At 39.8% G+C, this 57671-nt stretch carries 48 protein-coding genes, 2 pseudogenes and 3 riboswitches (2 of these 53 cut by a window edge); of the genes and pseudogenes, 3 read left to right on the forward strand and 47 right to left on the reverse strand.

Annotation, left to right across the window (positions count from 1 at the left end; translation table 11 throughout):
• The 34 genes and pseudogenes from pcrA to ACHABU_RS08630 all read right to left on the reverse strand — a co-directional run.
• Positions 1-2187, reverse strand: the 5' portion of a protein-coding gene (gene pcrA, locus ACHABU_RS08465; protein ID WP_435764335.1) for a DNA helicase PcrA. It extends 36 nt beyond the left edge of the window; 2187 of the gene's 2223 nt are visible here — the first part of the coding sequence; it begins with the start codon at positions 2185-2187; its stop codon lies beyond the left edge, outside the window.
• A 19-nt stretch (positions 2188-2206) separates the two neighbouring features.
• On the reverse strand, positions 2207-2890 hold the full coding sequence (locus ACHABU_RS08470) for a heptaprenylglyceryl phosphate synthase (protein WP_435764337.1): 684 nt from the start codon (positions 2888-2890) through the stop codon (positions 2207-2209).
• A gap of 260 nt (positions 2891-3150) precedes the next feature.
• Entirely contained in the window at positions 3151-3447 is a 297-nt protein-coding gene (locus ACHABU_RS08475) for a YerC/YecD family TrpR-related protein (RefSeq protein WP_435764339.1), read from the reverse strand.
• Positions 3448-3470: 23 nt separating this feature from the next.
• A complete protein-coding gene (locus ACHABU_RS08480) occupies positions 3471-4538 on the reverse strand; it encodes a DUF3048 domain-containing protein (protein WP_435764341.1) in 1068 nt (355 codons plus the stop codon).
• Positions 4539-4587: 49 nt separating this feature from the next.
• A complete protein-coding gene (locus ACHABU_RS08485; RefSeq protein ID WP_435764343.1) occupies positions 4588-6330 on the reverse strand; it encodes an adenine deaminase C-terminal domain-containing protein in 1743 nt (580 codons plus the stop codon).
• A 727-nt stretch (positions 6331-7057) separates the two neighbouring features.
• Positions 7058-8305 (reverse strand): phosphoribosylamine--glycine ligase, encoded by a 1248-nt coding sequence (gene purD / locus ACHABU_RS08490; protein ID WP_435764345.1) that lies wholly within the window; start codon positions 8303-8305, stop codon positions 7058-7060.
• A gap of 65 nt (positions 8306-8370) precedes the next feature.
• Positions 8371-9903, reverse strand: a complete 1533-nt coding sequence (purH, locus tag ACHABU_RS08495) for a bifunctional phosphoribosylaminoimidazolecarboxamide formyltransferase/IMP cyclohydrolase (protein WP_435764347.1) — start codon at positions 9901-9903, stop codon at positions 8371-8373.
• Between the two features lie 10 nt (positions 9904-9913).
• Positions 9914-10480, reverse strand: coding sequence for a phosphoribosylglycinamide formyltransferase (gene purN, locus ACHABU_RS08500; protein ID WP_435764349.1), 567 nt, complete (start codon positions 10478-10480; stop codon positions 9914-9916).
• Positions 10477-11496: a phosphoribosylformylglycinamidine cyclo-ligase gene (purM, locus tag ACHABU_RS08505; RefSeq protein WP_435764351.1), complete on the reverse strand. Its 1020-nt coding sequence runs from the start codon at positions 11494-11496 to the stop codon at positions 10477-10479. The genes purN and purM overlap by 4 nt, the downstream gene beginning before the upstream one ends.
• Before the next feature lie 45 nt (positions 11497-11541).
• Entirely contained in the window at positions 11542-12948 is a 1407-nt protein-coding gene (gene purF / locus ACHABU_RS08510) for an amidophosphoribosyltransferase (RefSeq protein ID WP_435764353.1), read from the reverse strand.
• Positions 12924-15152 (reverse strand): phosphoribosylformylglycinamidine synthase subunit PurL, encoded by a 2229-nt coding sequence (purL, locus tag ACHABU_RS08515; RefSeq protein WP_435764355.1) that lies wholly within the window; start codon positions 15150-15152, stop codon positions 12924-12926. The genes purF and purL overlap by 25 nt, the downstream gene beginning before the upstream one ends.
• The gene (purQ, locus tag ACHABU_RS08520; RefSeq protein ID WP_435764357.1) at positions 15136-15819 is read right to left on the reverse strand and encodes a phosphoribosylformylglycinamidine synthase subunit PurQ; all 684 of its coding nucleotides are present in this window, start codon (positions 15817-15819) and stop codon (positions 15136-15138) included. Before purQ ends, purL begins: the two co-directional genes overlap by 17 nt.
• Entirely contained in the window at positions 15816-16067 is a 252-nt protein-coding gene (gene purS / locus ACHABU_RS08525) for a phosphoribosylformylglycinamidine synthase subunit PurS (protein WP_435764359.1), read from the reverse strand. Before purS ends, purQ begins: the two co-directional genes overlap by 4 nt.
• A complete protein-coding gene (purC, locus tag ACHABU_RS08530) occupies positions 16064-16777 on the reverse strand; it encodes a phosphoribosylaminoimidazolesuccinocarboxamide synthase (protein ID WP_435764361.1) in 714 nt (237 codons plus the stop codon). Before purC ends, purS begins: the two co-directional genes overlap by 4 nt.
• Positions 16778-16793: 16 nt before the next feature.
• The gene (gene purB / locus ACHABU_RS08535; protein ID WP_435764363.1) at positions 16794-18086 is read right to left on the reverse strand and encodes an adenylosuccinate lyase; all 1293 of its coding nucleotides are present in this window, start codon (positions 18084-18086) and stop codon (positions 16794-16796) included.
• Positions 18083-19213, reverse strand: a complete 1131-nt coding sequence (purK, locus tag ACHABU_RS08540; protein ID WP_435764365.1) for a 5-(carboxyamino)imidazole ribonucleotide synthase — start codon at positions 19211-19213, stop codon at positions 18083-18085. The genes purB and purK overlap by 4 nt, the downstream gene beginning before the upstream one ends.
• Positions 19200-19691, reverse strand: coding sequence for a 5-(carboxyamino)imidazole ribonucleotide mutase (gene purE / locus ACHABU_RS08545; RefSeq protein ID WP_435764367.1), 492 nt, complete (start codon positions 19689-19691; stop codon positions 19200-19202). Before purE ends, purK begins: the two co-directional genes overlap by 14 nt.
• Before the next feature lie 135 nt (positions 19692-19826).
• Positions 19827-19927: riboswitch (purine riboswitch) on the reverse strand.
• Between the two features lie 186 nt (positions 19928-20113).
• A complete protein-coding gene (locus tag ACHABU_RS08550) occupies positions 20114-21619 on the reverse strand; it encodes an acyl-CoA synthetase (protein ID WP_435764369.1) in 1506 nt (501 codons plus the stop codon).
• Positions 21620-22356: 737 nt separating this feature from the next.
• Positions 22357-23099 (reverse strand): annotated as a pseudogene (fabG, locus tag ACHABU_RS08555) (3-oxoacyl-ACP reductase FabG).
• The gene (phaZ, locus tag ACHABU_RS08560; protein WP_435764371.1) at positions 23096-24004 is read right to left on the reverse strand and encodes an intracellular short-chain-length polyhydroxyalkanoate depolymerase; all 909 of its coding nucleotides are present in this window, start codon (positions 24002-24004) and stop codon (positions 23096-23098) included. The pseudogene fabG and the gene phaZ overlap by 4 nt, the downstream one beginning before the upstream one ends.
• Before the next feature lie 15 nt (positions 24005-24019).
• Entirely contained in the window at positions 24020-25030 is a 1011-nt protein-coding gene (locus ACHABU_RS08565) for a 3-oxoacyl-ACP synthase (RefSeq protein ID WP_435764373.1), read from the reverse strand.
• A gap of 17 nt (positions 25031-25047) precedes the next feature.
• Positions 25048-26046, reverse strand: coding sequence for a branched-chain amino acid ABC transporter permease (locus ACHABU_RS08570; protein WP_435764375.1), 999 nt, complete (start codon positions 26044-26046; stop codon positions 25048-25050).
• Between the two features lie 6 nt (positions 26047-26052).
• Positions 26053-26910 (reverse strand): branched-chain amino acid ABC transporter permease, encoded by an 858-nt coding sequence (locus tag ACHABU_RS08575; protein ID WP_435764377.1) that lies wholly within the window; start codon positions 26908-26910, stop codon positions 26053-26055.
• A 17-nt stretch (positions 26911-26927) separates the two neighbouring features.
• The gene (locus tag ACHABU_RS08580; protein ID WP_435764379.1) at positions 26928-27638 is read right to left on the reverse strand and encodes an ABC transporter ATP-binding protein; all 711 of its coding nucleotides are present in this window, start codon (positions 27636-27638) and stop codon (positions 26928-26930) included.
• On the reverse strand, positions 27619-28389 hold the full coding sequence (locus tag ACHABU_RS08585) for an ABC transporter ATP-binding protein (RefSeq protein ID WP_435764381.1): 771 nt from the start codon (positions 28387-28389) through the stop codon (positions 27619-27621). The genes ACHABU_RS08580 and ACHABU_RS08585 overlap by 20 nt, the downstream gene beginning before the upstream one ends.
• 81 nt (positions 28390-28470) lie before the next feature.
• On the reverse strand, positions 28471-29757 hold the full coding sequence (locus ACHABU_RS08590; RefSeq protein WP_435764383.1) for a substrate-binding domain-containing protein: 1287 nt from the start codon (positions 29755-29757) through the stop codon (positions 28471-28473).
• 84 nt (positions 29758-29841) lie between these two features.
• The gene (locus ACHABU_RS08595; protein ID WP_435764385.1) at positions 29842-30840 is read right to left on the reverse strand and encodes a 3-oxoacyl-ACP synthase; all 999 of its coding nucleotides are present in this window, start codon (positions 30838-30840) and stop codon (positions 29842-29844) included.
• Positions 30837-31250, reverse strand: a complete 414-nt coding sequence (locus ACHABU_RS08600) for a MaoC family dehydratase (protein WP_435764387.1) — start codon at positions 31248-31250, stop codon at positions 30837-30839. Before ACHABU_RS08600 ends, ACHABU_RS08595 begins: the two co-directional genes overlap by 4 nt.
• 7 nt (positions 31251-31257) lie before the next feature.
• Positions 31258-32748, reverse strand: a complete 1491-nt coding sequence (gene menE, locus ACHABU_RS08605; protein ID WP_435764389.1) for an o-succinylbenzoate--CoA ligase — start codon at positions 32746-32748, stop codon at positions 31258-31260.
• Positions 32749-33354, reverse strand: a complete 606-nt coding sequence (locus ACHABU_RS08610; protein WP_435764391.1) for a TetR/AcrR family transcriptional regulator — start codon at positions 33352-33354, stop codon at positions 32749-32751.
• Positions 33355-33558: 204 nt separating this feature from the next.
• A complete protein-coding gene (locus ACHABU_RS08615; protein WP_435764393.1) occupies positions 33559-36810 on the reverse strand; it encodes a BTAD domain-containing putative transcriptional regulator in 3252 nt (1083 codons plus the stop codon).
• Between the two features lie 20 nt (positions 36811-36830).
• Complete coding sequence (locus ACHABU_RS08620; protein WP_435764395.1) at positions 36831-36974, reverse strand: hypothetical protein; 144 nt, start codon at positions 36972-36974, stop codon at positions 36831-36833.
• On the reverse strand, positions 36975-37595 hold the full coding sequence (locus tag ACHABU_RS08625) for a DUF2179 domain-containing protein (RefSeq protein WP_435764397.1): 621 nt from the start codon (positions 37593-37595) through the stop codon (positions 36975-36977).
• Between the two features lie 601 nt (positions 37596-38196).
• Positions 38197-38757: an MOSC domain-containing protein gene (locus ACHABU_RS08630; RefSeq protein ID WP_435764399.1), complete on the reverse strand. Its 561-nt coding sequence runs from the start codon at positions 38755-38757 to the stop codon at positions 38197-38199.
• Positions 38758-38848: 91 nt separating this feature from the next.
• Here ACHABU_RS08630 and msrA point away from each other — a divergent pair, with 91 nt between their 5' ends.
• Positions 38849-39373: a peptide-methionine (S)-S-oxide reductase MsrA gene (gene msrA, locus ACHABU_RS08635; protein WP_435764401.1), complete on the forward strand. Its 525-nt coding sequence runs from the start codon at positions 38849-38851 to the stop codon at positions 39371-39373.
• A gap of 48 nt (positions 39374-39421) precedes the next feature.
• On the opposite strand, the gene ACHABU_RS08640 is transcribed toward msrA, so the two are convergent.
• A complete protein-coding gene (locus tag ACHABU_RS08640; RefSeq protein WP_435764403.1) occupies positions 39422-40129 on the reverse strand; it encodes a gamma-glutamyl-gamma-aminobutyrate hydrolase family protein in 708 nt (235 codons plus the stop codon).
• A 240-nt stretch (positions 40130-40369) separates the two neighbouring features.
• On the opposite strand from ACHABU_RS08640, the gene ACHABU_RS08645 reads away from it, so the two are divergent.
• Positions 40370-41542, forward strand: coding sequence for an MFS transporter (locus ACHABU_RS08645; protein ID WP_435764405.1), 1173 nt, complete (start codon positions 40370-40372; stop codon positions 41540-41542).
• 164 nt (positions 41543-41706) lie between these two features.
• On the opposite strand, the gene ACHABU_RS08650 is transcribed toward ACHABU_RS08645, so the two are convergent.
• The 12 genes and pseudogenes from ACHABU_RS08650 to ACHABU_RS08705 all read right to left on the reverse strand — a co-directional run bounded on the left by ACHABU_RS08650 (position 41707) and on the right by ACHABU_RS08705 (position 57439).
• A complete protein-coding gene (locus ACHABU_RS08650) occupies positions 41707-43011 on the reverse strand; it encodes an NCS2 family permease (protein ID WP_435764407.1) in 1305 nt (434 codons plus the stop codon).
• 118 nt (positions 43012-43129) lie between these two features.
• Positions 43130-43230, reverse strand: a riboswitch (purine riboswitch).
• A gap of 139 nt (positions 43231-43369) precedes the next feature.
• On the reverse strand, positions 43370-44905 hold the full coding sequence (gene guaA, locus ACHABU_RS08655; protein WP_435764409.1) for a glutamine-hydrolyzing GMP synthase: 1536 nt from the start codon (positions 44903-44905) through the stop codon (positions 43370-43372).
• Positions 44906-45067: 162 nt separating this feature from the next.
• Positions 45068-45169, reverse strand: a riboswitch (purine riboswitch).
• A gap of 100 nt (positions 45170-45269) precedes the next feature.
• Complete coding sequence (locus ACHABU_RS08660) at positions 45270-47453, reverse strand: transglutaminase domain-containing protein (protein WP_435764411.1); 2184 nt, start codon at positions 47451-47453, stop codon at positions 45270-45272.
• Positions 47450-48715: a DUF58 domain-containing protein gene (locus ACHABU_RS08665; RefSeq protein ID WP_435764413.1), complete on the reverse strand. Its 1266-nt coding sequence runs from the start codon at positions 48713-48715 to the stop codon at positions 47450-47452. Before ACHABU_RS08665 ends, ACHABU_RS08660 begins: the two co-directional genes overlap by 4 nt.
• Positions 48715-49677 (reverse strand): AAA family ATPase, encoded by a 963-nt coding sequence (locus ACHABU_RS08670; protein ID WP_435764415.1) that lies wholly within the window; start codon positions 49675-49677, stop codon positions 48715-48717. Before ACHABU_RS08670 ends, ACHABU_RS08665 begins: the two co-directional genes overlap by 1 nt.
• A gap of 243 nt (positions 49678-49920) precedes the next feature.
• A pseudogene (locus ACHABU_RS08675) lies at positions 49921-50181 on the reverse strand (KGG domain-containing protein); the annotation flags it as partial.
• Positions 50182-50295: 114 nt separating this feature from the next.
• Positions 50296-50511 carry a stress-induced protein, KGG, repeat-containing protein gene (locus ACHABU_RS08680; RefSeq protein ID WP_435764417.1) on the reverse strand — a complete coding sequence of 72 codons (216 nt, stop codon included), beginning with the start codon at positions 50509-50511 and terminating at the stop codon, positions 50296-50298.
• Between the two features lie 589 nt (positions 50512-51100).
• On the reverse strand, positions 51101-51253 hold the full coding sequence (locus tag ACHABU_RS08685) for a hypothetical protein (RefSeq protein ID WP_435764419.1): 153 nt from the start codon (positions 51251-51253) through the stop codon (positions 51101-51103).
• 22 nt (positions 51254-51275) lie between these two features.
• The gene (locus ACHABU_RS08690) at positions 51276-52529 is read right to left on the reverse strand and encodes a hypothetical protein (RefSeq protein ID WP_435764421.1); all 1254 of its coding nucleotides are present in this window, start codon (positions 52527-52529) and stop codon (positions 51276-51278) included.
• A gap of 121 nt (positions 52530-52650) precedes the next feature.
• Positions 52651-54189, reverse strand: coding sequence for an AbgT family transporter (locus tag ACHABU_RS08695; RefSeq protein WP_435764423.1), 1539 nt, complete (start codon positions 54187-54189; stop codon positions 52651-52653).
• A 233-nt stretch (positions 54190-54422) separates the two neighbouring features.
• On the reverse strand, positions 54423-55931 hold the full coding sequence (locus tag ACHABU_RS08700; protein WP_435764425.1) for an amidase: 1509 nt from the start codon (positions 55929-55931) through the stop codon (positions 54423-54425).
• A 65-nt stretch (positions 55932-55996) separates the two neighbouring features.
• Positions 55997-57439: an FMN-binding glutamate synthase family protein gene (locus ACHABU_RS08705; RefSeq protein ID WP_435764427.1), complete on the reverse strand. Its 1443-nt coding sequence runs from the start codon at positions 57437-57439 to the stop codon at positions 55997-55999.
• 197 nt (positions 57440-57636) lie between these two features.
• On the opposite strand from ACHABU_RS08705, the gene ACHABU_RS08710 reads away from it, so the two are divergent.
• Positions 57637-57671 carry the start of a YqjF family protein gene (locus ACHABU_RS08710; protein ID WP_435764429.1) on the forward strand. The gene runs 646 nt beyond the window's last position, so the window shows 35 of its 681 coding nt (coding positions 1-35); its start codon is at positions 57637-57639; its stop codon lies off the right edge, out of view.

Genomic DNA, 57671 nt, shown 5'->3' on the forward strand with positions numbered 1-57671 from the left:
TCGTTTGATACCAACGGGAGCCGGGAAGGCAACATCCAATTCCATTTTCTCTCCGTCACCTTGAACCTTAACGACAGTTCCAACTCCCCATTTCTTATGAGTCGCTTTATCACCGGCAGCCCAACTTTTGCTCTCTGCACCGGTTGTTTTTTGCATATGTTCTGCTCTCCTTTTGATAGGAGCTGGTTTATCCTTCGCTCGATCCAATGATCTAACACCGAACATGGAAGTATTTGCTTGTTCAATCCCATCGATCAATTCTTGCGGGATTTCATTAATAAAGCGGCTAATTGGATTCATATTTGTTTTACCATAAAGTGTACGCATCTTCGCATGTGTCAGGTAGAGTTCTTTTTCTGCTCTGGTAATGCCTACATATGCCAGACGGCGCTCTTCCTGCATTTCCTCATCATCCATCATGGAACGACTGTGCGGGAAAACATTTTCTTCCATCCCAATTAAGAAAACAACTGGAAACTCAAGTCCCTTAGCTGCATGCAGTGTCATTAGTGTGATTTTCGCATCATTATCGGGATCTTCTTCATCAACACGGTCAATGTCTGCAATCAAGGCAAGATCTGTCAGGAACGCGATCAATGTTTTGTCTTCACTTGTTTCTTCAAAATCCTTTGTAACTGTCAAAAACTCTTCTAAGTTTTCCAAACGGCTCTGTGCTTCAATTGTTTTTTCGTTTTCAAGCATTTGTTCATAGCCTGTCCGTTCAAGAACTGCTTCAACCATATCTGTTGCAGTAAGGAATTCCTGCTGCTGTGTTAATGTTTGGATCAAGTTTCCAAATTCAGCAAGTGCATTTGCTGCTTTTGCAGATACGCCTGTAAAGTCAACTTCTTTAACTGCATCATAAAAAGAAATATCATGTTGCATGGCATGTGCTCTTAGTCGCTCGACAGAGGTTTTTCCGATTCCGCGTTTCGGTTCGTTTACGACACGTTCAAAGCTAAGATCATCTTCTGGGTTCGTGATCAAACGTAAGTAGGCAACCATATCCTTAATTTCTTTACGCTCGTAGAACTTATGTCCCCCAACCATTTGATAATTGATCCCAGACTTTAGAAATGTATCCTCAATCGCACGGGATTGTGCATTTGTGCGATATAAAATTGCAACATCGCTTGGAGAAAATCCTTTGTTGCGAGTCAGCTCCTGAATCTTATCTGTCACATAAAGTGCCTCTTCCTGTTCCGTACCTCCTTGAAAATAGCTAATTTTCTGCCCTTCTGCATTTTGTGTCCATAGATTTTTCGGCTTGCGTCCGGCGTTATTTCCGATTACTTTGTTGGCAGCTGCAAGGATGGATTTCGTTGAACGATAATTTTGTTCGAGGAAGACCGAGCGTGCTTTTGGATAGTCCTTTTCAAAAGATAGGATATTTGCTATATCTGCACCCCTCCAGCGATAAATAGACTGATCCGAGTCACCTACAACACATAGGTTCTGATAACGGCTTGCCAGCTGTTTTACGAGAAAATACTGGGCGTGGTTCGTATCCTGATACTCATCCACATGAATATACTGGAAGCGTCGCTGATAATATTCTAATACCTCTGGCACCCGATCAAAAAGGTGGATAGTCTGCATAATTAGATCATCAAAATCGAGTGACTGGTTTTTCCGAAGCATTTTCTGATAGCCTTCATAAACTTGTGCTACCTGATTTTCATAGAAATTACTTGTATTTTTGCTGAATTCCTGATCTGTTATCAATTCGTTTTTCGCAGAGCTTATTTGTCCAAGCATTGCACGTGGATCAAACTTTTTTGGATCCATGTTCAAATTTTTAAGTACTTGTTTAATAGCAGACAGTTGATCTCCACTGTCTAATATTGTAAAACTGCTATTATATCCAATTCGGTCAATATCTCGGCGCAAAATACGCACACACATCGAGTGGAATGTGGATACCCACATATATTCGCCTTGTGAACCAACTAATTTCCGAACACGTTCTTTCATCTCTCTAGCAGCCTTATTTGTAAACGTAATTGCAAGGATATTCCTTGGGGAAACCTCTTTCTCCCCCATCAAATAGGCAATACGATGTGTTAACACTCTCGTTTTACCGCTCCCTGCACCTGCCATAATAAGCAGCGGGCCTTCTGTATGTCGGACAGCTTCTTGCTGTTCCTTATTTAATCCATTTATCATATCATCTATCGTCTGACTCATCACTACACCGTCCCTTGAATCAATTTATTGCTTTTACTGTTTGTAATGCACCTTTAATATCGGTATAAATACTATTCCCAACAATAATAACATCTGCATGCTCTTTCATTTCCTTCGCCTGCATACTGTTTTCGATACCACCACCGTAGAACAACAACGTATCATCCAGCTCTTTTCTCACTTCTTCCAGGAGCTTCGGGTCGCCGTATGTGCCGCTGTATTCGACATAAAAAATTGGCAGGTGAAAAACATGCTCTGCCATATACGCATAGGCTTTCACATCGTCAGCATCTGGTAGAAAACTATTTGTATGCTTAAAAGCCTTGGAATCTTCATTTAATATACAATATCCTTCAAAAAAGACCTCACTAAATTCCATCATATCGATATATTCTTTAATCGCCTTATGTTGAATATCCATCATAAATTTCTTATCCTTGGAATTCAACACCATCGGTACAAAATAATGGTCAAATCCCGGAGTGAGTATTTCTTCCTCAGATACTTCCAATATGCAGGGCACCGTATGTCTACGGCGTATTCGTGATAATAAATCAAGTACACCGTCCAATGTCACATTATCCGTTCCACCTACAATAATAGCATCTGTTCCTGATTCACAAATCCAATCCAAATGTTCATCGGAAATTTCTTTTGCCGGATCGAGTTTAAATATATGTTTCCATTCATTTATCTTCTTCAACAGTAGTATCCTCCATCAACAGAATTCGTTAGTTTATTATACCAAAAATATTAGGCGGAATTTAGGGATATGGCTAATCTTTTTATAAAACAAAAAGGAAGCACCTGGTTTATCGGCGGATGCGTTCTGTTTATCGGCGCATTTTCTTTTTTATCGGCGAACGTGGTGCGTTTATCGGCGGATAATTCGTTTTAACAGCGAAAGTTGCTATTTTAAAAATAAAAAACAGAAACCGCCAACCCACCTTCGGGCTGCGGTTTCTACTCTTTGCTATCTATTCTCTCTAATACCATCTGATACCCATCACTGCCATAATTAATACAGCGACGGACTCGAGAAATGGTCGCCGTCGACGCTTTTGTCTCTTTTTCAATTGCACTGTAGGTGTTACCATCTGTCAGCATTTTCGCAACCTGTAAACGCTGCGAAATCGACTGAATCTCTGACATGGTTGCTATATCATCAAAAAATCGGTAACATTCTTCCCGGTCTTTTAATGATAAAATCGCATTGAACAGTTGGTCCAACTGCTCTCCGCGTAATTTATCAATTTGCACAGAAAAACCTCCTGATCATTATACTAGTTTGAAAAAGTTACAGATTGCTGCATTCCAGGATTTGTCGGCACTACATTAATCCATGTTTTACCAGGTACAAAACCAACGAGCTCGCCATCCTTCACAGGAACAATTCGTCCTTCTTTATTTTCCCACTGGACTTCCTGCACCTGACCTTTTTGGATTAAATAAGCATTGCCACCTGATTCCATATCTACTGCTCTTCTTCCGGCATCATCGATTACCTTATGGGAAGTTTCTACAATAAAGACATTATCCAAGACAATAGGTTCTTCTGAATTTAACTCTACGGTTTGCTCTCCATCACTTGATCTGGAGTAGTTGCCATTTGCTTCATCATAGGAGTACTCCACAATCCACGAAGGGTTATTACTATAAACTATTTTAACATGCTTCATAGGGTTCCCTGACAAATTCTCTACTTCTTCATTTGCCAAAAACTCCAAAGGTTCATGGGAAACAGCCGTCTCGTAACCTTTATCTTCTGCCTTATCATATACCGCATCTAACAATAAGTAAGAATTATGAGGAGCTTTACGGAAAGACTCCCGTTTAAATAGATTACCATCATTATCATAAATTGCGCCATCCAAATAGTTAATTCCCCGATTTGCAATCATATCATTAACAAAGCTAGCTGCTCCATGGTACACATAAAGTGCCTCATATCTATTTGCAAGTTCGAAGTAATATTCTCTAGCACTTCTTACCGGACCAATCACATCAGTCATCTCGCTTTGGTAGAAGGCAAGCAATCGAGTGATCATACCTTCTGCAAGGATTTCAAATACAATGTCCGCTTCAGACAATCCCGACTGTGGTCTGGCAGCTGGATGATTATTTACCATAACACTTATGATACGATTATCCACTTTTTCATTTGTTTCAATACCTGTAAGCGGGAAAATAGTTTCATTTCCCTTCATTTTTTCAGGTACCTCGGTCTTGGCTTTTTCACTACCGAGGTCATTTCCTTTTGTTCCATTATCACTCGCCGGAAGTTCCTCCTTCGAACAGCTCACAAGGAAAACAACAAAAACTGCAAGTAACACGAAAAATAACTTTCTCATAATCCCAACACGCTTTCTCTATTGTAGTCTAATACTATCCTATTATATGCTACCTCATTGTTGCTGGGAAGAGAATTTCTCTATTCTTTACATCCATTATTCCCTGTTGGGTAACTCGAATAAATGGTAGATGTATCGCTGACAGAAAAAGCAGACTGTATACTGGATCATTAAAAACATACCCAAATCCTTTAAGATGCTCTTTTAATTTTCTTTCTTTCGATATAAGGGTTTCTATCTTAACATCTGACATTGTTCCCCCTAGATCAAGCGGAATTTCTACAAGTACTTTTCCTTCGTGCACGAGTACAACTCCCCCGCCGATTTCCTTCAATCGTTTCCATGAAAGAAGAATATCTTTTTTATTCTTCCCGATAAAAATAAGATCACCAGAAGCAGAAAATGTACTGGCCAAAGCGCCTAATTTAGGAGCAAATCCACGTATAGCAGTATTTACTCGCCATTCTCCTTTTCTATCTAATAAAAGCAGAAACTGATCTCCATTCGTTGCTGACAAATCTTCTACCGAAATATCAGTATCAATTGTGTATGGTTTTACAATCACATTATTAACCATTTCCATACCTACAGGTGCGGAGAATTGCAAATCTCCCTCATCCAGGTCCCAGTCAAATTCCATTGGCCCAATATTAAATTGTTTCCAGTCAATGATTGATTCATAGAGCTGATGTTCTGAATCTTTAACTATCCATTGACCTTTTGCCAGCACACTGTCTGGGTGAGGATTTGATTTTTCTTTTAAAATATTAATGTGAGCTATTCTTCCTGGTGCAATACTACCAATCTGCTCATCCAAATGAAAATGTCTTGCAGCATTATAGCTCGCCATCCGGTATGCCTCTTCCAGTGGAATCCCTTTTTCGATTGCAATTTCAAGACATACATTCATGATTCCATCTTTCATAAATTCTGGAGGCGGTCCATCCATCGTCATTGTCAGATTATCAAACGATTCAAGACCTGCCTCGAGAATTTCTTCGATAAGCTTTGGTAAGTCCGGTCTAATGGAAGAATAACGTAAGCCTACACTATAACCCATTTGCAGGCGGTTCATAACTTCCTCACCAGTCATCGATTCATGATCTGCGCTTACACCAAGCAGTTTCATTTTTGTTAGTGTTTTTACAGAAGCTCCTGGAAGATGTCCTTCTACCGGCTTTCCAAGTCTTTTCGCTTCCTGAATCCAATACAGTAACCGATCATTACCAGCGAGCAGACTCGGCCATCCAGTCAATTCTCCCCCCTGTACAACACTTGGATTGGAAAGCCACGAGAGCACATTCGATGTATTAAAGTATTGTTCTTCATCCTGCAACGCTGTTTGTGAATCAAAACGAGCCCACCAGTACATAGAAACCGGTAGTTTATTAAACTCATCCAAAATAGAAAACGCTTTCTTTTTGTCCAACAAAAAATTCCATGTCAGATTATCATTGATTAATGTAGTTGTTCCGAATTTTGCAGCGTGTATAGCTATATCTTCCGGATTTGAAAGCTGAAATGGGTGTGAATGCGGCTCAATATAACCAGGCACTAAATATCTCCCAGTACAATCAACCACTTCTACCTTTGCCAAATCATCTGGTAACTTGTCACCGACATAAACAATCCGTTCGTTAAAAATCCATATATTTGCTTCAAGCCATTGTTTTGTATATACGTTCAAATAAGTAGCATTAGAAAGTACTAGTGTAGGTGCCTCTAATCCATCGACTACTTTTACATGTTGTCTGAGTTCACGGTTTCTCCAATTCAATCCATTTTCCATCATATCTGTCAACTCTCCAATAAGTCATTTTCTCTATTCTAACATATTTTGTACTTTAATTAAGTAAAGTTTTTGTTAATATAAGGAAAAATTTTTAACTCCTTGGATTAGGAATAAGCTTGAAAGTATATAACGGTTTTTCCGCGAATCACTTCATTCATTAAGGCTAAAAGAAGGTCGGGACTGCGGTTACTCGTCACACCGAAAGGAATTGTATTTGCCACAATATGTATAAACTGCGAAGTAACTGCTTTTCCCGCCGTCCGGGATCGCTGCGGGCGGATGCTTTCCGCGGGCACGGCCTCAGCCCCGAAGAGAAAACCACTCTTCTGGTCTTCGGACACGTGCTGGGACTGCGATTACTCGCCCCACCGAAAACCTTTGTTCCCGCAGGAGTCACCGCCCGCCGCTCACCCGGACTGGTGAAGCTGTATGATGCTATTTTTACTATTAAATTTAATAATTGTCAGCAACCTTCTAGCCAGCTCTGGGAAATACACGGAGACTCCAACGGGAAGAGAGGCATAGGTGAGACACTGAAATGCGTCAGCATGAAGGGGCTCACCAGCCGCCCGTGGAAAGCGCAGTGTATTTCCCAGAGCGGTCGCCGAAGTTCCCTATCCTAGTTCGCATTTTATCTCAACTGCGATGATTATAAAGCAACGAACATCTCGAAAGGAACCTTTATTAAAAACGAACCATCCACAGTATGCAGATGGTTCGATATCGTTTACTGTTTTCCGATGTCTTTTCGGTAAAAGAAATCTCCGTTTGTGTTTACTTTTTCGAGCAACTCATAAACATCATTTGCACAAGCATCGAGGGTAGGAGTTTTGGAACCGACAAGCAGGACACGACCACCATCCGAAACAAGAGCATCTTCTACTTGTTTTGTACCGGCATGAACAATAAATGTGCTTGCTGACTCGATAAATTCAGGAATGGTAGCACCTTTCTCATAGGCACCAGGATATCCTTGGGAAGCAAGTACTACTCCAATACATGACGCATCTTCCCAAATGAGTTCAGGATTTCTTCCGCTCAGTACATCTGTAAACACTTGAATGAGATCATTTTTCAATAATGGCAGAACGACTTGTGTTTCCGGGTCTCCAAATCGAGTGTTGAACTCAATCACTTTGGGACCTTTCGTAGTCATAATTAGCCCTGCATATAAAATACCTGTGAAAGCACGATTTTCTGCCATCATTCCATCCGCTGTTTTTTGCAAAATTTGCTCCATGGAAAAATCAAGATGTTCACGAGTAACATCAGGAACTGGGGCAAAGGCTCCCATACCGCCTGTGTTCGGACCTTGATCATTATCAAAAGCTCGTTTATGATCTCTTGCTGTTACCATAGGGAATACTTGATTTTCATGAACAAATGCCATTAACGAGAACTCTTTGCCTTCCAAAAATTCTTCAATGACAACCGTGGCACCCGCACTGGCAAATTCCTTGGATACGAGCATATCATCAACAGCCTGAAGCGCATCTTCTTTCGTCAAAGCTACAATAACACCTTTACCTGCAGCAAGACCATCCGCTTTAACGACGATTGGTGCTCCCATTTCCTCAATATATGCTTTTGCTTCCTGAGCGTCGGTAAAAACAGCATAATCAGCAGTAGGTACATCATATTTTTTCATGAATTCTTTCGCATAGCTTTTGCTACCTTCCAGAAGAGCCGCTTCCTTTGTAGGCGCAAATACAGGCAAATCTTCTTCATGAAACCGATTGGCAATTCCTGCATTTAATGGATTCTCCGGACCAACAATCGTCAAATCGACTGCTTCTTCTTTTGCAAATTTTACAAGCCCTTCGATATCCATTTCATCAATGTTAATGCAAACTGCTTGGTCCAAAATACCACCATTTCCTGGTGCAGCATACAGGTTTGTAATTTGATTACTTTCAGCAAGTTTCATCACCAAGCTATGTTCACGTCCGCCCCGTCCGACTACTAGTACATTCACGATATTATTGCCCCCTTTAAGAAACATCAGGAAGCCCCAAAACAGTGGCCTCCTGATAATCATTTTTAATGTTTGAAGTGACGCATTCCTGTGTATACCATCGCAAGTCCGTATTCATCACAAACAGTGACAGAATCCTGGTCGCGCTTGGAACCACCCGGTTGGATAATCGCCGTAATTCCTGCTTTTACTGCTGCTTCTACTGTATCAGGCATTGGGAAAAATGCATCCGAAGCCAATACCGCTCCTTTTGCTTTATCTCCGGCTTGTTCAATTGCGATATTCGCAGAGCCAATACGATTCATTTGTCCGGCACCGACACCGATTGTCTGATTATCTTTTGCGAGCAAAATTGCATTTGATTTTACATGTTTAACAGCTTTCCAAGCAAACAGTAAATTTTCAAGTTCTGCATCTGTTGGTTTGCGTTTTGTTGCAACTGTTAAATCTTCAAGCGTAACCGTTCCATTATCACTGTTTTGAATCAAAACGCCACCACTAACGGTTGTAAGTTTCTTCGTAACCGTTTCACTTTTCTTTAATTCCAGTTCTAGCAAGCGAATATTCTTCTTCCTTGTTAAAACTTCCAGTGCATCTTTCGTAAACCCAGGTGCAAGAACAATTTCAAGGAATATCTCACTTAGTTTCTCTGCAGTAGGCGCATCAATTTCCCGGTTACATGCTACGATTCCACCAAAGATTGAAATGGGATCAGCATCATATGCACGTCCGAATGCTCCTGAAATTGTTTCTGCTACACCAATTCCACAAGGATTCATATGTTTGACAGCTACAGCTGCCGGGTCATTATATTCTGCCAAGATTTCTAAAGCTGCACTTGCATCCTGAATGTTGTTATAAGATAATTCTTTACCATGCAGTTGTTTTGCAGTAGCAAGACTCGTGCTTTTATCTGTTGGATTTTTATAAAATGCTGCATGCTGGTGCGGGTTTTCACCATAACGAAGGTCCTGTACTTTTTCATATGTAACGGTATACGTTTCCGGGAATTCTTCTTTTGTTTCTCCCATGAAATATTGTGAAATCATCGCATCATAATTGGCAGTATGACGGAAAACTTTAGCTGCAAGCTGTTGCAGAAGTTCCTTATCGATTTTTTCTTCCTGTACTGCCTGCAATACGCTATCATAATCAGAAGGATCCACAACAACGGCCACATCTTCAAAGTTTTTAGCAGCCGAACGAAGCATTGTTGGACCACCAATATCAATATTTTCAATAATTTCCTCTTTAGAAACGCCATCTTTTTCCAATGTCTGTTTAAATGGGTACAAATTAACGACAACGACATCAATTGGTGAAATATTATTTTCTTTCATCTGTTTCATATGTTCTGGATTGGAACGTTTACCAAGCAATCCTCCATGGACTAATGGATGCAATGTTTTTACACGTCCGTCCATTATTTCTGGAAAACCGGTGATTTCATCGACAGCTTTCGCTTTAATTCCAGCATTCACTAGCGCACGTAACGTACCACCAGTCGAAATGATCTCATAGCCTGCTTCAACCAAGCCTTTGGCAAAATCTTCAATGTTACTTTTATCCGAAACACTAATCAGTGCTCTTTTACTCATGACATATCCCTCACTTTGATTGTAGAAGTTGATTGATCACCCGTGGATACAGCTCATGCTCCACTTTTTGTATTTTTTCTTTCAACGATGATTCTGTATCTTTCTCCTGAATGGTAACAGTTTCCTGTGCAATAATTGGCCCCGTGTCAATTCCTTCATCAATGAAATGAACCGTAACTCCAGTTTTCTTCGCTCCAGCCTTAAATGCCTGTCCGATGGCATCAATTCCTGGGAACTCTGGAAGCAGGGAAGGGTGGATATTTACGATTTTTCCCTCGTAAGCCTGTAGCAAAGTAGGCCCGGCAATTCGCATATATCCTGCCAAGAAAATCCAGGAAACCTCTGCCTCTTGGAGTCTTTCTACGATTACTTGTTCATACTCCGCTTTCGAAGCAAATTGTTTCGGATCACATATAAATGTTGGAACGTTATATGTTTTGGCTCTTTCCAGCACAATTGCTTGCGGCTTATCACATACGAGAAGTACAACCTCGCACGCAAGGGATTCCGTCTCCATGATTGCTTGGAAATTGCTTCCCGTTCCAGAGGCAAAAACTGCTGCCCTCACGTTACTCATGATGTGAAATGCACTCCTTCATTGCTCGTCACCGTGCCAATGACAGTTGCTTCCTCACCATTTTCCTTTAACAGCGCAAGTGTATGATCGACAGCTTCCGAAGACACTACGAGTGCCATACCAATACCCATATTGAATACACCATACATATCTTTTTCTGGAATGTTCCCTTGCTTTTGAAGGAATGAGAAAATCTCTGGTACGTGCCAGCTCCCTTTATTCAATTCCACACCGAGGCCACTCGGCATCATACGAGGGAAATTTTCATAAAAACCGCCACCTGTAATATGTGAGATACCTTTTACATTCGTTTCTTTTAAAACTGCTGCTACTTGCTTCGCATAGATTTTAGTTGGTGTCATTACTGTGTCACCTAGGGTTTTTGAGAGACCTTCGTATGTCTCTTTTAAGTCTAGGTCTTCAATAATTTTTCGAACCAATGAATATCCATTGGAATGAATGCCACTAGAGGCAAGTCCTATAACCACATCCCCTGCTTCAATGGATTCACCTGTAACTAGTTTTGATTTTTCGGCAATCCCTACAACAAACCCAGCTAGATCATATTCATTCTCGCTGTACATACCAGGCATTTCCGCTGTTTCTCCACCGATAAGTGCTGCACCTGCATCAACACAGCCACCTGCAATACCAGAAACAATTTGTTCGATCATTGCAGGGTCATTTTTCCCACATGCGATGTAGTCAAGGAAAAATAATGGTTGTGCTCCTTGTGCAACAATGTCATTCGCGCACATGGCAACTAAATCAATTCCAACAGAATCATGTTTATCCATTTCAAAGGCAAGTTTCAATTTCGTTCCAACACCGTCAGTTCCTGAAACCATCACAGGCTCCTTATAGTTAAAGCCGGAAAGGTCAAATAATCCTGCAAATGAACCGATACCCCCAAGAACTTCTGGACGAGTCGTTTTTGCGATATGCTTTTTCATTCGCTCAACAGCTTCATAACCCTTTTCTACGTCTACTCCAGCATTTTTATATACATCTGACATGTTTGACACCCCCTATTAATATGTGACTCCCTCTATTATGGTTTATTAACAGTACTTAATTTCTGCTTCTCCTTCTTCCACCATCACAGGATAATTTCCTGTCATACATGCCATACAAACTCCCTGATTAATTGTTTTATCTTTTACAATCGCTTCTTCCAATCCTTTTTCCGATAAATAAGAGACACTGTCTGCACCTATAATTTCGCCTATTTCTTCATTTGTGTTATTGGATGCAATTAGTTCTTTCCGAGTTGACATATCGATCCCGTAGTAACACGGATTCTTGATGGCAGGTGAAGCAATTCGAACATGAACTTCTAATGCGCCTGCGTCTTTTAACATCTGTACAATACGTCTGCTTGTCGTACCACGTACAATCGAATCATCAATCATGACAATTCGTTTGCCTTCTACGATCCCACGAACTGGAGACAATTTCAGCTTCACTCCGAGTTCACGCAGTTCTTGAGAAGGTTGTATAAATGTCCTTCCAACATAGCGATTTTTAATGATTCCCATTTCGTAAGGCAGACCACTCTCTTCCGCATAACCAACAGCAGCTGAAATACTGGAATCAGGAACCCCGACTACAATATCTGCTTCCACCGGTGATTCTTTTGCAAGTTCGATCCCCATTCGTTTTCGGGATGCATGAACATTAACATGATTTACATTGCTGTCTGGTCTGGATAAATATACATATTCCATCGCACACATTTTTCTGCCATTACGTGGTGCAAATCTCATTGATTTGATACCCTCATCACTAATCGTCACCAGTTCGCCCGGCAAAACTTCGCGTTCAAATGTCGCACCTATTTGATCAAATGCACAAGTCTCCGAAGCCACGACGTAAGCATCACCAAGTTTACCAATTGATAATGGGCGTATCCCGGCTGGATCAAGGGCAGCATACATTTTATCTTCTTTCAGAATAAGGTATGCGTAAGCACCGACAACTTGATTTAGCGCGTTAGCAATTGTTTCTTCATTCGTTTTGTTACCACTGCGTTTGATTAGATGTGCAAGCACTTCCGTATCTGATGAGGTTTGTAATATACTCCCTTGCTCTTCAAGTTCTCCACGAAGCTTATGTGCATTCATGAGGTTTCCATTATGCGCTAACGCCATTCCACCACTTTGGGATCGGAATAATAAAGGTTGAACGTTATCAATCCCGCGCCCGCCCTGTGTCGTATACCGAACATGTCCGACTGCTACTCGACCGGCGAGATCATCAAATTTAGCATGCTTAAACACATCATTAACAAGCCCTAGCCCTTTATGTGCTTTCAGTTCCTTACCGTCACTAACAACAATCCCAGCACCTTCCTGGCCACGATGCTGCATGGAATGTAATCCATAATACGTTAATTCGGCTGCCTTCTCATGTCCCCATATTCCAAATACACCACATTCTTCGTTTATGCCTTTGATTTCAGCAAGCATGGGATAGCTCCCCTCCATAATTTCTCGAGTTTTTTAACATCTTCTTGAATAATTGGACTGTTGTCAGCGGAAACGCGCAACATTCCATCCTCCGTAACCGTACCAATCTGGAACGCATCCTGAATTTTACTTTCAACTAATGATTTATGTTCATCTTTAACAGTAAAGAGAAATCTTGACTGGGTTTCACTGAATAGTTCAGTTGTTGCTTCACCATTAAGTTTCACATCAGCTCCAAGCCCATTATCTGTAAACACACTCTCAGCCAAAGCAACGGCAAGTCCGCCTTCTGCTAAGTCATGTGCGGATTCTATTATTCCGGATTGGATTGCTTCCAACAATTGCTTTTGTCTTTTTGCCTCAATATCTAAATCGATTTTCGGTGCTTTACCTTCATATTTTCCTTGTATCACATTCTGAAGCTCACTACCGCCGAATTCAACTTCCGCTTTACCAATTACGTAGATTGCATTTCCAGCGTTCTGGAAAAAGCTTGGTGTGATATGTTCCAATGATTCATGAAGCCCAACCATACCAACTACGGGTGTAGGGAAAATTGATTTTCCTTTTGACTGATTGTATAAGGAAACATTTCCGCTAATTACCGGGGTTCCTAAACGCTCACAAGCCTGGCTCATACCTTCCACACTTTTCTCCATTTGCCAGAATACTTCCGGATTCGTTGGATTACCAAAGTTTAAACCATCTGTTAACCCAAGTGGTCTAGCTCCTGAGCAGACAATATTACGTGCCGCTTCTGCTACAGCAATTTTCCCTCCTGTTTCCGGGTCCAAATAAATATAACGGGAATTACAATCTGTCGTAATCGCAAGTGCCTTGTCTTTTCCTTTGATACGGACAACAGCAGCGTCAGATCCAGGTGTTACAACGGTGTTCGTCTGTACCATGGAATCATATTGGTCATATACCCACTCTTTGCTTGCAATGGTCGGTTGTTGTAATAACGTTTTAAGCATTTCCGCTGGATTGTCTACTTTCGGAATTTCACTTTCCATCTTTTGGAATTCTTTAAAATATGCCGCTTCTTGCGATGGCATATTGTATACTGGCGCATCATCTGCAAGCGAATCAACCGGAATATCTGCAACCACTTCTCCGAGATGTTTAATACGGAATACTTTCTCCTCAATGACTTCACCAACTGGTACTGCCTTCAATCCATACTTTTCAAATATATCGATAATTTCTTGTTCACGACCACGTTCGACACAAAGTAACATACGCTCTTGAGATTCGGAGAGCATCATTTCATATGCTGTCATGTTCTGTTCGCGCTGTGGAACAAGATCCAAGTTCATTTCCATTCCGGTTCCAGCTTTGCTCGCCATTTCACTGGCAGAGGAAGTAAGACCGGCAGCACCCATATCCTGCATACCAACTAATGCATCCGAATGAATTACTTCCAAACAAGCTTCAATAAGCAGTTTTTCCATAAATGGGTCACCAACTTGTACGGCAGGGCGATCTTTCGCAGCATCTTCTCCTAAGTCATCAGAAGCAAATGTGGCACCATGAATCCCATCTCGTCCTGTTGGAGGACCCGCATAGAGAATTGTATTTCCAATTCCAGATGCAATTCCTTTTTGGATCTCATCATGATTAATTAATCCAACACTCATCGCATTCACAAGCGGGTTATCTTCATAGCTATCATCAAATTGCACTTCTCCTCCGACTGTTGGAACACCGACACAGTTTCCATATCCTGCAATTCCGCTAACAACTTCCGAAAACAGATATTTCGTACGATCGGTTGTTAAATTACCAAAACGAAGTGAGTTCATCGATGCGATTGGACGCGCACCCATGGAAAAGACGTCACGAATAATTCCCCCAACACCTGTTGCCGCACCTTGATAGGGTTCCACAGCAGATGGATGATTATGACTCTCTACCTTAAAAACAACTGCCTGATTATCTCCAATGTCGATAATACCAGCACCTTCACCAGGACCTTGAAGGACATGCGGTGCTTTCGTCGGGAATTTTCTAAGCAATGGTTTGGAAGTCTTGTAGCTACAATGCTCTGACCACATAACAGAGAAGATTCCTGTCTCCGTGAAATTGGGAAGCCTGTTCATAATGCCTTTAACCATCTCAAATTCCTGATCACTGAGACCCATCTCACGATATAATTTATCACGTTCTATTTGCTCTGGGCTGATATCATGCGTTTGTTGCATAGGTGTCCCTCCAATTTTGAACCATAGACTTGAATAATCGTAGTCCATCTTCACTACCTAATAATTCTTCCACGGCACGCTCCGGATGCGGCATCATGCCAAGTACATTTCCTTCTTTATTGATAATGCCTGCAATATCTTTAACAGATCCATTCGGGTTATTCTTATAGGTAAATACGATTTGATTATTGGCCTTCAATTCTGATAACGTTTCCTCATCGCAGAAATAATTTCCTTCTCCATGAGCAATCGGGAAGCGAACCACTTCCCCTTTTCCATAACCAGAAGTAAATGACGTCTTCGCATTTTCGACAATCAGTTCTTCCTGATGGCACATAAATGAAAGTTTTTCATTCCGCATGAGAGCTCCCGGTAATAGTCCAGCTTCCGTCAAAATCTGAAATCCATTACAAACACCAAGGACAGGTTTACCTTTTGCTGCATGTGCTTTTATTTGCTTCATGACATTTGATGTTGAAGCAACCGCTCCTGAACGCAAGTAATCGCCATATGAGAATCCACCTGGAATGAGAATTCCGTCGTAGGTCTCTAAATTACTATCCTCATACCATACAAGATCAGCTTCAGCTTGCAGTACTTCTTTTACTGCATGGTACATATCACGGTCACAATTCGATCCTGGAAAAACAACTACAGCGAATTTCACAAGCCCTCATCCTCCTCCACATCAAAGCGGTAATCTTCAATAACAGGGTTTGCGAGCAACTTGTCACACATTTCGGTAACACGCGCTTCAAGAGCAGGCCCATCTTTCACTTTTAATTCAATATATTTATTAACTCTTGCATCTTCAATTTCGTTATACCCTAGGGAATTAAGTGATTCCTGGATTGCTTTACCTTGTGGATCAAGAACACCTTGCTTTAATGTAATATAGACAGTTACCTTTCTCATACTTTAGCCTCCAGCCTTTTTAAAATTTCTTCATATACTTCAATTAAATCTCCAGTACCTTTACGGAATACATCTTTATCCAAATTTTCTCCTGTTGTCATATCCCATAATCGGCATGTATCCGGGGAAACTTCATCAGCAAGTATGATTGTTCGGCCTGATTTGCGCCCAAACTCAAGCTTAAAATCTACTAATGAAATATTTATTGAACGAAAGATGTCAATTAGATGTGTATTGATTTCAAGTGCCAATTCTTTGATTTCTTTTATTTCCGCTTCGGTTACATTGGATAAGTACAATGCATGTTCATCATTGATCAGCGGATCACCGAGCTCATCATCTTTGTAGAAAAACTCAAGCATAGGTTTCTCAAAAGGAGTCCTCTCTTCAATTCCCAATCGTTTTGGAATACTGCCGGCAGCAATATTACGCACAACAACTTCTAATGGGATAATTTCCGTTTGGAAGACCAGTTGTTCTGTCTCATTTAACCGTTCAATAAAATGGGTTTCAATTCCTTTATCATGTAGTTCTTTAAAGATAAGTGATGAAATTTCATTATTTAATCTGCCTTTCCCTTCAAAGGAGTCTTTCTTTCCCCCATTGAAAGCTGTAGCGTCGTTTTTATAAGATAAAACTAGTTTACCGGACTCTCCTTGTGCTTGATAAACTTGCTTTGCTTTTCCTTCATAAAGGAGCTCTGCTTTCATCCTGTTTTACCCCTCTCTACAATCCAATTCTTCCGAAAATAACATCTACATTTTTCAAATGATAGGTGTAATCAAAGCAATCCTCGATTTCTTCCTGGGTCAGTTTTCCAGCAATTATCTCATCTGCTTCGACAAGCTGTTTGAAATGGGTTGCCGTTTCCCATGCCTGCATTGCTTTGGGCTGAACGATATCATAAGCAGCTTCACGTGCCATTCCTTTATCGATTAACTTAAGCAAAACACGCTGTGAGAAAATAACGCCATGTGTTTTATCGATATTGCGTTTCATATTTTCAGGAAATACAGTTAAGTTTTTAACAATGTTTCCGAAACGGTTAAGCATATAGTTCAAAGCGATTGTCGCATCAGGTAAAATGACGCGTTCAGCTGATGAATGCGAAATGTCACGTTCATGCCATAAGGATACATTTTCATAGGCAGTCAGCATATAGCCACGGATCACGCGTGCCATTCCGGTCATGTTTTCAGATCCGATTGGATTACGTTTATGTGGCATAGCTGAAGATCCTTTTTGACCTTTTGCAAAGCGTTCTTCCACTTCACGTGTTTCTGTCTTTTGCAATCCGCGAATTTCTGTAGCAAATTTTTCGACAGAAGTAGCAATTAAAGCAAGCGTTGAGAAATAGGCTGCATGACGGTCACGCTGTAATGTCTGTGTCGATACTGGTGCTGGAGTTGTACCCAACTTTTCACAAACGTACTGCTCGATAAATGGATCAATATTAGCGTAAGTTCCTACTGCTCCGGACATTTTACCAAATTCAATATTTTCAGCAGCCGCTTCAAAACGTTCCAGGTTACGTTTCATTTCTTCATACCAAAGTGCCATCTTCAGACCAAAAGTAGTCGGTTCAGCGTGGACACCGTGTGTACGTCCCATCATTACCGTATGTTTATGCTCAATAGCCTTGTCTTTCAATATTTCGATGAAGTTATGCAAGTCTTTACGGATAATTTCATTTGCCTGTTTAATTAAATAGGATAGTGCCGTGTCAACTACATCTGTGGAAGTTAATCCGTAATGAATCCATTTACGTTCTTCACCAAGTGTTTCAGATACTGCACGTGTGAAGGCAACAACATCATGACGTGTTTCTTCTTCTATTTCATAAATTCGGTTCATATCAAAAGATGCATGTTCTCTTATTTTCTTAACGTCTTCTTTAGGTATTACTCCCAGTTCACTCCATGCTTCACAAGCAAGAATTTCAACTTCAAGCCAAGCTTTGAATTTATTTTCTTCTGTCCAAATATTTCCCATTTCTTCTCTTGTGTAACGTTCTATCATAGCGTTGCCTCCTTGAAGTTCACTATCTGTTTTTTTAATGCTTCTTCATTTTCGGCAACAAATGTAACATGTCCCATTTTCCGCTTCGCTTTCGGTTCTGCTTTGCCATATAAATGAATAAAGCCATCTTCTGTTTGAGCCATTGCTTTTAATATGCCTTCCAGATCCTCACCGAGAACATTCACCATCACCGTTGGCATCAGCAGCTTTATATCTGTTAATGGTAAACCACAGATTGCCCGGATATGCTGGGTGAATTGAGAAATATTGCATGCTTCTATCGTGTAATGACCAGAGTTATGCGGTCTGGGAGCCATCTCATTCAAATAGATGCCTTCTCCCTTAACAAACATTTCAATCGCAAAAGTACCAACAATATTCATTTTCTCAGCTAGTGATTCTGCTGCTTTATATGCCTTCTCTTCGATGAGTTCGCTAATCGTTGCCGGTACTGTTGTTTGATACAAAATATGATCGCGATGTTCATTTTCTGCGATTGGAAAATAGGTGATTTTCCCTGTCAAGGATCTTGTAAACACAACTGATATTTCTTTATCAAACGTTATCCATTGCTCAATAATGCAATGTTCATTTGCCTCTGCAAATTGTAAAGCTTGTTCCATGTCTTCTGCTGAATTAATCTTTAACTGACCTTTCCCATCATATCCACCGCGGCAAGTTTTAATAACTGCCGGAAATGTAAACTCTTTTAAGGCTTCACTGCACTCCTCTGCATTAGCAACGACTGCAAACGGAGGGATTGGAAGACCTGCATCCTTCATCAATTGTTTTTCTTTTTCACGGTTTTGGGTAATTTCAAGCGCATAAGCACCTTGTGGAAGTTTCCCTTTTTCTTCTATATAAGCAGCAGTTTTAAGATTAACATTTTCAAATTCATAGGTTACGACATCACTGATTTCTGTTAGTTCCTTAATTGCATTCCAATCATCATAAGCCGCTGTAATCTGAATATCAGCTACCTGTGCAGTTGGGCAATTTGGTGTCGGATCAAGGACAGCAATCTTGTAGCCCATATATCTTGCTGCAATTGCCATCATTCTGCCAAGTTGTCCGCCACCAATAATTCCGATTGTTTGTGGTGGGAGTATGCTTTTACTTTTCTGCAAGGTCTTCCCTCATTTCCATAACTTTTGACTTCATTGTTTTACGATAGTCTTCAAGCTTTTCCGCTGTTTTATTATCAAATGTCCCAATTATTTGCGCTGCAAGGATTCCAGCATTAATTGCTCCAGCTTTCCCTATTGCAACAGTTGCTGTTGGAACTCCTCCCGGCATCTGTACGATGGATAGTAACGAATCGATTCCATTCAATGCTTTACTTTCAACAGGAACACCAATGACTGGCAATGTCGTCTGCGATGCTACCATACCTGGCAGATGTGCTGCTCCCCCAGCTCCTGCAATAATTACCTTTAACCCGCGTTCACGAGCTGATTTTGCATAAGTAAACATTTCGTCAGGTGTACGATGTGCTGAAATAACATCTTTTTCATAAGAAATGTTCAATTCCTCAAGTACGTTACACGTATGCTCCATCGTTTCCCAATCCGAGATACTTCCCATAATAACGCCAATCTGAGCCATCAAATCCCTCTTCCTCTAACTGATTTATATCATTCCCTTTTTGATTTAAAAAAGTCTATTCGTCTCTCTCTTTATGAGAGAAGATGAATAGACTTAGCTACTTCGGACGCATCCAAATTGATCATTACACATGCGCAACGAATCATCTTCCCTCATAGTCCAGCATTTACGGTGCTAGGTAGAAACTTCTGAGCCGTATTCTCAGCAAATATATGAGGTACCGTATTTATTTGTCGGCTTAAGCATAACAAATCGAAAACAAAAAATCAATAAAACAGCGAACGATTTATTAATGTTTTTTGTTTAATGTTCGGGTTTTACTGTAATGAGCATCATTTTAACTACCTTTATTATATTTTCGGAATTTTATCAGAATCTTTATTTCAATCTAAACAGTAAAAAAAAGAAAATCACAATTCCAATTAAGGTACTGTGCTATCTTTAGTTTTGCTGAATTTCTCCTTCAATGCAGTTTTATTTATTTTACCGACATGGGTTTTCGGCAGTTCTTCTATAACGATGAATTTCTTAGGAATCTTGTATCGGGTTATCTTTTGGCTACAATGCAATTCCAGTTCCTTTGGTGTTATCTCTATTTTGGTTACAACAAATGCCACGACAATCTCACCCCATTTTTCATCAGGTAAACCAATGACCGCTGCTTCATCAACAGCCTGATGGGATTCAATCCAATGTTCCACTTCCAGCGGATATACATTTTCTCCGCCGGTAATAATCATGTCTTTCTTCCTACCGACAATATATACAAATCCCTCTTCGTCCTTTCTGGCAAGGTCCCCAGTATGAATCCATCCATCTTTAATTGTTTCTTTTGTCTCATCCGGTTTATTCCAATAATACTCAAATGCGTGGTTTCCACGTGTCAATAACTCACCGACTTCCCCCGGCTCCACCACCAAACCGTCCTCTCCAATAATTTGTATATCATTAAAGATCATTGCCTTTCCTACAGAGCCAAGTTTACGTACGGTATCTTTCGAATCGATATAAAAGTTATTCGGACCTGCTTCCGTTAAACCATAACCTTCTTTAAAAGCAAGGCCTTTTTCAGAAAAAGCATGATAGATTTTGAGTGGACACGGGGCCCCTCCGGATACAAAAACCTTCATATCCGGGAAACTTGATTGTTTGAACAAATCAGTCTGAATAATCATGTGGTACATGGTGGGTACAAATAATACGACGGTACATTTATATGTAATAAGATCTTCGACCGCTTTAGTGGGATTGAAATCAGAAGATAGTACGACCGTTCCACCAACTAGTAACAAGGGCAATGAATATACATTTAATCCACCCGTATGAAACATCGGCAAGCATGTCAATGTCGTATCATCCTGATCCAAATTCCAGCTGATTGTTGTATTTAGGGCATTCCACAAAATGGAGCGGTGGGATAAGACAGCACCTTTTGGACGGCCAGTCGTTCCTCCTGTATAGATCATTGCTAAAGGATCTTCCTCTTTTAATTGCGTATCTATAGTGAATGGTTCAGAGTGCAAATCGTTCAGGTAATCATTGTGATCAATCATTACCAAATTTGATGTTGTATCAATTGCTTTTATTTTGTCTACAAATAACGGGTCAATCCCAATCATTTTTGGATCACAGTCGTTAATGACGTATTCCAGTTCAGCTTCAGCCAATCTCCAGTTTAGCGGGATAAAGATTGCACCTATCTTCATGGCAGCAAAGAAGAAATCAAAAAAACTGATATGATTTGGAGCGAGTATCGCCACCCGATCCCCTTTACGGATTCCTTTTGAATAGAAATAATTTCCAACTTTAGCAACGCGTCGATGAAGCTCGGCATATGTCCATGAATCATTTGTATTTGAATCGATGATTGCTATTTTATTTGGTGTCAGACTAACCCGACTTTCGAACCAATTAATATCATATTTCATTCTCCCGATTCCTCCCCGTCCATCCAAACTTTGCTCACTTATCTGTATCAAGTATAGGAAGTGATAGTTACAACAAAGTTACATTTTAACTGTGGAATTTTTTAAAATCAGCACTACCAGTAATGAATATTGCATTTATAATCTCGCAGTCGATTAAAATGCGAAGTAACTGCTGGCTGATATCCATTGATATGTGCTCTTGCTGCCGTCCGAGATCGCTCTGGGCAGTCGCTTTCCGCGGGCACGGCCTCAGCCTCCTCGAGAAAACCACTCTGCGGGGCCTTCGGACACGTGCTGGGACTGCGATTACTCGCCCCACCGAAAACCTTTGTTCCCGCAGGAGTCGACTGCCCTCCGCTCACCCGGACTGGTGAAACTGTATATTGCAACTTTATCGTTGGAATGTGTTATCAATGGAAGCAACCTTCTCACCAGCTCTGGGAAATACACGGAGACTCCTTGAAAATGCATCCGCATTTTCTAACGAAGATGCACCGCTGTCGAAGCATTCCTTGTTCTGCGGGAGCAGAGGTATCGGTGAGACAGCGCAGCGCTTTAGCGCAAGTTGGCTCACCAACCGCCCGCGAACCGTAAGTGTATTTCCCAGAGCGGCCACCGAAGATGCCTATCCCATGGCGCAGTTTACAGATTTTGTAACAAAAACATTAATCTTCTAGAAATTAGCCAATAAAAAAGAAGCCATTCCAAGTTACAGGAATAGCCTTCTATCCTTTGTGTTACATCATAATTCCGCCATCGACATGGAGTGCATGGCCATTGACATAATCGGACTCATCAGAAGCAAGATATAAGTATGCATTGGCAATGTCTTCAGGACGTCCGAGCCGTTCCATCGGTATCTGCCCCTTTATTTGGTCCATCACCTTGTCAGGTACTCCTTCGACCATACTCGTTTCGGTAAACCCCGGAACAACCGCATTCACATTAATTCCTTTACGAGCAAGTTCCTTCGCCCAGGATTTTGTCATACCAATAATTCCTGCCTTTGCGGCTGCATAATTCGTTTGACCAACATTTCCATAGACCCCTGATACACTAGACGTACTAATAATTTTCCCTTTACCTTGTTCAACCATTGTTGCTAGAACTGCTTTTGTACAGTTGAAGACTCCGGTTAAATTCACATCGATTAATTGTTGGAATTGCTCTACAGTCATTTTTGATAGCATGGCATCCCTTGTTATTCCAGCATTATTTACTAATACATCAACGCGACCAAACTTCGCTAATACTTGATCAACCAAGCCATCCACACTTTCTTTACTTGCTACATCGACTTGAATAAACTTGCATTCAAATCCATCTTTTAATAATTCCTTTTCACTCTTTTCACCTTTTGACAGATCATAATCAGCAATGATCACCTTTGCTCCTTTTTTCGCAAACGTTCTTGCAATCTGGAGACCGATTCCATTTGCTGCCCTGTTATAATCGCGACTTTTTTTTGCAAACGGGTCATTTATGATTCCACTCCTCCATAAAAAAATCATCCATCGTCTGCAGTAGTTGCCCTAAATCATCGATAAGCGGAGAGTGTCCACAACCTGTCAATTCTTTATTAACAGCTTGATTACCAAAATCTTCTATCAGTTCGTCAGTCATTTGTTTTGTAACAACCATATCATGCTCACCCCATGCAATCATGACCGGAATAGTGATATCTTTCACTCTATTCTCACCTGCTACTAGTCCGTTATGGGTATTACTAATATTAAAAGTGTTCAATGCCTGATAGCACTCTGCAAGATTACGCTGTGATGTCATGTCTTCCAAATATTTTTGATACCTTTGTTCATCTGGCTGATTATTCACGTAGATGCTCATATCCCATACTTGTTTTAAAAATTCATAATTCAACGTATCGTATGCCGTTTGGACAATCTTTGTTTTATCAGCGTCAAAGATTTGTTCCAATGTTTTCAGGCGATTATTAATATCCGGCAATCCATCCTCACCTAACGGATAAAATGCAAATCCTCTGGAAGACCCTGACGCAAGTAAAAATAACCGATTACAATAAGACGGATAATCAGCACAAAACTGCTGGCAGACCGTTCCTCCCAAAGACCATCCGACCAAAGCGAAATTTTTCAATTGCAATTCATCAGCAAAGAGCTTTAAATCATCGGAGAAATCTTTAATCTCAGAGATTGGGCTTTCATAGCTGGATTCACCAAACCCGCGCAAATCTACCGCATATACCTTATAATCCTTTGAAAGGTTTTCAATTACTAAGTCCCAGTGAACGGAGGAAGTCATATTCCCATGAACGAGTATAACAATCTCCTTTCCGCCTTCACGTTCCCTGTAAGCAATGCATTCTCCATTGGATAACGTTACCTTTTTTAAAGCTACTTCTATCATTCTGCAGACCTCCTATTATTTACCCCACTTAATCACATTAGCTCCCCAAGCATAACCAATACCTGCAGAAACGAGCACAACAATATCTCCATTTTTCAATTTCCCTTGCTGTTCGGCAAGTTCCAGTGAAATAATTTGATCCATTTGGCCAATATGTCCATAGTTTTCGAGAAAGATTGATTTATTATGGTCAACTCCAAGTTTATCCAGGACATATGTGTGGGCAGATCGCTTCATATGGAGCATGGCAACGTAATTGATATCTTCTTTTGTGTACCCGCTTTTTTCCAAAGCTTTTTCAATACATAATATAAAATTTTCCATCGACTTCTCATCCAGTCGCAGCTTCATACCAGTCGGATCTGGAACATCAAATTGGTATAGACCGGCTGCCAATGTTTTTGTTGTAATCGGGTTTTTCGTGCCTCCGGTAGTCACGATAACATCTTCGGAAAAGGAACCGTCCGTAATCAGATGTGTTTGTAATATCTGATTTTCAGAATGTCCTTTTTTTAGAATAATTGCAGCTCCACCTGCACCCAGGTTGAACATAAACCTTGTATTGGTGTTATCATAATTGATAAAGTCACCATTACGATATCCACCAGCTAAAAGCACTGTTTTGATTTCCTCATCGGCAGTCATCAAATCCTTTGCCAGTTTTAATGCCATGATTGTCGTCCCACATCTTAATGCTGTATCAAAGGCCCAGGCATTAACTGCTCCAATGTCATGCTGCAATTTTATTCCGGCTGTCCAAATCGGATATTCCTTATGTTCCTCCCCGATATAAATAACGAGATCAATCTCTTTCGGGTTGATTCCAGCCTTGGCAATAGCCTTCTCTGCAGCACGCACACCCATATAGGCAGTATGATCTTCATCCCCAGGAATCGGCTTTTCCTTTATACCTAGCTTTTGTTCGACAACGTCAACCGGAAGTCCTGCAAGACGAGCCAATTCATTGGAAGACATTCGCTTTTCAGGGAGGTAGACCCCCATACTGACAATTCCAATAGCAACCACTGTTCATTCACATCCTTTTATTTTCCAACCGTTTTGCGATGATCCCGAAATCCTTTTATGGAACGATTCATAAACTTAGACTGGAGAGTCCCAATGATTCCTAATGGGAAGAATATAACAACTAAAATATATACCGTTCCATAAAGAATGATCCAACGTTCAAATATCCAATGAACATCGGATAAACCAGATAACCAGTGATGGGCAAGTTCAACAAGACCAGCTCCCAAAATCGGGCCTACCAATGTGCCAACTCCACCAATAATCGTCATTAGCAACACATCGATTGTTAGGTCAGTAGCAAATACACCTGTATTCACAAATCGGAGGGAAAGCGCGTATAATACCCCTGCAATACTCGCAACAACTCCCGCTGCGACACTTGCAATAACTTTATAATGCAGCACTTTATACCCCAATGATTCTGTCCGTGCTTCATTCTCGCGTATTGCCATTAATACCCTGCCAAAAGGGGATTTTGTAAAGCGTCTTAACCCGAAGAATAGTAGGATTAAAGAAACCAAACAAAGTACATATAAATGATGGGAGTCACGCAGTATTTCTGGAAGCCCAAACGTAAATCCGTCGTTTCCTCCAGTAAGCGAGCGCCATTTTTCAGCTGCAACTAGAAATAGTCCGGCGAGTGCCAGGGTCAGCATGGCATAGAAGTGACTTTTTAATCGGAGTGTTAATGCTCCTACAATAAAACTTACGATGGAAGCAATAACAACCGCTACCAATATCGCTACAAAAAAAGACAAAACGGTAGCATGCATGCGATCCATAACGATAGCGGTTGAATACGCACCAATTCCGAAAAACATTACATGTCCAAATGAAATAATACCTGTAAAACCTAGCAATATATCATAACTCATTGCAAAAATCGCAAAAATAAATATTTGTATAATAATAAATTGCATGCTCCGTCCAGTTACGATAAACGGAACGATAAATAACAATAAACCGATGATGATAAAAATCCAAGTGCTCTTCTCCACATTACGAATATTCAATTATCCTCACCCCTTTCCGAATAATCCTTGCGGTCTGAAAATCAGAACAACAGTCATTAACAGCATATTTACAGCCAGCGAAAGGGCTGGAACGTAATAAGCCATGAATGCCTGTGCCAATCCTACTAGAATTGCTGCAAAAAGAGATCCTGAGAAACTGCCCATTCCACCAATAACGACTACAATAAAAGCAAGTATGGAAAATTCCAAACCCATTTCGGCATAAATAACACCTGAATACACGGCATGTAATATTCCGCTTAATGCTGCCATAGCAGCCCCAACCATAAAAACAAGCATGAATACAAGTTTTATATTGATACCGAGGGATTGAACCATTTCTTTGTTCATCACTCCCGCCCGAACAATTAATCCAACTCGTGTGCGTTTCAAAATAAGTGATGAAACGATAAAAATAAGTAATCCTACTGCAATGATAAACAGTCTGTATTTGATAAGTACAATGTCTCCGACCAGGAAACTTCCCTGTAAAACTTCAGGAGGGAAAACAGCCTTCTGATCAGGTCCGAATACAACCTTTATAAACTCCTGCATAACGAGCATAAAACCAAGCGTAATCAAAATCTGCTGAATATGATTCCCATAAACAGGTCGTATAATCAGTCTTTCCGTCACGAGACCAAGCAATAAACCGGTAATGATTGCAGCAATAATTCCCACTATGAAACTGCCAGTCATCTGAAAACTCCATACACCAGTGTATGCTCCCCATATAAATAACCCACCATGTGCAAAGTTCAATACGCTCATCAAACCGAATATTAATGTCAAACCTGCTGCAAGAAGGAAAATCAACATACCCGTCGCAAGTCCATTCACGGTTAAACTAATGATCAAATCCATATATGCATCCCCCTTTCCTACGCAATGCCTAGATATTTTTTCATTAAGACTTTGTCTTGCTTCAATTCTTCCATTTGTCCTTCATGCACGGTTTTTCCATCATCAATAATAAAAAATTGATTACCTATTTTACTTGCCATCATAAAGTTCTGCTCAACAAGCAGAATCGTCGTATTTTCTTTCATTTGTTCAATGGATTCGGTAACTTTATCTACAATAATTGGGGCTAACCCTTTACTAGGCTCATCGATCAGCAGTAGTTCATTTTCATTCACATATGCCCGCGCAATAGCGAGCATTTGTTTTTGCCCGCCACTCAATGCTCCTCCAGGCTTTTTCCAAAACTTTTTCAGATCAGGAAATAATTCAAGTACCCATTCCATCCGCTTTGTCGTTCCTTCGTCCTCTTTCTTCATTGCAACTCTCATATTCTCACCAACTGTTAAATCACTAAAAACACCTTGGTCTTCGGGTACATACCCAATCCCTTTATTTGCTATTTGATGGGTCGGTAAATTTCCAATATTCTCATCGTTATACGTTATCGTACCTTTACTGACTTGATTCAGCCCCATGATTGTCCGCAATGTCGTTGTCTTACCGGCACCGTTCCTTCCAAGCAAGACGGTCACTTCCCCTTTTTTCACGTCAAAGGAGACTCCTTGTAAAATATGAAACTTCTGGATATACGCTTCCACCTGGTCTAATTTAAGTAAGCTGCTGCTCATTGTAACTACCTCCTAGATATGCCGATTGAACCGTCTCGTTTTCAACAATCTCTTCAGGAGTACCTTGAGCAATCAATTCACCATGGAATAAGACAAGGACCTCATCCGACATGTCCATAATCATATCCATTTTATGCTCAATAAGAACAATGGTACGATCTTCCTGCCTCTTAATTTCTTTAATCACTTCGATGATTGCTGGAACTTCTTCCAGCGACATGCCTGCTGTCGGTTCATCCAGCAGCAACAGCTCGGTTTCCAGTGCGAGCAGCATGGCAATCTCCAGCTTCCTCTTCTCACCATGGGCCAAATTGACAGCGAGCGAGCTTGCCTTATCGTTTAAATAAACCGTTTCAAGGAGTTCATGTGCCTTCTGTTCGAATCGCTTATAATGAAGAAAGTGAGCAATCATCTGGTAACGCACCTTTGCTTGTGACTGCACTGCCAGCCGAACATTCTCCAGTACTGTTAAATTAGGAAATACATTGGTAATTTGAAAAGATCTCCCAATGCCTATTCGTGTTCTATCGGTAGTGCGAAGCTTCGTGATATTCTGGCCCTTAAAATAGACAGAACCCTTTGTTGGAGATAATTGTCCACTGAGCAGATTAAAGAAAGTTGTCTTGCCGGCACCATTCGGACCAATAATAGAGGTAAATTTCTTTTCGCTTATTTGAACAGACACGGAATCCACAGCCACATGTCCGCCAAAAGCGATCGTTAATTCTTTTGTTTCTAATATTGCTTTCATCGTCTTCCTCCTCTAATGCGTGATGCAGAACATACCCTTACCAACAAACAAGGAGGTAAGGGCAATGTTCTAAATCAATTATTATTGATTCATAATTGGTGGTGCTGTTTCTTCCGGTGTTAGTATTCGATTTAATACTGGAACTGGATAATCCACATCATCACTTTCTTCCAATGTGATGGAGTACATTTCCTGCAATGCCTGATGGTCTTCTGGTCGGAAAGTCATCGTACCTTTAGGTGTCTCAAAGCTCATACCTTCCATGATTTCAATCAAAGCGGCCGAATCTGCATCTCCATCATTTTGTTTGAGCGCTTCCACAATTGAGATAGCTGCACTCATTCCGCCTGGTGTAAATAAATCAGGAACAGCCCCATCGAAACGTTCTGTATGTTCCTTAACCAACCAATCATTCACTTCATTATCCGGCAATGTATGGTAGTAAACAGTAAATCCTTCCATGCCTACTAATTGAGTCATCGTAGCAAGTGCTGCAATATCCGGAGCACCTGTTGTAATTGAGATACCTTGATCCTGCAATCTCATATCAGAAATCTGATTCCAAGGTGAGTTCGCTCCAGCCCAAACGACATATAAGTAATCTGGATCTGATTCGATTATTTTTTGGATATTTGCTGTAAAATCGGTTGCAGCCTGATCCGCATATTCCTCATGGACAATATCTGCTCCCAAATCTTCTGCAGCTGCCACAAATGCTGCTACACCATCATGTCCAAATGAATAATCAGGTGCCAGTGTTGCAATTTTGACACCTTCCCCTGCAATGGCTGCTGCTGCTGCCACCGCATCCTGTGCCGAGTTTCTTGCAGTTCGGAAAATATAATCATTGTATTCGGAACCCGTAATGCTATCAGCTGCTGCGGGTTCAACAACCATAATTTTCTCGTATTCTTCAGCCAGAGGTGTCACCGCCAGCGTATCACCAGAACTAGAGGAACCTACGAGAAAATCAACTTCCTTATCTTCTAGAAGACCAATTGCTTTCTGCCTTGCAACGGTGGGATCTGTTTCTGTATCTTCAAAGAACACTTCAATTTTCTTTCCCGCAACTTCCATCGTTCCATCGGTTGCATATTCCAATCCTAATTCAAAACCTTTTTTTGTCTGATCCCCGTATGCTTCCAATGCACCTGTCAGTGAAGCCAGTACACCTATTTTGATTGTTTCCTGTGCTTCACCTGAGGATTCTCCTCCTGATTCTTCTGTTGTTTCTTGTGCTGTTTCTTCTGCTGTTTCTTCCCCTGATTCTTCTGAACTGCCTGAAGCTCCATCACTGTCATTACATGCAGCCAAAATACCAATAAATAACAGTACAACTACTAGTGACCATATTCGGTTAACCTTCATTATTTCTCCCCCTCAAAATATAATCATTTTTACTTATTGCTATCATAAAAAGAACAAGTTACAGGAAAGTTACAAACAGGTTCTTCACCCAAACCAACGTATTGCAGTTGCTGCCCATGTATAACCAGTTCCTGCAGATACAATTACCGCAATATCACCTTCGTTTAGTAAGCCACTTTCCTCAGCCAGATATAAACCATAACAAGGATCCAGAGCAGACATATGCCCATGATGTGTTAGATAAATAGCTTGCTCTTCTCTTAGCCCTACTCTCTCAAGTATTTCGGTAAACATTGATTTTTTCATATGAAGTGGTAAAAGCACCTTTAAGTCCTCTAATGTCAGCCCACTTCTCTCTAATGATTGTTTAATGACATTCGTAAAATTGGGAATCGATACAAGGTCCAAGCGCTCTTTCATACTGGCTGGGTTTGGCACATCAATATAGTGCATTTTTTGCTGAACTACTTCTGAACTTACTGGATGTATTGAACCACCTCCCGGAACAAGTACGTCTTTACTGAATGAACCATCTGTAATTATCGAGGAAGCAAGAATTTCGCTCTTTGTCGCATTTTTCGTTACGAGTGCTGCTGCACCACCATCTGCAAAATTAAACATAAACCTAGATCGAGGATTTTCGTAGTTGACGGTCATTGATTCCTTCGATCCACCTACGAGCAAAATATTGTTGATATTTTCATCAGAATAGAGCATATCTTTTGCAACTTTAACGGCTATCGGAAAACATGAACTCACATTCATCAGCTCAAAGGAGTACGCATTGCTCGTTCCCAGTTCATGTTGTATTTTTGATGAAGCTGTCCAAATCTGATAATCTTTGAAAGGGCTCCCAAAATAAATGACAATGTCTATTGTTTTCGGGTCTACTTTACTCAGAATTTTTTTTCCTGCAGCTATCGCTAGATCTGATGCATGCATATGGTCTGGTGCTATTCCTTTTTCATATAGCCCAAACTTCTCTATAATTACCTGTTCTGGAATGGTAGTTTTATGTGATAGTTCTGATGCAGTTTCTTTCTGTTCAGGTTCATAAATACTGGTTGCCTGAATACCAATCATTTATCTCGCTCCCTCTTTGGTAGTTTCATTACTCCCTCACCATCCAGGACAATACTCCCAGTTTGATTTTTACAAGTTGTTTTTAACGTTATTAATCTATTATCCTCATCCAACTCCATCACTTCTGCACGAGCGGTTATCGTGTCACCTATATAAACAGGCTTCGTAAAATGCAAGGTTTGCGATACATAGATTGAACCTGGTCCCGGAATATGCATTCCCAATAATCTGGACAGGAAACTCGCTGTAAGTAATCCATGGCTGATGCGCTCACGAAAAAATGTATTTTTGGCATATTCCTTGTCAACATGTATAGGATTATAATCACCACTTAATCCTGCAAACATTACAAAATCTGTTTCTGTTACGGTTCTTGAAAAACTCGCTGAATCTCCAATTGCAAAGTTCATAACGATATCACCTCGATAGCAAATTCTTATTTAATTCTTTTTTATCTATTTTCCCTGTGGCATTTTTAGGTATATCCTCCACTACCATCACCTTTTTAGGTACTTTGTATTTAGCTAGTTTCATGAGGCAATAGGATCTAATTTCCTGTTCACTTATTATTTCATCCTTATTTAAGGAGACAAAAGCAATTGGAACCTCCCCCCATTTTTCATCTTCAACTCCAATTACAGCAACTTCATTCACTTGCGGTAATTCATTAATTACCTGTTCGACCTCCAATGGATAAATATTTTCCCCACCAGAAATAATCATGTCCTTTTTCCTTCCAGCTACGTAAATAAATCCTTCCTCATCTTGTCTCATCAAGTCTCCTGAATAAAACCATCCTTCCCTTATCGCTTCATTTGTTTGCTTTGGCAATCCCCAATACTCCTTCATGACATTCGGACCTTTTATGAGAAGTTCACCTATCTCTCCATTTTTAACTTGATTGCCTTCATCATCTACAATTAAAATGTCAGAAAACATGACCGGCTTTCCTATAGAGCCCACTCTCGTTTGGTAATCTTCCCTGGAAAGCATAAAAATCGTTGGTGCAGTTTCCGTCATTCCCATTCCCTGTCCAAAAGGCAACCCCCTTTCTAAATAGGCGTTTATGATTTCTTTCGGGCATGGAGCACCACCACTGTAAAACCATCGCACAGATGAGAAATTTGCAGTTTCAAATAAGGGATGTTTCCGGATAGCGTCATGTATCGTAGGCACTCCCATTACGACTGTTACAGCCGTTTCTTCAATTGTTTGGATGGTGTTGCCAGGATCAAATTTCCCAGGGATAATAACTGTTCCGCCGGTAAGTAATGTTGGAAAGGCAAATAACCCAATTCCACCGATATGAAATAAAGGCAGAAGAACAATCACTTTATCCTTAGACGTAATGTCTATTGCATACTGGCAATTAATCGCATTCCAAAACATATTCTCCTGCGTTAATACAGCTCCTTTTGGTCTCCCTGTCGTTCCAGATGTATAGCAGATGATAAAGGGATCATTTGCAGCATCTATTTTTACATGTTTTACTTTTGTATCAAGCTTGCTTTCTTCATCCTCAAATCGGAAAGCGCTCTCAAATTTTATATGATTGCAAATGGCATGATATAAATCAGCAGTTTCCTCCTCGTAAATGATTGTTTTGGTTCCACTATCGTTTAATTGATATGTTAATTCCTGCGCAGTCAGCCGAATATTTAATGGCACTGCAATCAACCCAAGCTGAGCAATGGAAAAATAGGAAATCAGATACTCTTCACGATTATTGGAAAGGATAGCTATTCGATCCCCTTTTTGAAGGAGATATTTCTTCTGAAGCAAAGCAGCCATCCATTCAACTCTTTCCGAAAGCTCTTTGTACGTATACTTATTTTTATCACTGATTAACGCTATTCGATTTGGTGTTATAAAAGCTCGTTTATGGATCCAGTAGGAAATAGGTTCCAATTATTTTACCTCCTGTCGTTTCAGGCCATTAAAGATTACCTCCATAACCTCATCCAATACTTCATCAGGGACTAATCTCTCTTCCCAAAGAACCCAGCGCATCCCGATAAATTGACCAATCCCCATTAAGCAATAAGCAATCGTTTCAGGGTTCAAAGATTTACATTCATGACTATCTACAGCTTCCTCGACCGATTTAATAAATCCATCTGCAATCTTCTCGTAATACCAACGATATAGATTCTTATCCACTAATACCGACTGCTGTACAATACTGTACAAATTTCGATGATTAACTACCCATTCGAAAAATGCGAGAAAGCCCGCCCGCTGTTTTTCTTCAAATGTTGCTTTTCCTTCCATTGCTAATTTAATCTGATATCGAAAACTTGAACTCAATTGATATACCAGTTCATCATATACTGACTTTTTTGTAGGAAAGTAATTATAAAAAGTACCTTGTGCCACACCAGCCTTTACAGTAATTTCAACAATGGATGCTTCAAAATACCCCTTTTCACCAATAATCTCTTCTGCAGTATCTAAAATCTTCTGTCTTGTTTTCATACCTTTTGATGTTAACTGATTTTCTTTTATTCCTGACATATGAATCACCTCTCAGTTTTAGATTATACAAAACTTTCAGATAGATTGCAAGTGTTTTTCAAAAATACGACTTACAGATAAATAATTCATTTATCTTTCTGTTTTAGACCTCTACCTAACTTTTTTTCAGGGCAAGCAACACGGTAAAGTAAAATGCCTTAATCGAATAGATCCAGAGGTGACCCTCTTCAAATTAAGACATATTCAGTACGTATTCAATTCTTCAGATTCCATCATTAACTCAAACATTTCTTTTGTAGAATCCATTGGTTCCACACCAAGCTCCGTTTGCAGCGCATCACAGCATTTTTCATACCATTTCATAGCCTGGGGACGATTGTTGTTCTGATAATAACTATACATCATCAGACGATACGCCTCCTCCCACGTGCGATCAATGACCAATATTTTTTCACAACAAGCCATACATTGGTTAAATTCCAATAAACGCACTGCTACTTGAGCCATCTTCTCCGCGCCTCTAAGATAAAGTTGTTGGAGTCGTTCTCTTTCCGCTTGACACCAGGTTGTAAAGCGAAGGTCGGACAAGTAATCCCCATGATACAGTTTCAAGCCCTTCTCCAGTAATTCCATTGCATGTTTTGGCTCCCTCTCATCCATGCCTTTCATTACCCAGTCTTCAAACAGAATGCAATCCAATTCACACCCTGCATCCGGATTTAATCTGTAAGAACTTCCTTCCCTCGTAATAAAAAATGATTCTTCTCTTGCTTTCCTATGAGGCTCCAACACTTTCAATAAAGCATTCAGTGTTACCTTAAAACTTTTATTCACATTCGCTTCATCCTGATCCGGCCATAAAAATTGAAAAATCTCTTCCTTTTGTAAAAAATTTTTACGGTTGGTTATAAGCAACTCAAATAATTCCTTTGCTTTACCCCGTTGCCAATCCTGAGGCTCTATTTGTTTCGTTCCAAGCCATATTCTAAATTGGCCAAGTGTACTTATCCGCAATGTATAACCCGGATGATTTTTAATCGATTCACTCAAGTTGAGTTCATACATTAACCTGGAAACATATTGCGGTGCAATACCAAGCTCGTTTGCTTTTAATAACATTGGAGCAATATTTTGCATATCTGTCGGTCCAAAGACTGTTTTGCTCTTTAGGAAAAATTCATACTCCTCTGTCTGGATTTCATGGAGAAAACTGGCCATCTCGATCCTAAATTGATCTTCCGCTTCTCTTTCAAAGGAAATATAAGCATTCCAAAAAGTGGTTACCATGATTCCGTAGCGATCACCACAGGACACCATATCAGACATTACTTGTTCATTCATGATCCAAGCCTGATTGAGATTATGGTTATAAACCTCTGTTATCGTCATTCCAAGTTTGATCAGCGCACTTAACCAACGATCGTTTACTTTTTCTGTTTCTTTTAGCCCTTTAATGGCATGATCCATGGCCCGGTTATATTCTTGTCGTTTGCCATATAAAATGGAGAGACCCATATATGGTTCGGCCTTCCCTCTGGAAATATTAATTTTACCCATCATTTCAAGTGCTGCTTCATAACATTGGATTGCTAAATCTGTATCATAGTGATCTGTCATTTGAACCGCATGCCCCATCCGTATCCAACCACATGCTTCCACAAATGGGGCCTGTATGGAAAGTCCTAATTGAATCGCATCTGAAGCAAGCTGCTTACTTACCTCGGCATTACCCATAAAAGCTTCAATAAGAGACAAAAGTAAATCTGTCTCGCGGTGGGATTGCGGCAAATGTTTATGATTATTGCTATCGCTTTCCTTTTTTCTGTTTATTAGAATTTCTTTTGCCTTAGCTAATCTTCCGGTACGAAGGTAAATTCTTGACTGTAGATTACTTTCCTCCATCGGTAAGTTAAGTCGTTTTGCCCGTTCAAACCAAACTTCCGCCTTAGCCGCTTTGCCGGCATTCAATAAATTTTCTGCCATCAACAAATACAGCTGAGCCATATCCTCAGACAATCCCTCGGCCTTATCCCTGTAATGGATAGCTTGATTCACAAATCGTTCTGCTTGATCAGGTTGAATTGTATCCAGATAAATACGGGCCATCCCTTCCAAAGCCTGGCTTCTTAGATAATGGTTTTCCTTCGTTTGTTCTGGCAGTGAATGAATAATTCGTTCATAATTCTTCATTGCTAATTCATATAAGGATCGATAACGTTCAATCTCTCCTTGATAGAAATAAAGAACCTGTGTTTGTTCTTTATACTTATCTGGCAAATCCACTAATAAATCATAAAGGATTTTAAGCCTTCCAGAACGCAGCATTTCCAGTCCGTTATCTTTCAATAAATGAGCAATCTTATCATATTCCTCTACCTTTTGATAATGGTTAAGAGCGGATTCCATACTCTCTCTTTTTTCAAAATAACGCGCTGCCCGTAAATGCAATTGTTTGTATTCGCTTTCATAATTCTTCAGCAATCGATTCTCTAAAAACGCTTTAAATAACGCATGATAGCGATAATAATTTCTATCTCCTTCAACGATAAACAAGTTTTGCTCAATAAGGCCTGCTAAAAGATCCTCTGACCCATTTATTTGCAATACTTCATCACAACTTTCTGGTGAGAGAATATCAAGTATGCTCGACTGCATGAGGAACTGCTGAATGATGAATGACTGCTTGGTTAACACTTCTGCAGCAAGATAGTCAAATAGGTCCCTTAATGACCTCTTTTGGTTTGTAAAAATGGTCTCTAATGATGTGCCTGCGTTGAGTTGCTGAATAAGCATATTAAATGCAATTGCCCAGCCTTCCGTTAACTGGTAGATTTTAGTTACCTCTTGGTCCGTAACTTTTACGTGATGCACATCTTCTAATAGGTAATGCATCTCCTCTGTAGAAAAGACTAAATCAAATTGGGTAATTTCAAGTAAATCTCCCTTCACCTTTAGTTTCGGAAGGATATCCCACCTTGGTTTCTTTCTGCTAGATATTACTATATGGAGATTCGATGGAATATGGTCAAATAAATAAAGCATCCAATTCTCAATTTCATTTGAATTGGCAACATAATGAAAATCATCCAATACGAGAATAACTTCTTCTTTTATATGAATGATTTCATTAATAAAAGAAGTCACCAATGAATAGATGTATTCTAAATCAACATAATTAGTAATACTTTGTAGTTCTTGCAGAATGGCGTCACCAAAATAGGAATGTTTCTGTTTAATCGATTGAACCAGTTTGCTGATAAATGGTAGGATAGCGGCATCATTTGGAGAAACAGAATACCAACTTACATCTTTATTTATAGCATGTACAAATAATGTCAATGCTGTACTCTTTCCGTAACCAGCACCTGCATACAATAATGTTAAAGGATACTTCCCGATATTCATTAGTTTTTTATTTAATTTGCTTCGTTGTAGAAATCGTTCTCTAACCTGTGGTGGAGCAAGCTGACTTTGAATAATTGGTATCGTTCTCAAGCGATGTCCTCCCCCCATTTTTATTTTTCATAATCTTCTATTATTTTAACATACAATTTCTTTCCTTTTGTTAGATTCTTTCTAATTTTATTCTTTTCGTAGCTCCAATATGATTTATCTGTATCAAAAAAGAGCGTATCTTTAACGATACGCTCCTTTCCCAATTATTTTTCCCCAGGCTTCGTTTCCTGACCGACCTCTGACTCCGCCGCTGGTTTAGCCACATTTGCGGCTTTTTTCTTCGGATTCATTAATCTGCCTTTACGCACTTGCTTTACCCAGAATCCGCCATGAATTTGTTTCGGTTCGTAGGAAATAATAAATGCCTTTGGATCGATTTCCTGAATCATTTCATATAGTTTCAACTCATATTTTCTCGGTGTTAATATTTGCATGGATAATCGGTCGCCATCCATCCCATAAGAGGACCAGCTTGTCACACCATATCCCTTTTCTCTTATCTTCTGCGTGAATTTAAGGTCTGGGTTTGTTGAAACAACATTTACTGTAATATATCCAAGTGCAAGCTTTTCTTCAATTTTAGTTCCTACAATGACACCTGTCCCAAAGCCAATTGCATATGCAAGAAGGTTCTGGATTTCATTTAAGTTATCAAGTACAAGCCCTAATCCCACAACATAAATAACGACTTCAAACATGCTTACAAATGCAGCAATATACCTTCGACCCTTTAATGTCAAGATCATACGGATCGTTGATAAAGATACATATACAACATTTATTAGAAAGATTATCGCTACCATCATAAATGCATTTTCCAACAAAGGTTATCCCTCCTACTTATCTACTCTTAAGCATACATCAAATGCGTATCAGTTGGAAATATTCCGTAAGATTATATTTATCTACTATTTTCCCTAATTATAATATTATGGGGTACTCATTTAATTAATGATTGAGACTATGCTTTTTGAGCATCGCAGAGTTGAGATAAACTGCGAACTAACTACTAGCTGATATCCAAAATCGTGTGCTTCTATCGCTCTGCGGGGTCTTCGGACACGTGCTTTTCCCGCAGGAGTCACCGCCCGCCGCTCACCCGGACTGGTGAAGTTGTGATACGATTTTTATCTTATATCACTAAGCTGTTAATCTTTTGTAAGCTTAACACCAGCTCTGGGAAATATACGAAGACTCCAGCGGGAGGAAAAGCATAGGTGAGACTCTGAAATGCGTTAGCATGAAGAGGCTCACCAGCCGCCTTAGGATGCGCGAAGTATATTTCCCAGAGCGGTCGCCGAAGTTTCTGCATACTGATAGAAAACCAGCAGTTACTTCGTAGTTTATAGATTTTGTGGCAATAGCAACAAATCTTTTCGGTGTGATGAGTAACAGCAGTCCCACCCTTCTAGAAAACACCCTTGATTAAAACCCAAGCAATCTTTTTCTTAATGTGCGTCTCCAAACTGCTGCAAGAAGTTCACAGGAATATAGATCATCAGCGGTTCTTAGATCATCTTTATTTAAAAACACAACCTCTATACATGCCGCAATAGACCAGTCTGGATAAGGACGATCGATTAATTCTAAATCGACTCCTCCTTTTATATTTCCTTCCTCCAAAACCCGAAAGTACCAGCCTGTTTGCAGTCCGCTTTCAAGCCATTTCAAAGAAACAGGGCCAGGTTGTGACACTTGGATAATTGCTTCACCAATACGAAAAGTATCACCGATAAACACGGAATATTCATCCATTTCCAGCACAGCGAAATTTTCATTTTTTGAACCAATTTTTTCATTAGAAGTTTCTCCCACTTGGAGATTTGTATAATGTTTTATCGGATAAGCAAAAACAGCCTTTTCCATCATATCACTTTTCGCAGTCGCAATCTTAGCTACATCCACAAATCCATACTTTTTTAAGGGAATGGGTTCTTTTTGTTCTATCCTATCCACGAAAATTTTATGTATATACGGTTCTTCCATCCTGTCACCTACTTTACTTCTATGTTATATTAATTTTATTCTACTAGAAATTCTATTTTATTAATAATTATTACGGTTTGGAGGGATATGCATGGCTATTAAAAAAGCAACATTTGCTGGAGGCTGCTTCTGGTGTATGGTTAAACCATTTGATCAGTGGGATGGGGTCCACAGCGTGATTTCAGGATATACTGGAGGTCATGTGGAAAATCCTTCCTATGAGGAAGTAAAACTAGGAAATACAGGACATTATGAAGCGGTGGAAATCACCTATGATTCAGAGATCATTCGCTATGAGACCATTATTGACCTTTACTGGAAACAAATAGACCCAACAGATGATGGTGGGCAATTCGCTGATCGTGGTGACCAGTACCGGACTGCAATTTTCTATCATGATGCCGAACAAAAAAGTTTGGCTGAATCTTCTAAGCAGGAACTTGCAGGAAGCGGGAAATTTGCGAAACCGATTGTAACGAAGCTTATTCCAGCACAAGTATTTTATCCTGCTGAAGACTATCATCAGGATTTTTATAAGAAGAGCAAAGAAGAATATGAAGCGGATCGGGCGGAATCTGGCAGAGATGAATTTATCGATGCTGTTTGGAAACCGTGAAGGTATTATTGTCGTGAAAACGGAGCCTGAATTAGACTCCTTTTTTTTCTATTTACATGCCTCCATAAACCCTTGATAAATTTTTAGCGATGGGTCTTCCCTTGCATGAATTAATGCTTCCGGATGCCATTGCAAACCAAGTACAAATGGATGTGTTTTACTTTCAATTGCTTCAATGACACCATCACTTGCCTTCCCGCTGATTTGAAATCCTTCAGGAACGACTCTGTTTGCCTGATGATGAAAACTGTTTATCCGGAATTTATTTTTACCGGCCAACCGATGCAGCAATGTTCCTTCTGCCACTTCAACAAAATGAGAACAATAATCAAATGGGGCCTTCTGTGAATGCTGCAGTAGCTCGTTGTCCATTTGAGAATAAATATCCTGGTACATATCACCGCCCGCTGCAATATTTAATATTTGACTTCCTCTGCAAACACCCAAGATAGGTTTTCTCTTTTCTAGCATGGAAGAAACCAGAGACAACTCAGCCATATCCCTTTCCGGAATAATCGTACCGAGCTTCGGATGGGGTTCCTCGCCAAAAATAACCGGATCAATATCATATCCACCTGTAACATATAGCCCATCTATTCGATCTGTCATTTGATTTACTTCATGATCATCTATTAAATAAGGCACGATTATCGGGATCCCTCCCGCTGCCAGAATAGCTTTCACATTCCTGTTTGCAACTGAATAATAGGCCTTATCCGTTTCCATAGATGCTGTGACGCCAATGATCGGTTTCATAACACTTCCCTCTTTTCTTTACATATACAATTAGTGTAATTTATTATTATACAGATAACCAGTATCTTCTGATTAATCTATCATTAAATTTTTCCATACATTTCTATTTACCTGTTGAAAATCATGATATAGTTAGTAAGATAAATTAAACGAGTACTAATGCGCTTGTTCAAAATAGATATCCGAGTTGGTATTAAAGGTCCAGGCAACGTTTTGAGTACCAAGGAGACGTGAATACATATGGCAAAAAAAGAATCCCTACTACCACTAAAGACACTCTTTGTTAGTTTTCATGCTTCCAATACGATTTTAATTAGTTTTCTACCTTTATATTTACAGTTTCGTGGCTTAAATGGTACACAGATTGGCTGGGTATTGGCTGTTGAATCACTTGCCTCTATACTCGCACAGCCATTTTGGGGATATTTAAGTGATAAATATAAAACAGTAAAAAAAATATTATTTGTTTGTATTATTGGTCTACTCATTGGAAGTACCCTATTCTTCCAGATGGATACATTGCCGACTATTTTAGTAATGGGTGCGCTATTCTACTTTTTTGCTACCCCTGTTGGAGCACTTACCGATAGCCTCGCACAACGCCGGTCTGTCGAGTTAAATGTATCATTTGGCTCGATACGCATGTGGGGTTCCGTTGGTTTTGCACTTTCTTCCCTACTTGTAGGAGAAGTACTTGCGAGTTTCGGAATTCAATATATGGGTTGGGTCTATTTCTTCTTTGGTTCCTTAGCATTACTAACCGTTTTCCCATTAAAAGATGTTAAAGTTGAATCACAACCCGTTAAAATTAAAGATTTAAGCAGAATTGTTAAAAATAAGCCCTTCTTAATCTTTTTGTCTGTTATTGTCTTTATTACTGTTACACATCGGATGAATGATTACTACATGGCACTCTATATTACAGAACTCGGAGGAACCGAAGCTTTGGTTGGTGTAGCCTGGTTTGTCGGCGTAATCGCTGAAGCTGCCGTCTTCGCATTTGCAGGTTTTTGGTTCAGAAAATACCATGCCATGATATTTATCATTGTGGCAGCCATTCTTTATACACTGCGCTGGTTTCTCTATTCTGCAGTTGACGATCCAATGTTCATTGTGGCACTCCAATTTATGCATGGATTAACCTTTGGTGTATTTTACACAGCTGCCTTTGATTATGTGACAAGGTTAATACCAACATTTTTACAATCGACCGGACATCTTGTGTTTTTCTCTGTATATTTTGGTTTGTCAGGCATTATCGGATCACTTGCAGGAGGTCCACTGATCGAAACCTTTGGCGGTAACACCATGTACTTATTTATGGGAATAATAGCCGCAGTAGGAACGATTCTACTTATCACCTATCATATTCTGCCTTACGGAAAAGAAATCACTGTACGTGACCGAGAATAAACCTATTCTCTGTCTGTGCCAATCAATATATACGAGACTTAGGGTGCGTTTCTAGGATGGATAAATTCCGTCCTTTTTATTTTGTCTCAATTATTGACCTCCCCGACACATCGAAACACAAAAAAAGAGCCAAACCCCAAAGGATTCAGCTCTCATTCAAATTTCTAGCTCAAGAAAATAAAATACAGTACAAAGATAACAAACAGTCCGTACATAATCGGATGAATCTCTTTCGCACGACCTTTTACAAGCATCGTAATGGGGTAGAAAATAAATCCGATTGCAATCCCTGTAGCAATACTATATGTTAATGGCATCATCAAAACAGTCAAAAATGCTGGCACTGCAATTTCAAATTGATCCCATTCAATATGTCTTAATGAAGATGCCATCATAACACCGACGATAATCAATGCTGGTGCAGTAACTTCCGCTGTCACTACGCTTAACAATGGCGAGAAGAAAAGGGCCAACAGGAAGAAACCTGCTGCAACGATTGAAGTAAGACCAGTACGTCCACCTACGCCAACACCTGCAGTGGATTCCACATAGGATGTTGTCGTTGATGTACCAACTGTTGCACCGACAACTGTTGCCGCTGAGTCTGCAAATAGAGCTTTACCAGCGCGAGGCAATTTATTATCCTTCATTAACCCTGCCTGAGATGCCACAGCGACAAGTGTTCCAGCAGTGTCAAAAAAGTCTACGAAAAGGAACGTTAAAATAACAACGAGCATTTCCAAAGTGAAGATTTCACCAAAGTGTAAGAATGCCTGGCCGAATGTTGGCGCCAAACTTGGGACTCCACTTACAATTCCACCAATTCCAGATGGAACTCCAATTAATCCAAAAACCATTCCTGCAAGTGCAGTGAGAATCATTCCATAAAAGATACCCGCTCTAATACCAAATGTAATTAATATAACCGAAACAACGACTCCAAATATAGCCAACAAAGTCGTTGATGATGTTAAATCACCGAGTGCAAGTAAAGTAGCTGGATCTGGAACAACGATACCTGCATTTTGTAAACCGATAAAAGCAATAAATAGTCCGATACCTGCTCCAACCGCCAATTTCAAGCTTGCCGGGATGGCATTAATAACTTTTTCCCGAAGTCCAGTTAATGTTAAAATAATAAAAATAATACCAGAAGCTAACACACCAGCCAATGCTGTTTCCCAAGGAATACCAAAACCAAGCACTACCGTATAAGCAAAAAATGCATTCAATCCCATACCAGGTGCAAGAACGATAGGATATTTAGCGATAAGACCCATCAAAATAGAACCAACAGCTGCCGCAATTGCTGTTGCTGCAAATACTGCTCCTTCATCCATACCTGTTTCGCCTAAAATGGATGGATTTACAAATAGAATATATGCCATCGCTAGAAATGTTGTTAATCCAGCCATAAATTCTGTTCTAAAGCTTGTACCTAGTTTCTCAAACTGAAAATAGTTCTTCATTAAAATATCCTCCTAATTATATATCGATAAAAAACACCCTTGGAGTATTCCAAGAGCGCTACCTTTACTAGACAGAAAAAGCAATCCATAACGACCATTCCATAAATTATATGGCTAGTCAAATTACTAACTTCCACGTAGTCAGACCATTTACGGCGGTCTGGTAGAAACTCCGGGCCCTATCCCCAAAAATATACGTATTTATATTAATTTATATTGCTACTTTACTAAAAAATAATTATATTGTCAACAAAATACGAACGTTGAATAATTTTAAGCGAGTATTGTTCGTTTTATTGCTTATTAGACATAATAAATTGAAAATACCCTCAACCATAAGCTGGTTGAAGGTAATTATTTACTCCCACTCAATCGTTGCAGGTGGCTTACTCGTAATATCATAAACAACACGGTTAATATGTTCGACATCGTTCACCAATCGTGTGGATATTTTTTCAAGGACGTCCCAAGGGATCCTTGCCCAATCGGAAGTCATTCCATCAATCGATGTTACTGCCCGAATACCAATTGTGTGATCATAAGTTCTCGCATCACCCATTACACCAACACTTTTAATGTTAGGAAGGACAGTAAAGTATTGCCAAATATCGCGATCAAGTCCTGCCTTCGCAATTTCTTCCCGCAATACTGCATCTGACTCCCGAACAATTTCAAGTTTATCTTCCGTTACTTCACCTAATATACGAATGGCAAGTCCCGGACCTGGAAATGGTTGACGCCATACAATGTGATCAGGAATTCCCAACTGAGATCCGAGTTCACGCACTTCATCTTTAAATAACGTATTCAAAGGTTCAATTAGCTCAAATTGCATATCTTCAGGTAAACCACCAACATTATGGTGGGATTTAATTGTTTGGGCTGTATCTGTTCCACTTTCGATGACATCTGTATAAAGGGTTCCTTGTGCAAGGAAGTCAATTTCTTTTAATTTTGCTGCTTCATCGTCAAATACATAAATAAATTCATTACCGATGATTTTACGCTTTTGCTCCGGATCGTCGACACCAGTAAGCTTCGAAAGGAAACGATCCTTTGCATCCACTTTAATAATATTCATATGGAAATCTTTAGCAAATACCTCCATCACATCATCGCCTTCATTTTTACGGAGAAGACCATGATCAACGAAGATACAAGTGAGCTGATCTCCAATTGCCTTATGGATTAACGCAGCAACAACGGAAGAATCCACTCCACCACTTAGGGCACAAAGTACTTTGCGATCGGCAACTTTATTTTGAATATTTCGGACTTCCAAATCAATAAAGTTTTCAATACTCCAATCACCCGAACTATGACAAACATCAAAGACAAAATGATTTAATACGTCATTTCCATACTCTGAATGTCGGACTTCTGGATGAAATTGTACACCGTACAGACTTCTTTCGGTATCACTAATGGCCGCAATTGGTGTTGATGGACTTGTTGCATCAATTTGGAAGGAAGGTGGGGCTGCTGTCACTTTATCTCCATGACTCATCCACACGGTTTGTTTTGCCTTCGTATCTTTAAATAAAATCGGGTCCTGATTCAATTCAATAAGTGCTTTACCATATTCACGGTTTTTTGCTTTTTCCACCGTTCCATTGAAATGAAGTGCCATTAGCTGCATGCCATAACATATTCCTAGAATTGGGATACCTAGGTCAAAAATTGCTTCATCACAGCGGAAACTATTTTCATCGTACACGCTGTGTGGGCCACCAGATAAAATAATACCTTTCGGGTTCATTTCTTTAATTTCTTCAGCAGTTAATTTATGGGAGTGTAATTCACTGTATACCCCAAATTCTCTTATACGGCGTGTAATTAACTGATTATATTGACTACCAAAATCTAATACGAGTATTAATTCATTATTCTCCATGGTTGCTCTCCTATCTGCATTTGATATCATGTTCGTTCTTTCATTGGAAACTGATCAGACGCTACCTTCTACTAAAAACCTGGATTCCCTTTTTTTTGCATTCTATATATAAATATAAATCCGCATATAGATAGCTACAAAAAGACAGGAATCCAGGTATTCAAACTAGGGTTCCGCCTTCATAGTCAGAGCATTTACGGTGCTCCGGTAGAAACTTTCGACCCATATTGTCGAGGATATACGAACGGCATCAATATTCACTTTTAAGTCGTACACGAAGACCTAGTAAAAGGACTATTAAGTAACACAACAATACGTGACTATTTTTACATGTACTTTATTCTACTAACCAAGCTTCAACTGGTCAACCCATTATTCGTTTAATTAAATTTTTCCATAATTGAGTCAGTTCATTTATTTGTGATTGATTTGTTTCATTTTTATAAAGCATTCGTTCATAATAATTCGTCAGCTGTCCCATTTCATCTGTAGAATAGCTACTATCTATTTTTTTTGCGAATTCACTTAATGTTTGGTCAGGTTCCTTTGTATAGCCTTGATGCTGCAGTACCTTCATCAAGTAATGATAGGCATCCTGAAATGTTTTTGCATCCTGATTTTTATGAAGTTTTACCGCAAGTGTCTTCGTTTTCCAACGATACCTTGATTTATAGATTATTATGCCAATTGCAGTAAGAACTGCTAGTAATAGCATCATATGCCACCATTTAATTGATACCGTTGAGGTACCCGCTTCTGATTCAGCTGCCTCTATTTCTGCTTCTTCGGGCAATTCAGGCTCTGACTGTTGTGGTGTTTCCACCTCTGGCACTTCTAGGATATCGTCTTCCGTTTCTTCACTATTCTCCTCTGAATCAACATGGAAATCTGATAAATTGGAAAAACCTTGAGTAGGTTCAAATGAAACCCAACCTGATTCGGGAAAATAAACCTCCACCCATGAGTGGGCATTTCCATTCGTCACTTCGTATATATTATTGTTTTCTTCACTACCAACCACTTCTCCACTTGTGAAACCTTTTACCCATCTAGAAGGTATATCGAGGGTACGAAGCATAACAACCATGGATGTTGAGAAGTTATCACAGTAACCGGCTTGTGATTCAAAAAGAAACTGATCAACGTAATCTTCATTTTCCGAAGGCACAGGGACATCCGTCGTTTGATACACGAAATCATTGCTTGCAAAATACCTTTCAACCGCTTTGACCTTGTCATATGTTGTTTCCTGCCCAGCAGTTATTTCCTCAGCAAGTCCACCGACCCGTTCAGGAAGTGTATCGGGAACCTGCGTATATTGTTCCATGATTTCAGTAGGGTATTCATCCGTACTGTTCCGGAGAGAATTTATCTCAAAAGAAGGGTTATCATAGTTCAGTTGATATCCAGATAGATTAGCAACTGCCCCATTTATCCGAGCTTCTATTGCCTCCGTATTTGAGTCCAGGTAAAATTCAGCACCTTCGAGACCTTTTACTTCATTAATGCCATACGGGTATACGAGCTTATTAAGTGATTCATTTTCCTGAAACTCGATAAACGTATGAAGTTCTTCCGTTTCCACACCGTCCGCCAACATGTCCAACGTGATCGAACCAGCAGACTGTGCTTCATAATTAGGTTCCGTTGAAGGAATCCAACCTTTCCCCGTATAGACATCTTTTGTTTCGATCCGCCAATAATGACTTTCCGAGGCAACAGCATGAAAGACGGTGTTATCATCCTGTATAAACGATCCTCCAAGCCTTGAATCATCTTCCCCATAGCCAACCTTTTGAATAGCCGACCCGCCTTCTCCGGCATTACCGGCAGTACTTTGAATAAATGGTACCGGGTCAGGCCACTGGGGTTCGGCCTTAGGCGCTGTAAAACCAATCATCGCTGAGAAAAATACAATAGTAAGGAGTGATATTAACCATACCGGTGAATTCTTAACCAATAAAGAATGGATCGATTCCCTGTCCATTTCCCTCATAAGGTTGGCTATTCCTAGCGCAACTAAGGAGATAACAAATGTTCTTACAATGGAAATGGAAGCGTCATAAATAGTGAACGTATCAAGAATGGATAAATAAATAATCGTAAGTAGTACAAACAGAAAAATCCGTTTCATCTGAACGAACCAATAATGCAATAAGTAGCTCATCAACCAAATTAACAGGAGGAACAGGAAACTTCGAAATAATGGTGTCAAATAATACCATTGTTGCGAAAATAAAGCCTGTAAATTATAGGAAAATTCCATTCGTATTTGTTCAAACCATACGGAACTTAAAATAGTCCCCTCAAAATAGAGACCATTTAAAATAAAAAGCAATGCAAACCCCTTGAGTAAAAATCCAATCCACCACTTTAACTGAAAGATGGAGATAAAGAAGCAAAAAAGGGTATAAATAACAAATATCATTATATTGGATGTATCCGAAATAGCTTCCAATGGATAAAGCCATTCAAGAAATAGGAAAAATCCAACAAGATACAAAATAGAGGTGTATAAGATCGTCGTCTTCCTTTTCTGTTGGTTCATCCTATACTCACCTCTATCGGACTTTTCATTAATTGTTTCTCTGTCAGCACTTGCACGGGTATGTTCGCATAACGAAGTTGCTGTATCTGTTGTTGTTCCCCACCTGAAATCAGCGTCTCTGACTGTATAAATATTACTGCTACACGTTTCGTCCGTTGTTTCAATTGTTGTATCGATTGCTTTAAAAAATCATCGATATGAGTCGTTATAAAGATAACAAAGTTGCCTTGATCCATTCGTTTTATTTCTTCTTTTACTCTAATAGAGAAAGGCCGATCGCCATTAGGTTGCATACGCGTCAAATACTGGTTGACTTGACTGTATGAATTACCCTGTTCTGGCGGAAAATATACGCTTTCTTCGCCTATGGATAAGAAGCCGATCTGTGTATCCCTTTTCTGGAATAAGCTCATAAGCGATAGACAGACTTCAACCGTGGCTTCATATGCCAAGGAACTCATTCCTTCAAAGTAGCAGTTATCATGGACAAGCAGTATATCTGTGCTTTTTTCCTGCTCAAATTCTTTCGTCATCACCGTATTCTTTCTTGCTGTTTGTTTCCAATCAATCCATGAAAAACGATCACCTGGAGCATATTCACGTATCCCTACAGCAACATTCGTATTTGCCAGGCTATGAGAGTGGGAAGAAACAGAACCTTGTTCATAACTACTGAACCTCTCTGTTACTTGAAGAGAGTGTTTGTTTGGGTAAGCAATGATATTATCTGAGACTTCAAATACATGCTCTTTTTTTACAAAGCCAAATATATCGCTCGTTCTAACCCGGATGGACCGTAGATGATGGTCTCCTCTGGGCACTTGTTGAATAGAATAGGAGAATTGAAAAACACGCTTAGAAATGGGGAAAGTAATTTTTTTGATGCTTCTTTCCACATTTAATTGATAGGGCTGATTCATATAGTGGTATTTATCTTTACGACTGTCTACTTTCATTAGTGATTGTGGAATTACTTCTTCAATAATGCAATAATATATAGGAAATGGAAAGGACCTTTCAATCTTAATCGTAGCGGTGACCCCATCACCGGCTTCGATGATGTGATGAGAGAATTCCCTTGAAACCTTCCATTGCTTAATCGGATAAATAAGGAATCCTATCAAGTAGAGAAAGATTGGTAGAAAGCTAAAAAACAAGAACCAACTGACAAAACCACCTTGGAACATTGCAAAGGAGAATAAAACGATAATAACGGAAATAGCAAAAATAACATTACCGACCATTCTTAACGAACCATTCATCAACTAAATTCCTTCCGAATGGGAATATGTGTTGATTTTACAATCGCTGCAATCGTATCCTCATTTGTTATTCCCTCATATCTTGCTTCAGAAGTTAAAATGATTCGATGGGAAAGAACGTATGGAGCCAAGGTTTTTACGTCATCAGGCAGGACATAATCCCTACCATATATGTAGGCGTAAGCCTTTGATGCTTTCATTAATGCAATGGATCCTCTTGGACTGACACCAAGATAAATGGCACTGTTTTCTCTTGTTCGTGTAACAAGATTAACAATGTATTGCTGAATATTTCTATCAATATACACTTCTTTAACTTCTTCCTGTATTTCAACCAATTCATTTCTACTAATAACTGCGCTTATCGTCTCGATTGGGTGATTTCCTAAGGTTCTTTCAAGCATCTCTAATTCATCGCCAAAAGATGGGTATCCCATTTTTAGTTTCAGAATAAAACGATCTAGCTGTGCTTCTGGGAGTGGGTACGTTCCTTCATATTCAATCGGATTTTGTGTTGCCATAACAAAGAATGGCTTATCGAGAGGTTTTGTATCACCATCTACGGTTACATTTTTCTCTTCCATTGCTTCCAGGAGTGATGATTGTGTCTTTGGAGAAGTTCGATTAATTTCATCTGCCAGAATTATATTTCCAAAAATCGGTCCGCCACGGAATTCAAATTCCAGTTCTTTTGGATTATATATAGAGACACCAGTCACATCAGAGGGCAGTAAATCAGGGGTAAACTGGATTCTCTTAAAATCACAGTCAAGCGATTTAGCCAGTGTGCGGACGAGCATTGTTTTACCCACACCAGGGACATCCTCCAACAGCACATGACCTTCCGCCAATAATGCTACTAAACTGAGTGTTGCCACTTCCTCTTTACCTATCATTACTTTATTAATATTATTCAATACTCTTTCTATCTTTTCATTATATACGCTTGTACCATGGATCACTCTGATTGCCCCTTCCCATAAAACACTCTATTATAACTATACAAGAAAACAGAACTAAGTTAAAGGTAATTAATTGATAGTTTAAAACTATTATGAACATATAATATCTTCTTTATACGAACTATTTTGTTTATAAAGTTGCAAGTAAGAAAGTTTATACTTTCTTACTTGCGCCAAAAAAAGGAGAGGAAGATTTATATCTTCCTCTCCTACTCTCAATCTATTATTAAACTCTTATTAAGAGTTATTATTGTTCCGTTGGTTTCCGCCCTTTTCGCCAATTTCACGATAGAAATCTTTATCATGATTCTTGGAAGTAGCTTCCCCGCCTTTTTGACCTATTTCTTCATAGAAATCCTGGTCATATTTATTGGAAGTAGTTTCTCCACCTTTTTGACCGATTTCTTCATAGAATTCCTGATCGTGATTTCGTGCTGTTTGATTTCCGCCTTTTTGACCTGCTTGTTCACGAGACATTTTGTTGTTATTATTGTTTTTTGCCATACTTAACATCTCCTTTTCGAATTAGTTTCGTATTTAGCACTTACATTTTAACAATCCCACGATTCGTTTCTCTTCAAAGATGTTCTCGACTTAAATTTTTCATTGGTAATTTACTTATGAATTATTTTTGCTTTGTCTACCGGTGCTTTCTTTACCGCCTCTACGACCAATCTCTTCATAGAAATCCTGGTCATGGTTTTTCGAAGTTGTTTCTCCGCCTTTTTGACCGATTTCCTCGAAAAATTCCTGATCATGGTTTCTGGCAGTTTGATTACCACCCTTTTTACCTGCTTCTTCGCGAGACATCTTACCGTTATTGTTATTAGCCATTTAAAACAGCTCCTTTCAATTTTAGTATTCCTCGCTTACAGTACGTGTTTTCCACCTTATCATTTTCCTAAACATGAATATCGTCTTTTAATCTTTCTGTAATATTACTAGGCTGTTTTCTAAAAGATAGGATTGGAGTTACTCGTTTCATCGAAAAGAATTGTTTTTATTTCATAAAATCTATTACTACGAAATAACTGCTGCCCCGCCGTCCGGGATCGCTCTGGGCGGATGCGCATCCTTAGGGCACGGCCTCAGCCTCCTCGAGAAGACCACTCTGCGGGGTCTTCGGACACGTGCTTTTCCCGCAGGAGTCACCGCCCGCCGCTCACCCGGACTAGTGAAGCTCGGTGATATGAATTTTATAAATCACTAATGCAGTTACCAGTTTGTAAGCTTAAAACCAGCTCTGGGGAAATATACGAAGACTCCAACGGGAGGAAAGGCATCGGTGAGACCCCTAAAGACGCGAAGCACGAGGAGGGCTCACCAGCCGCCCGCGGAAAGTGAAGTAACTTATATCCTGGTTCGTAGTTTATCTCAACTTCTGCGTTAATTAAATCACAAACATTACGAAAATAGCCTAGTCTTATTTGCTGTATTTTTCATTCATCTTCTTAAATACTTTTTCTGCAGCTTGGTCTTTTTCCGCTTTTTCTTCATCTTCCAAATCAAACTCCAGTTGAGCGTCTTTTGGTAGGTTAAAGAATTCCTTTTTTGGCTTATCTTCTTTAAGTGTCATCCCCTCCACCCCTTCCTAAATTTTAGAATCGGTCATTTAATACCGGGTCAACGTAGTTCTTCCGCTTCATCCAAACAAATCCATCACCTTTCGTTATAACAGCAACGTCAATTGGAGGTCCGACTGATTCGGTAGTTCTTGAAACCCTTCGTTTGAAAGATGTCAGGTTTATAAGTGCCTCTGCCATTTCAGCTAAATCTTCTTTCGGCAGGGAACGAACGATACCGAGTAATGGATTGATATAATTTTTATTCTGATACTCTTCCACTGCATCCTCAATGGATTTGTATAATTCATTACCCATATTCTCAATTTCCTTAACCTGTTCATCTGTAAATGTAATACGAAGGTGTTTTTGAATCTGTTCATGGTATCCTACTAGTACTTTATTTATGATGCCGAAGAATGCTTCTTCCATATTGGGTTCTATACCGCCAATGAAGGAATCCACCATTTCTCGTTGGGCAAAAGCAGTAATTACTGCCGTCCCTTCCTTTCGATCACTCGTGTAGCTAATTTTCTTTTTCTTGAGTTGCTTGTATTTTAATTCTCCAAACACAAATCCTTCCAAGCGATAATTCAGCAGGTGAGGGAAAATTTCCTTCTCTCCATAGCCAGCAATAACGATACCTGTACTGCCCATACTAAAATAATCTTTTCTCGTTGCTTCAAAAGCGAGTTCTAAAAGATTATCTTTAAGTTCCTCAGGCAGCTCAAAGGAAATTAATTCTTCTTTAATCTCTTTGACTACCGAGCTAAATTTTTCCCTAAACAAGTTATACTGAATATCTAAAAACAATTCCTTTTTCTTCCTATATGAAGTAAGACTTCTACTCACACAATCTGTTAACCACTCCGTCACCTTTTCATTCGTAACTTTCTGGTCGCTATTCTCCATACCGTCCTCCACTTCTCTGACGATACGCTTTAAAACATCTGAAAAAGTGCGGTAAACGATAATTTCTTCTATTTCTGGGTTATTAAACCTTTCGTCCTGGCGCAGGAAATCGAGAAAGTCTTCCAAGTAAAATGTTAAGTCAGCAAATTTCCGATCACCAAGATATTCTCGGTAAGACTTAATAATCACATCCCATGGTACCTCCATAAAAGAGGCTGCACCATAGACCATCATTCCAACTGGGTGTTCACTGGACAAGGAAAAAAGCTTATTTGCCGAATTATATACTTTTTGTAGGCCGTCTCTACCGCTTGTAATCGCACTATCAGCAGCTAATGCCATCCCCAGCTTATTCATAATCGCCACCTCTGCAGTCATACAATCCACCTCTCTCTACCAATCCCTTTCCCGAAATGCGTGCCTGTCACTCCCCGAATTTTGTCGAATAATAGAAAAATAGCATCACTCCTAAACTGAGTGATGCTACCGTTATTATTTATTAAGGTTGATATAAAAGTGGTCCACCCGGTCCGAGTGGTATTCCGACTAGCATCCAAATAACTAGCATAATTGTCCATCCTACCAGGAAGTAAATGGAATACGGAAGCATAACAGAAATCAATGTACCAATTCCCATTTTCTTATCATACTTTTGTGCAAATGCGATTATAATTGCAAAGTATGTCATTAATGGAGAAATGATATTTGTTGTTGAATCTGCCACACGATAAGCCATTTGCGTCAGTTCCGGTGAATAGCCCAATTGCATCATGATTGGAACAAATATTGGAGCCATCATCGCCCATTTCGCGGATGCACTTCCAATAAATAAGTTAATAAATGCAGTAATTAAAATAAACGCCAAAATAAGTGGTATACCTGTTAGATTAACACTATCCAAGAACTCAGCACCATAAACACCTAGAACCAATCCCATATTGGACTCATTGAAAAAAGCTACAAATTGACCGGCAGTAAAAGCAAGAACAATGAACATTCCCATGGATGCCATCGTATCCGTCATTTGGCCAGCAACATCTTTGTCATTTCGGATAACTTTTGTAACAATTCCATAAACAAGTCCTGGAACAAAGAATAGGATTGCAATTATTGGAACTAATGAGCTCATGAACGGAGATTGAACAATCTGCTCCATTGCGTCACCCTCCGTACCACGTAAAGGTGCACCTTCAGGAACAATCAGCAACGCTGTTAAAATTAACGCGACAGCCAATGCAATCCCTGACCAAATAAGCCCTTTTTTCTCAATTGGCTGAATACCTTCCAAGCTTTCTTTTTGATCTCCTTTATACGTTCCGAGTCGTGGTTCTACAACACGTTCGGTAACCCATGCACCGATAAAAGTAAGCACAAATACAGATGCCGCAATAAAGAACCAGTTCATTGCAATATTCATTGTTTCTGCATATGCTGGGTCAATAATCGAAGCTGCTGCAATTGTAAGTTCCCCAAGCATTGCATCTGTTCCAGACAGAAGTAAATTTGCACTAAATCCTGCAGAAACACCAGCAAAGGCTGCTGCCAGACCGGCTAATGGATGACGGCCGAGTGCTGCAAATAGTAATGCCCCAAGTGGTGGCAATACAACATATCCTGCATCAGATGCCACACTGGACATAATTCCAGCAAAGACAAGTCCTAATGTAATAAAACGATTTGGTACAGATAATACAAAGCCACGAAGCAATGCACTAATGAGACCCGTGCGCTCCGCTACACCAATTCCTAGCATCGTTACGAGCACTACTCCAAGTGGTGCGAAACCGATGAAGTTATCGGTCATACTTCCAAATATATATTGAATCCCTTCTGCACTCAGCAGATTATTAATTTCAACCATCGTTCCTTCTTCACCAGGGTGCTCTACACTAATCCCTAACGGCTGCAATGCAGCTGAAAGCAAGAGTACAAGTAAAGCTAAGATTGCGAATAACGTAACCGGGTGAGGCAACTTATTTCCAACTAACTCTACTCCATCTAGTGAGCGTTGGAACAAACCCTTTCTTTCCTCTGACATAAATGTTGCTCCTTCCTCATCCTTAAATCGTTAATATTCTGAAAAATACGCACAAAATTTGACACGTTTTTCATTATACATGCCTTAACAGTAAATTTAAATATCTTCTAAAAAAGCAATAATAATGAAATTTTTCCTAAGATTACACCTAGAAGGATTATTTATGTAAAAAGAGATATATAGAAAAGGAAATAGCATTTTTTAACGTACGATTATGAGAAGTTAACGGAAATTTAAAATAGTTCTTTAAAAAACGTATTCCCTCTCATACCAACCCACAAACTTGATTGTTCTATTTTATTTGCTAATTGTAATAGTCGGTGCTCTTCCCCTTTTTGTGCGATCACTTGTACACCTAACGGGAGTCCATCTTCCGACAGATGCACCGGCATGGACATTGCAGGTTGACCAGTAAGGTTAGCAAGCTGGCTGAACGGTGTATAGGTTAAACTTGGTAAAAACATGTCATATACCAATGCTTGTTGTTCCGCCACCGTGTTCATTTCTTTCAGTTTTACTCGTAATTTTTCTTGTTCCTGCTTCTCATGGGTTAGCTCACCAACTTTGGGTGCTGTATATGCAGTAGCTGGTGTAATATAAAAATCATATATTCGATGAAAATTCGCCATCTTTTCTGCAGCGTTATCCCATGATGCTAGACTGTCTGCGTATGCTGCAGCTGAAACTGATTTTCCTGCTTGATGCAATATCCATGATTCAACCTCTATGTCATCTGCAGTAATTTTTCTTCCTAGCGCTCGTTCCAGACCAATGATTGTTGCATTCATTTCTCCACTGTTCATTAGATAATAATCTTTCATTAACTGGCGACCATTCACATGATTGTCCGCTTCTTCTATATCATGTCCCTGAGCCTCCAACCATCTCACCGTCTTTTCGACAGCAATCTTTGCATCCTCAGAAACTGGTGTACCAACTGGAGACGTTGTAGAGAAGGCGATACGCAATGGCCTTCGAATGTCTTCTATCATGGCATCTGTATAACTACCAGGAAATAACGGTGTCTGAAAGGCTGCTTCGGCTTGTACGACTTGAAGAATATCAAGCATTGCAGCACTATCACGTACACTTCTGCTTAAAGCAAAATTAATCGAAGCCCCCTGCCATTGCCTTCCATATCCAGGCCCGACCGGTGTACGTCCCCTCGTCGGTTTTAAACCAAATAAGCCAGTGAATGAAGCTGGAATTCGTATGGAACCGCCTCCATCACTAGCACCAGCCATCGGGACAATTCCAGAAGCAATTGCGGCAGCTGCTCCACCGCTTGACCCTCCTGGTGAATATTCGGTATTCCACGGATTTCTCGTGGGCCCATACATTTCTGGTTCTGTAATATTTTTCAAGCCAAATTCCGGTGTATTGGTATGCCCCATAAAATGGAATCCCGCATCACGGAATTTCTTCACAAAATAAGAATCATGTTTAGAACGGTTCCCCAGAAGAAGCTTGGAACCTGATGTCATCTGTTCACCTTCCACAGCTTGGGAGATATTTTTCAACAAAATAGGAACCCCATTAAACGGTGCCCCTTCAATCGAAATCCGCTCTGCTTCCTCCAGTGCCTTTTCCATTCTTGTATGAGTAACAACATTTAAGGATGGGTTTACCTTCTCCAGTTGCTTAAACGCGGTATCCATCAATTCCTTTGCGGTTATTTCTTTCTTTTTGATTAAATTAGCCATTTCCGTTGCATCCATTTTTAAGTATGTTTCTAAATTCATATGTATCACTCCCCACAAAGGCCTTTTACAAATTAGTCTAACATGGATGGGGAATTGTTCCAAAACTATGCTTTCCCCTTATCCTTTTGTGTTTCCTCTTGATCCTCTTTCTTCTTACTTTGCCAAGGTTCAAATGTAAATGGTATGTCTGCCATCTTAGCTGTAAGTTGATCGTAGGATACAAGGTCTTTTTTGGTTAGTTCTTTTAGAGATTTTTTCCCCATCGCCCGTAGTCCCATTCTGATTTCTTCAATACAAGCAGTCAGAAATTTCCCGGCTGATTTTACCCCTTCCTCTTTTTTGAATTGGTTCTTAAATTTGCCCTCATTCCATACAACTTGTGTTGGTGGTTCGAATGGAAGTGCTTTAAATGTCTGGCTATGTGCTACAGAAAATAACATTACCGTCCCTAAATAAACCGCGTCCGCTCCAAGTGCTAAAATCTTCAAAAATTCACCAGGTGTAAAGAGGCCACCAGAGACAATTAAACTAATCTTTCCTTTCATCTTCCGCTTTTCCAAATGATTAACCGCTCGAACAACTGCATGTAAGGTCGGTATTCCAAAATCATCCGCTAAAATGGGTGGTGCACCGTGTGTCGCTGCCTGTCCCCCGTCAATAGAAATAAAATCTACTCCCATATCGATTAACTGGTCTATATCTTCTTCTAGCTTCCCTCCTGCAGCTATCTTTGCTCCAATCGGAACACCACCTGTTAATTGACGAAGTTCCTTTACCAATTCTCTTAAATCATTAATTGTTTGATTTTCAAAAAAATGTTCATAAATAACTGCATCTTCATCTTCTTTTAGCCCCATTACTTCCCTAGCACGTCCCGTTAAATTTTTAGGAGATATTTTTCCACCCATTCCAGCTAGTGCTCCTTGACCAAACTTAATCTCTATCATATCCGCTTGTTTAATAAGTTTTTCATCTTTTGACCAATCTGTTTTGGAAAATTGTAATATATATTTTTCTGCTGCTTCTATTTCCTCTGACATCACGCCACCTTCACCGGAATTGATAGCTGTTCCGGCTTGATTCGCAGCTCCGACCAACGCGAGTCTGACTTCTTCACTTAAGGCAATACCATAGGCCATTCCACTAATTATTAAAGGAATATCAATCTGAAGCGGCTTTTTGGCTTTTGGACCAATCGTCACTTTCACATCCACCTCTTCCTCCCCATCAATTGGAAAGGAAGAGACTTGTGCGGGGATAAACGTCATATTGTCAAAATGAGGCCATTTCTTTGATGAACCTAGCGGACGATGAAGAACATCACCGGTTTCAGCCCGCAAATTATTCTCCAGTGAATTCTGGATTCCCATATGTTTAAACCCGGGAATCATTTCCATCAAGTTTTCCTGATAACTATCCGTGAAAATAATTTTCCCCATATGTTTTACCATCCGTTTCATCAACCAACGCCAGCCAAACAGAAAGAAAAAGAACATAAAAAATAGGATAGAAAGCAATATTAAAATAATAATAGCAATTAGGAACATCATCTTCACTACCTTGCCAACAAATTGTTTAACCTTATCGTTTTCCTAAGAATGATAAACATGTTTTATGGTTTCGAGCATATATATACATCAAAGCAGATTATAAATTAATTTCGAGTCTAAAAGAGGGGTTTACTATAGAACCATTTAAAGAATTACATCATCGTCCGTTTCCAATACCTACCAATCGATGGATTATGCGACAAATCTGGCGAAACGTTGCCTTTACTCA

The sequence above is a fragment of the Oceanobacillus sp. CF4.6 genome, from assembly GCF_051262635.1.
Lineage (GTDB): Bacteria > Bacillota > Bacilli > Bacillales > Amphibacillaceae > Oceanobacillus.

Excerpts from the sequence above, each read along its gene's own strand:
- ACHABU_RS08480 (WP_435764341.1), bottom strand. The coding sequence starts at position 4,538 with ATGAGAAAGTTATTTTTCGTGTTACTTGCAGTTTTTGTTGTTTTCCTT.
- ACHABU_RS08485 (WP_435764343.1), bottom strand. The coding sequence starts at position 6,330 with ATGATGGAAAATGGATTGAATTGGAGAAACCGTGAACTCAGACAACAT.
- purH (WP_435764347.1), bottom strand. The coding sequence starts at position 9,903 with ATGAGTAAAAGAGCACTGATTAGTGTTTCGGATAAAAGTAACATTGAA.
- purN (WP_435764349.1), bottom strand. The coding sequence starts at position 10,480 with ATGAGTAACGTGAGGGCAGCAGTTTTTGCCTCTGGAACGGGAAGCAAT.
- purM (WP_435764351.1), bottom strand. The coding sequence starts at position 11,496 with ATGTCAGATGTATATAAAAATGCTGGAGTAGACGTAGAAAAGGGTTAT.
- purF (WP_435764353.1), bottom strand. The coding sequence starts at position 12,948 with ATGCTTGCTGAAATCAAAGGCATAAACGAAGAATGTGGTGTATTTGGA.
- purL (WP_435764355.1), bottom strand. The coding sequence starts at position 15,152 with ATGCAACAAACGCATGATATCAGCCCAGAGCAAATAGAACGTGATAAA.
- purS (WP_435764359.1), bottom strand. The coding sequence starts at position 16,067 with ATGAGAAAGGTAACTGTCTATATTACATTAAAGCAAGGTGTTCTTGAT.
- purC (WP_435764361.1), bottom strand. The coding sequence starts at position 16,777 with ATGAAAGCAGAGCTCCTTTATGAAGGAAAAGCAAAGCAAGTTTATCAA.
- purB (WP_435764363.1), bottom strand. The coding sequence starts at position 18,086 with ATGATAGAACGTTACACAAGAGAAGAAATGGGAAATATTTGGACAGAA.
- purE (WP_435764367.1), bottom strand. The coding sequence starts at position 19,691 with ATGGCTCAGATTGGCGTTATTATGGGAAGTATCTCGGATTGGGAAACG.
- ACHABU_RS08550 (WP_435764369.1), bottom strand. The coding sequence starts at position 21,619 with ATGAAATATGATATTAATTGGTTCGAAAGTCGGGTTAGTCTGACACCA.
- phaZ (WP_435764371.1), bottom strand. The coding sequence starts at position 24,004 with ATGATAGAAGTAGCTTTAAAAAAGGTAACGTTATCCAATGGAGAATGC.
- ACHABU_RS08575 (WP_435764377.1), bottom strand. The coding sequence starts at position 26,910 with ATGGATTTGATCATTAGTTTAACCGTGAATGGACTTGCGACGGGTATG.
- ACHABU_RS08580 (WP_435764379.1), bottom strand. The coding sequence starts at position 27,638 with ATGAGCAGCAGCTTACTTAAATTAGACCAGGTGGAAGCGTATATCCAG.
- ACHABU_RS08585 (WP_435764381.1), bottom strand. The coding sequence starts at position 28,389 with ATGAAAGCAATATTAGAAACAAAAGAATTAACGATCGCTTTTGGCGGA.
- ACHABU_RS08590 (WP_435764383.1), bottom strand. The coding sequence starts at position 29,757 with ATGAAGGTTAACCGAATATGGTCACTAGTAGTTGTACTGTTATTTATT.
- ACHABU_RS08595 (WP_435764385.1), bottom strand. The coding sequence starts at position 30,840 with ATGATTGGTATTCAGGCAACCAGTATTTATGAACCTGAACAGAAAGAA.
- ACHABU_RS08600 (WP_435764387.1), bottom strand. The coding sequence starts at position 31,250 with ATGAACTTTGCAATTGGAGATTCAGCGAGTTTTTCAAGAACCGTAACA.
- ACHABU_RS08610 (WP_435764391.1), bottom strand. The coding sequence starts at position 33,354 with ATGTCAGGAATAAAAGAAAATCAGTTAACATCAAAAGGTATGAAAACA.
- ACHABU_RS08630 (WP_435764399.1), bottom strand. The coding sequence starts at position 38,757 with ATGGAAGAACCGTATATACATAAAATTTTCGTGGATAGGATAGAACAA.
- msrA (WP_435764401.1), top strand. The coding sequence starts at position 38,849 with ATGGCTATTAAAAAAGCAACATTTGCTGGAGGCTGCTTCTGGTGTATG.
- ACHABU_RS08640 (WP_435764403.1), bottom strand. The coding sequence starts at position 40,129 with ATGAAACCGATCATTGGCGTCACAGCATCTATGGAAACGGATAAGGCC.
- ACHABU_RS08645 (WP_435764405.1), top strand. The coding sequence starts at position 40,370 with ATGGCAAAAAAAGAATCCCTACTACCACTAAAGACACTCTTTGTTAGT.
- ACHABU_RS08650 (WP_435764407.1), bottom strand. The coding sequence starts at position 43,011 with ATGAAGAACTATTTTCAGTTTGAGAAACTAGGTACAAGCTTTAGAACA.
- guaA (WP_435764409.1), bottom strand. The coding sequence starts at position 44,905 with ATGGAGAATAATGAATTAATACTCGTATTAGATTTTGGTAGTCAATAT.
- ACHABU_RS08660 (WP_435764411.1), bottom strand. The coding sequence starts at position 47,453 with ATGAACCAACAGAAAAGGAAGACGACGATCTTATACACCTCTATTTTG.
- ACHABU_RS08665 (WP_435764413.1), bottom strand. The coding sequence starts at position 48,715 with ATGAATGGTTCGTTAAGAATGGTCGGTAATGTTATTTTTGCTATTTCC.
- ACHABU_RS08680 (WP_435764417.1), bottom strand. The coding sequence starts at position 50,511 with ATGGCTAATAACAATAACGGTAAGATGTCTCGCGAAGAAGCAGGTAAA.
- ACHABU_RS08685 (WP_435764419.1), bottom strand. The coding sequence starts at position 51,253 with ATGACACTTAAAGAAGATAAGCCAAAAAAGGAATTCTTTAACCTACCA.
- ACHABU_RS08690 (WP_435764421.1), bottom strand. The coding sequence starts at position 52,529 with ATGACTGCAGAGGTGGCGATTATGAATAAGCTGGGGATGGCATTAGCT.
- ACHABU_RS08695 (WP_435764423.1), bottom strand. The coding sequence starts at position 54,189 with ATGTCAGAGGAAAGAAAGGGTTTGTTCCAACGCTCACTAGATGGAGTA.
- ACHABU_RS08700 (WP_435764425.1), bottom strand. The coding sequence starts at position 55,931 with ATGAATTTAGAAACATACTTAAAAATGGATGCAACGGAAATGGCTAAT.
- ACHABU_RS08705 (WP_435764427.1), bottom strand. The coding sequence starts at position 57,439 with ATGTTCCTAATTGCTATTATTATTTTAATATTGCTTTCTATCCTATTT.